This window comes from Burkholderia sp. BCC1047, from assembly GCF_902833155.1.
Lineage (GTDB): Bacteria > Pseudomonadota > Gammaproteobacteria > Burkholderiales > Burkholderiaceae > Burkholderia > Burkholderia sola.
Window position 1 is genome coordinate 1 of the sequence record NZ_CADFEH010000049.1, and the last position, 47,305, is coordinate 47,305.

General features: G+C 65.9%; 41 protein-coding genes, 1 pseudogene and 2 riboswitches. Of the genes and pseudogenes, 22 read left to right on the top strand and 20 right to left on the bottom strand.

The features are described 5' to 3' along the window. The 4 genes from HWX55_RS32895 to HWX55_RS32910 all read right to left on the bottom strand — a co-directional run. Positions 1 to 3,221 (bottom strand): ESPR-type extended signal peptide-containing protein (locus tag HWX55_RS32895; RefSeq protein ID WP_175978731.1); only part of this gene is annotated, 3,221 nt, incomplete at its 3' end. A gap of 570 nt (positions 3,222 to 3,791) precedes the next feature. Beyond that, the gene (locus HWX55_RS32900) at positions 3,792 to 6,152 is read right to left on the bottom strand and encodes a CHASE2 domain-containing protein (protein ID WP_175978732.1); all 2,361 of its coding nucleotides are present in this window, start codon (positions 6,150 to 6,152) and stop codon (positions 3,792 to 3,794) included. 42 nt (positions 6,153 to 6,194) lie between these two features. Then, positions 6,195 to 6,977 carry a response regulator transcription factor gene (locus tag HWX55_RS32905; RefSeq protein WP_175978733.1) on the bottom strand — a complete coding sequence of 261 codons (783 nt, stop codon included), beginning with the start codon at positions 6,975 to 6,977 and terminating at the stop codon, positions 6,195 to 6,197. Between the two features lie 923 nt (positions 6,978 to 7,900). Continuing rightward, on the bottom strand, positions 7,901 to 8,635 hold the full coding sequence (locus HWX55_RS32910) for an ABC transporter substrate-binding protein (RefSeq protein WP_175978734.1): 735 nt from the start codon (positions 8,633 to 8,635) through the stop codon (positions 7,901 to 7,903). A 196-nt stretch (positions 8,636 to 8,831) separates the two neighbouring features. On the opposite strand from HWX55_RS32910, the gene HWX55_RS32915 reads away from it, so the two are divergent. Further along, a complete protein-coding gene (locus HWX55_RS32915) occupies positions 8,832 to 8,984 on the top strand; it encodes a hypothetical protein (protein ID WP_175978735.1) in 153 nt (50 codons plus the stop codon). On the opposite strand, the gene HWX55_RS32920 is transcribed toward HWX55_RS32915, so the two are convergent. The 5 genes from HWX55_RS32920 to HWX55_RS32940 form a co-directional block, all read right to left on the bottom strand. Beyond that, positions 8,968 to 9,174 (bottom strand): hypothetical protein, encoded by a 207-nt coding sequence (locus tag HWX55_RS32920; RefSeq protein ID WP_175978736.1) that lies wholly within the window; start codon positions 9,172 to 9,174, stop codon positions 8,968 to 8,970. The two genes, HWX55_RS32915 and HWX55_RS32920, sit on opposite strands and share 17 nt — an antisense overlap. A gap of 9 nt (positions 9,175 to 9,183) precedes the next feature. Beyond that, on the bottom strand, positions 9,184 to 9,396 hold the full coding sequence (gene rpsU / locus HWX55_RS32925) for a 30S ribosomal protein S21 (RefSeq protein WP_050013514.1): 213 nt from the start codon (positions 9,394 to 9,396) through the stop codon (positions 9,184 to 9,186). Between the two features lie 34 nt (positions 9,397 to 9,430). Then, positions 9,431 to 9,640, bottom strand: a complete 210-nt coding sequence (locus HWX55_RS32930) for a hypothetical protein (protein ID WP_050013513.1) — start codon at positions 9,638 to 9,640, stop codon at positions 9,431 to 9,433. A gap of 47 nt (positions 9,641 to 9,687) precedes the next feature. Then, complete coding sequence (locus HWX55_RS32935) at positions 9,688 to 9,972, bottom strand: hypothetical protein (RefSeq protein ID WP_050013644.1); 285 nt, start codon at positions 9,970 to 9,972, stop codon at positions 9,688 to 9,690. Positions 9,973 to 10,231: 259 nt separating this feature from the next. Continuing rightward, positions 10,232 to 10,516 carry a hypothetical protein gene (locus HWX55_RS32940; RefSeq protein ID WP_050013512.1) on the bottom strand — a complete coding sequence of 95 codons (285 nt, stop codon included), beginning with the start codon at positions 10,514 to 10,516 and terminating at the stop codon, positions 10,232 to 10,234. Positions 10,517 to 10,809: 293 nt separating this feature from the next. Between HWX55_RS32940 and HWX55_RS32945 the strand changes: the two genes are divergently transcribed. The 3 genes from HWX55_RS32945 to HWX55_RS32955 are packed head-to-tail and all read left to right on the top strand — an operon-like array spanning position 10,810 to position 13,440. Further along, entirely contained in the window at positions 10,810 to 11,772 is a 963-nt protein-coding gene (locus tag HWX55_RS32945) for a chromate resistance protein ChrB domain-containing protein (RefSeq protein WP_175978737.1), read from the top strand. Positions 11,773 to 11,791: 19 nt separating this feature from the next. After that, complete coding sequence (locus HWX55_RS32950; RefSeq protein ID WP_175978738.1) at positions 11,792 to 12,964, top strand: chromate transporter; 1,173 nt, start codon at positions 11,792 to 11,794, stop codon at positions 12,962 to 12,964. A gap of 14 nt (positions 12,965 to 12,978) precedes the next feature. Further along, the gene (locus HWX55_RS32955; RefSeq protein WP_050013510.1) at positions 12,979 to 13,440 is read left to right on the top strand and encodes a chromate resistance protein ChrB domain-containing protein; all 462 of its coding nucleotides are present in this window, start codon (positions 12,979 to 12,981) and stop codon (positions 13,438 to 13,440) included. Between the two features lie 281 nt (positions 13,441 to 13,721). Here HWX55_RS32955 and HWX55_RS32960 read toward each other — a convergent pair whose 3' ends face one another. From HWX55_RS32960 to HWX55_RS32970, 3 genes are all read right to left on the bottom strand, one after another. Beyond that, positions 13,722 to 14,879 (bottom strand): DUF4382 domain-containing protein, encoded by a 1,158-nt coding sequence (locus HWX55_RS32960; protein WP_175978739.1) that lies wholly within the window; start codon positions 14,877 to 14,879, stop codon positions 13,722 to 13,724. Positions 14,880 to 15,219: 340 nt separating this feature from the next. Next, the gene (locus HWX55_RS32965) at positions 15,220 to 16,116 is read right to left on the bottom strand and encodes an oxidoreductase (protein WP_175978740.1); all 897 of its coding nucleotides are present in this window, start codon (positions 16,114 to 16,116) and stop codon (positions 15,220 to 15,222) included. Then, positions 16,103 to 17,332 carry an MFS transporter gene (locus HWX55_RS32970; protein ID WP_175978741.1) on the bottom strand — a complete coding sequence of 410 codons (1,230 nt, stop codon included), beginning with the start codon at positions 17,330 to 17,332 and terminating at the stop codon, positions 16,103 to 16,105. The genes HWX55_RS32965 and HWX55_RS32970 overlap by 14 nt, the downstream gene beginning before the upstream one ends. A 138-nt stretch (positions 17,333 to 17,470) precedes the next feature. Between HWX55_RS32970 and gcvA the strand changes: the two genes are divergently transcribed. Next, positions 17,471 to 18,403 carry a transcriptional regulator GcvA gene (gene gcvA / locus HWX55_RS32975; RefSeq protein WP_175978742.1) on the top strand — a complete coding sequence of 311 codons (933 nt, stop codon included), beginning with the start codon at positions 17,471 to 17,473 and terminating at the stop codon, positions 18,401 to 18,403. Between the two features lie 73 nt (positions 18,404 to 18,476). Here gcvA and HWX55_RS32980 read toward each other — a convergent pair whose 3' ends face one another. Together HWX55_RS32980 and HWX55_RS32985 are read right to left on the bottom strand one after the other, a co-directional pair. After that, complete coding sequence (locus HWX55_RS32980; protein ID WP_175978743.1) at positions 18,477 to 19,643, bottom strand: porin; 1,167 nt, start codon at positions 19,641 to 19,643, stop codon at positions 18,477 to 18,479. 721 nt (positions 19,644 to 20,364) lie between these two features. Then, positions 20,365 to 20,829 (bottom strand): GNAT family N-acetyltransferase, encoded by a 465-nt coding sequence (locus tag HWX55_RS32985; protein WP_175978763.1) that lies wholly within the window; start codon positions 20,827 to 20,829, stop codon positions 20,365 to 20,367. Between the two features lie 149 nt (positions 20,830 to 20,978). Between HWX55_RS32985 and HWX55_RS32990 the strand changes: the two genes are divergently transcribed. From HWX55_RS32990 to HWX55_RS33015, 6 genes are all read left to right on the top strand, one after another. Next, positions 20,979 to 21,641 carry a GntR family transcriptional regulator gene (locus tag HWX55_RS32990; protein WP_050013504.1) on the top strand — a complete coding sequence of 221 codons (663 nt, stop codon included), beginning with the start codon at positions 20,979 to 20,981 and terminating at the stop codon, positions 21,639 to 21,641. Beyond that, complete coding sequence (locus HWX55_RS32995) at positions 21,625 to 22,863, top strand: dicarboxylate/amino acid:cation symporter (RefSeq protein WP_175978744.1); 1,239 nt, start codon at positions 21,625 to 21,627, stop codon at positions 22,861 to 22,863. Before HWX55_RS32990 ends, HWX55_RS32995 begins: the two co-directional genes overlap by 17 nt. A 169-nt stretch (positions 22,864 to 23,032) precedes the next feature. After that, positions 23,033 to 23,437 carry a hypothetical protein gene (locus HWX55_RS33000; RefSeq protein WP_175978745.1) on the top strand — a complete coding sequence of 135 codons (405 nt, stop codon included), beginning with the start codon at positions 23,033 to 23,035 and terminating at the stop codon, positions 23,435 to 23,437. Between the two features lie 393 nt (positions 23,438 to 23,830). Further along, complete coding sequence (locus tag HWX55_RS33005; RefSeq protein ID WP_175978746.1) at positions 23,831 to 24,280, top strand: GNAT family N-acetyltransferase; 450 nt, start codon at positions 23,831 to 23,833, stop codon at positions 24,278 to 24,280. A 121-nt stretch (positions 24,281 to 24,401) separates the two neighbouring features. Then, entirely contained in the window at positions 24,402 to 25,814 is a 1,413-nt protein-coding gene (locus tag HWX55_RS33010) for an HD domain-containing phosphohydrolase (RefSeq protein ID WP_175978747.1), read from the top strand. Positions 25,815 to 25,897: 83 nt separating this feature from the next. Beyond that, positions 25,898 to 27,667: a histidine kinase gene (locus HWX55_RS33015; protein ID WP_175978748.1), complete on the top strand. Its 1,770-nt coding sequence runs from the start codon at positions 25,898 to 25,900 to the stop codon at positions 27,665 to 27,667. Between the two features lie 33 nt (positions 27,668 to 27,700). Here the strand turns inward: HWX55_RS33015 and HWX55_RS33020 are convergent, their stop codons facing one another. Next, entirely contained in the window at positions 27,701 to 28,807 is a 1,107-nt protein-coding gene (locus HWX55_RS33020; protein WP_175978749.1) for an alpha/beta fold hydrolase, read from the bottom strand. 284 nt (positions 28,808 to 29,091) lie between these two features. Here HWX55_RS33020 and HWX55_RS33025 point away from each other — a divergent pair. After that, a pseudogene (locus HWX55_RS33025) lies at positions 29,092 to 30,216 on the top strand (sensor histidine kinase). Between the two features lie 200 nt (positions 30,217 to 30,416). Here HWX55_RS33025 and HWX55_RS33030 read toward each other — a convergent pair. Beyond that, complete coding sequence (locus tag HWX55_RS33030) at positions 30,417 to 31,217, bottom strand: SDR family NAD(P)-dependent oxidoreductase (protein WP_175978750.1); 801 nt, start codon at positions 31,215 to 31,217, stop codon at positions 30,417 to 30,419. A gap of 77 nt (positions 31,218 to 31,294) precedes the next feature. Between HWX55_RS33030 and HWX55_RS33035 the strand changes: the two genes are divergently transcribed. After that, a complete protein-coding gene (locus tag HWX55_RS33035; RefSeq protein ID WP_175978751.1) occupies positions 31,295 to 31,897 on the top strand; it encodes a TetR/AcrR family transcriptional regulator in 603 nt (200 codons plus the stop codon). Positions 31,898 to 32,191: 294 nt separating this feature from the next. Here the strand turns inward: HWX55_RS33035 and HWX55_RS33040 are convergent, their stop codons facing one another. After that, the gene (locus tag HWX55_RS33040; protein ID WP_175978752.1) at positions 32,192 to 33,214 is read right to left on the bottom strand and encodes an ABC transporter substrate-binding protein; all 1,023 of its coding nucleotides are present in this window, start codon (positions 33,212 to 33,214) and stop codon (positions 32,192 to 32,194) included. 140 nt (positions 33,215 to 33,354) lie between these two features. Then, a riboswitch (guanidine-I (ykkC/yxkD leader) is annotated at positions 33,355 to 33,476 on the bottom strand. 432 nt (positions 33,477 to 33,908) lie between these two features. Further along, positions 33,909 to 34,040, top strand: a riboswitch (guanidine-I (ykkC/yxkD leader). A 57-nt stretch (positions 34,041 to 34,097) separates the two neighbouring features. On the opposite strand from HWX55_RS33040, the gene HWX55_RS33045 reads away from it, so the two are divergent. The 7 genes from HWX55_RS33045 (at position 34,098) to HWX55_RS33075 (ending at position 44,159) form a co-directional block, all read left to right on the top strand. Continuing rightward, positions 34,098 to 34,853, top strand: a complete 756-nt coding sequence (locus tag HWX55_RS33045) for an urea amidolyase associated protein UAAP1 (protein WP_175978753.1) — start codon at positions 34,098 to 34,100, stop codon at positions 34,851 to 34,853. An 11-nt stretch (positions 34,854 to 34,864) separates the two neighbouring features. Further along, complete coding sequence (locus HWX55_RS33050) at positions 34,865 to 35,521, top strand: urea amidolyase associated protein UAAP2 (RefSeq protein WP_175978754.1); 657 nt, start codon at positions 34,865 to 34,867, stop codon at positions 35,519 to 35,521. 199 nt (positions 35,522 to 35,720) lie between these two features. Then, complete coding sequence (gene uca, locus HWX55_RS33055; protein ID WP_175978755.1) at positions 35,721 to 39,335, top strand: urea carboxylase; 3,615 nt, start codon at positions 35,721 to 35,723, stop codon at positions 39,333 to 39,335. Next, complete coding sequence (gene atzF, locus HWX55_RS33060) at positions 39,332 to 41,206, top strand: allophanate hydrolase (protein ID WP_175978756.1); 1,875 nt, start codon at positions 39,332 to 39,334, stop codon at positions 41,204 to 41,206. The genes uca and atzF overlap by 4 nt, the downstream gene beginning before the upstream one ends. Before the next feature lie 64 nt (positions 41,207 to 41,270). Then, positions 41,271 to 42,245, top strand: coding sequence for an ABC transporter permease (locus HWX55_RS33065; RefSeq protein ID WP_050015417.1), 975 nt, complete (start codon positions 41,271 to 41,273; stop codon positions 42,243 to 42,245). Positions 42,246 to 42,290: 45 nt separating this feature from the next. Continuing rightward, positions 42,291 to 43,202, top strand: coding sequence for an ABC transporter ATP-binding protein (locus tag HWX55_RS33070; RefSeq protein ID WP_175978757.1), 912 nt, complete (start codon positions 42,291 to 42,293; stop codon positions 43,200 to 43,202). 219 nt (positions 43,203 to 43,421) lie between these two features. Beyond that, the gene (locus HWX55_RS33075; RefSeq protein ID WP_175978758.1) at positions 43,422 to 44,159 is read left to right on the top strand and encodes a transporter substrate-binding domain-containing protein; all 738 of its coding nucleotides are present in this window, start codon (positions 43,422 to 43,424) and stop codon (positions 44,157 to 44,159) included. Between the two features lie 25 nt (positions 44,160 to 44,184). On the opposite strand, the gene HWX55_RS33080 is transcribed toward HWX55_RS33075, so the two are convergent. The 3 genes from HWX55_RS33080 to HWX55_RS33090 all read right to left on the bottom strand — a co-directional run bounded on the left by HWX55_RS33080 (position 44,185) and on the right by HWX55_RS33090 (position 45,717). Next, entirely contained in the window at positions 44,185 to 44,793 is a 609-nt protein-coding gene (locus tag HWX55_RS33080; RefSeq protein ID WP_175978759.1) for a carbonic anhydrase, read from the bottom strand. Between the two features lie 151 nt (positions 44,794 to 44,944). Then, positions 44,945 to 45,568 carry an HD domain-containing protein gene (locus HWX55_RS33085; protein ID WP_175978760.1) on the bottom strand — a complete coding sequence of 208 codons (624 nt, stop codon included), beginning with the start codon at positions 45,566 to 45,568 and terminating at the stop codon, positions 44,945 to 44,947. Further along, positions 45,565 to 45,717, bottom strand: coding sequence for a hypothetical protein (locus tag HWX55_RS33090; RefSeq protein ID WP_175978761.1), 153 nt, complete (start codon positions 45,715 to 45,717; stop codon positions 45,565 to 45,567). The genes HWX55_RS33085 and HWX55_RS33090 overlap by 4 nt, the downstream gene beginning before the upstream one ends. Before the next feature lie 128 nt (positions 45,718 to 45,845). On the opposite strand from HWX55_RS33090, the gene HWX55_RS33095 reads away from it, so the two are divergent. Together HWX55_RS33095 and HWX55_RS33100 are read left to right on the top strand one after the other, a co-directional pair. Next, on the top strand, positions 45,846 to 46,844 hold the full coding sequence (locus HWX55_RS33095) for a helix-turn-helix domain-containing protein (protein WP_175978762.1): 999 nt from the start codon (positions 45,846 to 45,848) through the stop codon (positions 46,842 to 46,844). 126 nt (positions 46,845 to 46,970) lie between these two features. Next, positions 46,971 to 47,183: a hypothetical protein gene (locus tag HWX55_RS33100; protein ID WP_347879641.1), complete on the top strand. Its 213-nt coding sequence runs from the start codon at positions 46,971 to 46,973 to the stop codon at positions 47,181 to 47,183. Positions 47,184 to 47,305: the final 122 nt, after the last annotated feature.

The following is a 47,305-nucleotide window of genomic DNA, read 5'->3' on the forward strand; positions in this document are numbered from 1 at the left end:
CCACCCGCCGACGAATTCGAACCGCTCGCCCCCGGCGGCACGTTGCCGCCGGGCGGGTTCGTCGTGTACTGCCCGCCGAGGTTGGTCGTGCGCTGGTCGATCAGCGTCGTCAGCTGGTTCGCGACCGAATCGAGTTGCGACACGTTCACCGCGTCCGTGCCGTTCTTGCCGGCGGCCAGCCCGGTGATCTGGCGATTGCCGACGTTGATTTCGCCGGCCGACGACTGCGGGCTGCTCAGCCCGTACGCGACGTAGTTCGTCAGCGCGCCGACCGTCGTCAGCGAACCGGCGCCGAGCGCGACGCTGTTCGCGAACGTCGCCGAGGCCCCTGCGCCGAGCGCGAGCGCATCGGTCGCGCTGCTGCGCGCCCCCGAGCCGAGCGCGACGCTGCCCACGCTGACCGCCACCGCATTCGCCCCCTGCGCGACCGATTGCGCGCCGGTTGCCGTCGCGCCGCTGCCCAGCGCGATCGCATCGGCCTGCGCGGAACTCGCCGCCTGGCCGATCGCGATGCCGCCCGGCGCGGTCTGGTCGACGATCGCACCGTTGCCGATGCCCACGCCGTTGTCGCCGTTGACGACCGTCGTCGGCCCGACCGCGACCGATTCCGCGCCGACCGCGAGCGAATCGCCGGCCGTCGAATTCGCGTGGAAATACTTCTGGCCCGTGACCGCGAACGACTGCAGCGCGCCGGTCAGCTGGCGCACCGTCACCGCGTCCTGCTGGCCGGTGCCGTCGGCGACGTTGGTGATCTGGCGGTACGTCCGGTTCGTCGCATCGCCGACCGATACCGCGCCGAGCAGCGTCTGGTCGGTCGTGTCGAACGGGATCGACGCGCTGCCGTTGCGGATGATGCCGGACGACGGCACGGTCGCGCGGTCGGCCACCGAGCCCGAGCCGAGCGCGATGCTGCCGTCCACGCGAGAAATCGCGTTCGGGCCGATCGCGACGCTGTCCAGACCGCGCGCCTGGCTGTCCGGCGCGGTCGAGTTCGCGTGGAAGTACTTGATGCCGTTCGCGTTGATGTTGTCGATCGCGGAGCCGACGTTGTTGTTGATGGTGGTCGAGCCGTCGCTGTTGTACGTGACGTAGGACGGTGACGAGATCGTGCCGGTGGTCGGATCGTAGGTGGCGCCGCCGCCGATCGCGCCGGCCGTGCTGTTGCCGAGGTTCGTGTTGTTGTTCGTGATCGAGCTCAGGCTGGTCGACAGCGAACCGATACCGGTCGACGTGGCGGTGGACAGCGAGGTCAGGGTGCTGTCGGTGCTCGACAGTCCGGTCGACAGTGACGTGATCGTGCTGTTCGTCGAGCTCAGGCTCGTGGACAGCGAACCGATGCCCGTGGACAGCGAGCCGATGCCGGTCGAAGTCGACGTGGACAGCGACGTGATGCTCGACGCCGTCGACGTCGACAACGCGTCGATCGCCAGATTCGACGCATAAAGCTGGCTACCGTTGATCGCGTCGGTCGAGCTCGCGCTGATCCGGCCGGCCGCGACGTTCTGGATCTGCCGCGGCGCGGCGGCCGAGCCGACGCTCACCACGTCGCCCGCCGCGGGCGTGCCGCCGGCGAAGTTGTACGTGGCGCCGCCGATGACGGCGCTTGGCGTCTGCACGGCGGCCGACACCGTCGACGCGTTGCCGAGCACGACCGTGCCGTCGAGGCCGGTGGGCACCGTCACGCCACTGCCGACGACGAACGCGTTGTTCGAATTGATCGTGTTGTTGTTGCCGAGCGAATACGAGCCCGAGCCCGTGACGGTGCTCGGATCGCCGATCGCGGCGGAATTCGCGCCGCTGACGACGTTGCCCGTGCCGATGCTCAGGCTGTTCGCGCCGCTCGCCTGAGCGCCGACGCCCATCGCGATCGCATTCGTACCCGATGCGTTCGCGTTCAGGCCGACCGACGTGGTCCCGCTTGCCGTGACGCCGATGCCCGCGTTGGTGCCGATCGCGACGTTGTCGTTGCCCGATACGAGGCTGCCCGCGGCAGCGGCCAGCGTGCCGTCGTACGTGACGGCACCATTGCCGCTACCTAGGGCGACGTTGCGCGTGCCGGTGACGCCCGAGCCCGCGCCGCGCATCGCGCTCGCGATGCCGCCGCCGATCGCGGTGTTCTGCGCACCGCTCACGAGCGTGCCGGTCGCGACACCGACCGCGATCGAGCCGGTGTTGGCGTTCGTCGAGCCTGCGCCGGCGCCCTGGCCCGCCGCCACTGTGCCGTCGCCGATTGCGAGTGCCTGGCCGCCGATCGCGAGCGCCGTGTTGCCGCTCGCCTTCGCGCCGTTGCCGAGCGCGGTGGCGGCTGCATTCGTGGCCTGCGCGGTGGGCCCGAGCGCAACGGAGGACGTGGCCGACGAAGTGCTGTTGGTGCCGATCGCAATCGATTGCGTGCCGCTCGCGATGGCGTTTGTCATCAACGCCATCGAATTCGTGCCGGCGGCAGTCGACTGATAGCCGAGCGCAACCGCGTTGGCGCTCGACGCCGTCGAGTTGCTGCCGAACGCGACGGCACCCGAAGCGGTCGCCTGCGCGGCGCTGCCGACGGCGGTCCCGCCCAGGCTGTCCGCCACTGCGCTCTGGCCGACCGAGACCGAATTGTCACCCGATGCGGCGGACCCGGACCCGACCGCAACCGCCGACGAGCCGGACGCGGCCGCGCCGTTGCCGCCGGCGAATGCGGCTGTATTCGACGCGTTCGCGAAAGGGCCGACCGCAGTGCTGGCGGCGCCCGATGTCTTCGCGGCCGGTCCAAGCGCGGCGGAATTGGTACCACCTGCGGACGCCGACGTACCGAAGGCCGATGCGGCTTGAGCCGTCGCCTGCGAAAAGATGCCGACGGCCGTGCCGTTGACGCCGTTCGCCGTGACGTTCGCGCCGATCGCGATCGCCCCGCTCGTCGTCGCAGCGTTCGCCGTACAACCGATCGCAATGCCGTTGTTCGTGTTCGCGGTCGCCGTCCCCGGGCAATTCGTGCCGGAAACCGCCACCTGCGCCGCCGCGCCGCCGGACCACATCGCGATGCTGCCGAGCACGGCAACGGTCAGCGACTTCAGCGCGACTGACGTGCCGGTGCCGCGCGCGTCGGCTCCGGTTCCGGCTTTCCCGTTGCCGTTCGCCCGATCGAGTTCGGACACCGCGACGATTGCGCCGCGTGCCGCGTTCCACACAGTGCGGTAAGTTTTATTCATGGATTTCTGCCGGTAAGCGGCGCGCGCCATTCACGCACTGGCCAACCCGGAATACCCGGGTGCGCGGAATGTCGGTCGAGCCGTATGAAAACTGTATTTATCGGGAAACGAGTCTTGCAATAAAACGATTTCGATCGATCGATTTCGCTTGGCAGGAAAAAATATTGAATTAAACCAATCGAATTTTTATGCCGTTTTCAACGACATATTTGATTAATCGAAACGGGCAAGAACCCGCTGATCCGTAGAATAAGGGAAAGGTATTCGGAGGCGAGAGGGAGCAAATCTGAATAATTGTGAGCGAAATGTGAACAAAGAAAACGGGCGTGCTCGCGAGGCCGAGCGGCGCGGCTTTGTGGCATGTCCGAGCATGATCGAGTCTTGGTTTTAGGCCGCTCGCGATGGTTTTTCGCAACAAAATTAATGCGTTTTGTCGCGATTTTTGATAACCGCAGACATGAGCAAAAAACCGTAAATTTGTTAAATCGATGAAATGGAATTCGGAGCGTGGCGCGGCGACCTCGTGGGGACGCTTTCGAGCCGAGGAGGGAATCGGGAAAAATTGCGGCACGCCTGGGGCGCGGCGCCACGCGCCGGATTTCAACGATCGCGCGGCGCGGTGTTTCGAGGCAGCAGCAACGTGAAGGCCGACCCGTGGCCGACCGCGCTTTCGACGCGAATGTCTCCGCCCAGCGCGTCGACCACCTGCTTGACGAACGCGAGCCCGAGGCCATGCCCGGCGGTCGCGCCGCCCGCGTCGACGCGGAAAAATTCGGTGAACAGGTTCGGCAATTGATGTTCCGGTATGCCGACACCCGTATCGGCGACCGTCACGCGCCAGTGTTCTCCGCCTTCGCGAGCGGCGACGGTCACGGTTGCGCCCTCCGGGCTGAACCGGATCGCATTGTCGATCAGATTCGCGAAGGCGCGACGCAGCAGCAGCGCATCGGCGACGACGAGCATCCCCGGTTCCGCGATCAACCGGATCCTGATCCGCTTCGCGCTCGCATGCGCCCACAGGTCGTCGGCCGCGTCGCCGAGCAGCGGCGCGAGATCGACCTCCGTCGCTTTCGGCGAGCGAGCCTGCGCGCGGGCGAGCAGCAGGAACTGGTCGGCGAGCGTGAGCGTCTTGCGCGCGTAATGACCGACGAGACCGGTGAACTGCGCTTCGGGCAACTCGGCCGGCGTATCCCGGCGCTGCTCGATCAGCGCGAGTATCGCGGCTTGCGGCGAACGCATGTCATGCGACAGGAAGCGCAGCGCGGTATCGCGCTGGCGTTCGGCGGCCCGCATCGGCGTGACGTCGGCCACGTGAAAGATCAGCATCGCGTCGCTCGCTTCGTGCGCGGGGACGATCGCGCATTTCACGAGCAGCGAGCGCTGCTTCGCATCGACGATCTCGAGGCCGTCCATCGGCACCGACGGTTCGCATGCGTTCGCGACGCCGTTGCGCTCGGCCAGCGTTCGCAGCGCGCGTTGCACGTAGCGGGCCACGTCGTTCGATGCGGTCATGTCGCGCAGCACGTGTGCCGCATGGCGGCCGGCGACCGGCGGTCGCGCACCGCGTGGCGCGGCGTCCGTCCCGTACAGGTCGAGCGCCAGGCGGTTCGCGAGCATCACGGCACCCGAAGCGGAAGCGAGGAGCGTGGCTTCCGGCAGGCTGTTCATCCATTCGGAAATCAGGTGCGCGGAGCGCCGCAGTCGCGCGATCATCGCGGTCATCACGATGACCCGCCGGCGGAACGGATCGATCGCATTCATGCGAACGGGGGCGTCGCCCGGCAGGCCCGGGTCCGCGATCGCGCGTTCGGCTTCGCGGGTCAGATAGCGCAGCAACGTTTCCTGCCGCCGCCACGCGCTGAGCGCGTAGGCCAGCAAGCACGCGGTGACCGTGGTGGCCGGAAAGCAGAACAGATGCGCGGTCTTCAGCAACAGCAGCGACGCGGCGCATGCGGCGAGCGCGATCGCCGTGGACGCGAGCAGCGCGGCGCGCGGCCCGAGCGCGTACAGGGCCGCACAAAGCCACGGCAGCACGGACAGGCTGAACAGCAACTGTGCGGCCCACGATCCGCTGCGCACGAGTGCGCTGCTTGCGAGCGCATACGTGGCTTGCGCGACGAACTCGACGCCGGCGCGCGGCGGCGGCGCCTGGCCCGGCGTGACGAACTGCGTGTCCGCGGTGCTCGCGGTCGGGCCGACCAGTACGATCGCGTGCTCGAACAAGCGGGGATCGACGCGGCCTTCGAGCGCATCGAGGAAAGAGATCGTGCGATACGAGGGGCCGGCACCGAGGGGCACGTAGCGGCGGCATGCGCTGGTCCAGCGAATTGCGTGACGCGCCGGCCGCTCGTCGCATTCCGCGAACGGCACGCCGCTCGCACGCAGCAGCGATGCGCTCATGTGCTCGTAGTCGATGGTCGGGGGACCTTCGCGCAGATAGAAGCTGCGCGACACGCCGTCCGCGTCCGGTGAGGCGTTGACCTGCGCGATCGCGAATGCGCCGCGCGCGATCGGCTCGAGCGGCGGCGCCACGTTCGGCAACCCGTCCCCGTCGTCGTCGGCGACCACGACCGGCAGCACCACGCGGCCATTGCGCGCGATCGCGCTCGCCAGCCACGCGTCGCCGGCAGGCAGGATTCTGCCCGGATGCGTCATCGCGACGTCGAGCCCGATGGCGGCCGCGCCCGCCGCGGTCAGCCGGTCGACCAGCGTCGCGTAATCGGCGCGTTTGACCGGCCATCCGCCGAGCGCCTTCGCGCTCGCGCCGTCGATGGCGATCAGCACGATCTTCTGCGGGGACGGCCGCTGCAGCAGCGGCTGCACGACGTCGAAGAAGAACAGGTCGGCGCGACGCAGCACGCCGGATGTCGTCAGCGCCACGCACAGCAGCAGCACGCACGCACCCATCACGATGCATTCGCGGATGAAACCGTCGGGAATGCGCGCATCGTCGGTCAGCATCGGATGTGGCTCATCGCGCGAACGCGGGCGTCGACGGCGGCTTCATTCGCACTCGAGCCCTGCGGGCGCGAGCGGAGGCGGCGACGCAGGCTGCACGAGCGCGTGGTGGTGCACTGACGCACCGGCGTGATCGCGGCTCGACGGCACGGCTTCGAGGCGATAGCCGTGCGTGTAGACCGCGCTCAGGCGCAATCCGTTCTCGGGCCCGAGCGCCAGCTTTTGCCGGATCCGGTAGATGTGGGTATCGAGCGTGCGGGACTCCGGATCGAGCTCGCGCCCCCACGTGCTCATGCAGACCAGCTTGCGTGACAGCAGCTTGCCGAGGTTGCCGAAGAACAGTTCCGCGAGGTCGAATTCCTTCGGGGTGAGCTTGAGCGGCGCGCCGCGCAACAGGATCGTGCGCTCGCGCGGATTCAGCACGTAGTCGCCCGCGCGGATCAGGCCGAGGCGATCGGCATCGCGCGCGGAGCGCTTCAGCAGCGCGTTCACCCGGCTCGCGAGTTCGGCGACGCGGAACGGTTTCGCGATGTAGTCGTCGGCGCCGGCGTCCATCGCCAGCACGATGTCGCCCTCGAGCGTCTTGCTTGTCACGAACAGGATGGCCGGCGACGTGCCGAGCGTGCGGCGAATCCAGTACAGCACTTCGAAGCCGCTCATCGCGGGCAGCAGCCAGTCCAGGATCACGAGGTCGAACGGCTCCGCGCGCAACAGTCGCTGCGCCGACTCGCCGTCGCGCACTTCAACCACCTCGTGTCCGAGCGGCGCCACGACGCGCGCGGCGGCTTTCGCATGAACGGGATCATCTTCGACTATCAGCACACGCATCGGGGCGTCGTCCTTGTCATCAGCAGGTGGGCGACACCGCCCACGTCGTCATTTCGTCGTCGGACGCGGCCGCGCGCGGCCCACGGGCGAGGCGCGAACGGATCGTCGCGGGGCGCGCGGACGGCGCACGCGCCGCCGACAGACCGACGGGCACGACGACGGCGTGGGCCGGGCACGGCAAAGGAACGGGTGCGTCAGGCGCGCTGCGCACCCTCGGAGGAAACATCGAACCGCGGGACGCAACGCGCGCACGGCTGTGGCAAGTGCGTGCGGCGACCGCGTGACGCAATCAGGGCCATCTGCGGTGAGCCTTCGCGTTCGGCACCCGATGTCGAACGATGTCGGAGCAGGGCGCGCGTGGACGTGCTAATTGAGGTAAGCACTGAGCATGTTTAAGGGCGTTCCGCCGGGCTCTCAGCATCTGGATGCTCATGGTTGCCATGCTCTCGTCAGGCTGCAGGTGTTTCGTTTGTGCTTGGGTCGGCTGCGGGGCGCGGCCGTTTCACGCAGCGGACAGCGGTGCGCGCTTCGGCAATTCGGCGAGCAAATTTTTCCGATTCGACGATACGTCCGCTGCTGCAGTGACATTGGGTAGACCAATTGTCGGCGGATTCTCGCACAAGGGTAACGGTTTGTCATGCGACGACAGACGTTTGGTCATCGCTGCGGCCCGGCGCTCGACGATCACAGGCTCGCGGTCGATGACAACGGGCCGATCCGTGCGTTCGGGCCGATCGACGACGCGCCGCCGCGCGCAGCGTCGTTCAATTCGTCAGTACGACGACCGGTCGACGACCGGTGCCGGCAAACCCGCGAGCACCGGTTCGCCGGATGCGTGACTTGCCGGTGTTCGGGTACCGAGCGGGTAGTGCACGTCTTGCGTCGTCGCGCGTGCGCATGCCGCGACGGCACCCGGTTTTCGATCAGGCCGCCGGCGCGACCGAGGCGCCCGTGATGCCGTGCCGGCGCAGCGAATCGGCGACGAAGCCCGACGCCTTCATCTCCTCGACGAAGGCGCTCAGGGCCGCGGCGGCCGCGTCGCCACGGCTCTTCGGCACGCCCATCGCCTGCCGGATCACCATGAAGCGCTCGTCGAGCAGGCGCAGGCCGGGCGTTTTCGCGGCATCGGTTTCGAGCTGCTGCTTCACGCCGGCCGCCACTTCCAGTTGCTGCTCGACGAACGTCGCCACGACGGCCTGCGACGTCGACGCGCGCACGATCGTCGCGGCCTTCAGTTCGCGGGTGAGGAACAGGTCGTACGCGCTGCCCTTGCCGACGGCCACGCGGTTGTGCGGCTGGTCGACGTCCGCGTTGGTGCGGATCGGCGATGCGTCCGGCACGAGATAGAAGCCTTCGATCAGCACGTACGGCGCGGTGAACGCGACTGTTTCGCCGCGCAGCGGATCGACCGCGAAGAAGCCGAAATCGGCGCGCTCGTCGGTCAGCGCCTGCACGGATTTGCCGGCGGCATCGAACACCACGAGTTCGAGGTCGACCGACAGGCGCTCGGCGAATGCACGGGCGAGGTCGATCGATACGCCGAACGGTTCGCCCGTTGCCGGGGCGCGGTTCGCGAGGATCGGATTGCCGAGGTTGATCGATGCGCGGAGCTTGCCGGTGGGGGTGAAGGCGGAGACGACAGCAGGAGCGATGGACATGGGCGGACTCGCGGGAGGCGTAGAGTCGGTCGGGTGACGGGATGCGCGACGGCGCGTCGACGTCGAGCTTATCACCGGACGTCGTGCATCGCGTGTTGCGGGCGTGCTTGCGTGGAGATGTCGAGGCGCCCGCGGCTACCCGGAGCGGAAGCCGACGCCGGACGACGAGCCACACGCGATCGAGGCGCGCTGCAGCATGATCGGCAACGACAACGAGGCGCTGCTGTCGGCGGCGCGTGTCGGGCTGGAGAATCGCGCGCGCGGCGACTCGCTGATGATGAAGGACATCGACGCCGGCAATCCGACGAGCGCGCTGCCGCGCCGGTGTCGGCTCACCCCTGCACGCTGAGCGCCTTCTCGAGCGCGGCAATCAGCTTGAACGCATCGCTGCGCGCGATCAGAAACCCGCGGCTGGTGTACTCGCACCCGAACGCATAGAAGCTCGGCAGCAGTGTCACGCTGTCGTTCTGCGGATCGAAATCGACTTCGCATCTCGTCAGCGGGAAGAACGGAGGCGCCTCGGCCGGCATGTTGTACACGATGCGCGCCTAGTACATTTTTCGGGGCGGCAACAGGCGCTTCGCCTGCAAGCGCTGTCGGGCCACGGCGCTGGCTTTTTTCCGCTTGCGCTCCGTCGTCGGCTTCTCGTAGCTCGTGCGACTGCGCAGCTCGCGAATCAGCCCGGTTTTCTCGATGTCGCGCCGGAATCGCCGCAGCGTGACATCGATCGGTTCGTTCAGCTTCGGCGTGATTGTCGTCATGTAGATCCTGTGTGGAAAGAGGGGGAACGGAAAGTTAGCCGAGCCGCGTCATGACGGCGCTGGCTATCTCGTCGGATTCGAATTCCGAATAGCCTGCGCCGATCGATAGCGCACGTACCGCCATGAACATGTGCAGCTCGGGTTGATGGCACATCGCCGAGTCGGCGAGGCCGGCAGGCACGGCGGTGTCGATCCGGGTGACTTCACGCCGGCTGATCAAGCCGAGCAGTTCGTCGATGATCATTTCGACCTCCAAAATACCAACACACTATGTGGCGTTGACGAGCCGCGTCAGCACGCGCTGGCGAAGAATCCCTGTTTGCCGCGATTGTCGTCGATGATGTTCTCGGCATAGCGCACCGACGCGCGACGCGCGTCACCGGCGTTGTCGAACGGGGACGTGTCGCGCAATCTGAAGGTCTGGCTCTGCGTCAGCGTATCGGTGGTGCCGCGCAGGCAAATCTTGACGGCCGCGTCGAACCCGGCGTCGTAGTTATGCGGGCTGCCGTTCAGCGCGGCAACGTGAGGATAAATGAGTGGATAAATCTCGAATCCACGATAGACGTGCATGCTCATGACGAACTCCTGGCGTTCGGCCACGACGAGTCGCATGGGCGAACACATCCGGCCGGTATTCCCGTTATGGGGCGGGCCGATGGGTGAAGGGGACAACGTTGCAGCGCGAAGGAGGGGCGATGCAGCAAGCGGGCGGGTGGAGGGGCGAACGGTCAAAGGACGGCTGATCGCGCGGATGAACTCATCATACGCGCATCGTTTGCCGAGCGGTCGATTTATTCCGGGGTTGGTGCACGCACGGGCACGCGCGGCGGCGATGTCAGAGCGTCGTCAGCAACTGCAACTGACGTTCGGTCTCGTTTCCCGCGACCAGCGAAAAGAACCCGGTCTCGCGACGTTCGACGACCGTGAGCCCCTCGCTGTCGGAGAAGACGTTCCACGCGCTGTCGTCGACATGGGCGATCGCGCCGCGCGTGCGCGCGAATGCCAGCAATAGCGGACTCGCCTGGCGGCGCAGCACTTGACGATCCGCATTCAACACATAGGGTGGCCAGCCGGCCCGAAGGACGAGATAGTAAGGAATGGAGCCGGGATCGATTGTCATTGGCGCGGTTTCAAGTGTGGGCCTGCGTTTGCCGTCCGGCTGCATGCGGAACGGTGCCGGCGAAAGCGTGCGATGGAGCCGGGCGTTCGCCGTGGCGTGCTTTCAGTTTATGCGTTGAACCGCTCGATTCGCAGGATATCGTCACGATGTCCCGCGGCGTCGGTCCGGCGACGACGCGCTCCGGCCGTCAGGCGGGCGCGCGCTCCCGCGTCGAGTGAAACCGCTTGCCGCCGAAACGTTGTAGCGATATCTACCGAATTGCAGTGCTCGCGACGGCCCATTATGCTGCCGTCATGACTCCCGCCCCGACGTCCTGGCTCCTGTTGATCGTCAGTCTGCCGACTTCCGGCGCGACTGCGCGCATGCGTATCTGGCGTACCGTCAAGGCGCTCGGCTGCGGCGCGCTGCGCGACGGCGCCTACCTGTTGCCCGCGCATGCCGAGCAGGCGGCGCAGTTGCGCGAGTTGGCCGACGACGCGCGTAACGGCGAAGGGCAGGCGTGGCTGCTGGATGTCCATGCGGACGATCCCGCGGACGAAGAAGCATACAAATCGCTGTTCGATCGCGCGGGCGATTACGCAGACTGGCTCGCCGAGCTTTCGGAGGCCCGCCAGACGCTGTCCGATCTGGCGGCAGCCGATCTCAATCGCCTGCAACGCCGCCATGCGCGCACGTACGACGCCATTCGAAGCATCGATTTCTTTCCCGGCGAAACGTCGCTGCGCGCCCACGCGCAATGGCGGGATTTCACCGCCGCGATCGAGGCGCGGCGCTCGCCCGGCGAGCCGCATGCCGCCCAACGCGGCATTCCCCGTCGCGACCCCGCGCAGTATCAGGGCAGGCAGTGGGCGACGCGCCGTCACCTGTGGGTCGATCGCGTCGCCAGCGCGTGGCTGATTCGGCGTTTCATCGATCCGCATGCGCGTTTCGTGTGGCTGGACAACCTTGCCGATTGTCCGGCTGACGCGCTCGGCTTCGATTTCGACGGCGCGCCGTTCACGCACGTGGGCGATCGCGTGTCGTTCGAGGTGCTGGTCGCGAGCTTCGGGCTCGGCGACAACGACGGACTCGTCCGGCTGGGCGCCATGGTGCATGCGCTGGACGTCGGCGGTGCCACCGTGCCGGAAGCCGGCGGATTCGAGGCCATTCTCGCGGGCGCCCGCAAGCGTCTGGCCGACGACGATGCGTTGCTGATGGAAATCGGCGCGGTACTCGATTCGTTGTACGTGCATTTCCGCGGTAACCGCAAACCCTGACCTTTCCGCCCGCCTCGACATGAATCCACATCGCGACCGCCCGGCCTATACGCTGGGGCAACTGATCCTGTACTTCGCGTGGCTCGGCGCGACGGGTTTCGGCGGGCCGGTTGCGCTGGCCGGCTACATGCATCGGGATCTCGTGGACACGCGTCGCTGGATCGCGGACGCGGACTACAAGGAAGGCCTGGCGCTCGCGCAGTTGGCCCCCGGCCCGCTTGCCGCGCAACTGGCGATCTATCTCGGCTACGTGCACTACCGGATCGTCGGCGCCACGATGGTCGGGATCGCGTTCGTGCTGCCGTCGTTTCTGATGGTGGTGCTGCTCGGCTACGCATACACGCGATTCGGCGGCCTGACGTGGATGCAGTCGGTGTTCTACGGCGTCGGCGCGGCGGTGATCGGCATCATCGCGATCAGCGCGCGCAAGCTGACCGCGAAAAGCGTCGGTCGCGACAAGCTCCTTTGGGCGATCTATCTCGCGCTGGTCGCCGTGACCGTGATCACGGAATCCGAAGTGGCGTGGCTGTTTCTTGCGGCGGGCCTGCTCGTCTGGTTCACGCGCGCGCCGCCGAGGTGGTTGCGCCAGCGGCGCGTCAATGCGGCCGTGGCGTTGCCCGTGTCCGCCACCGGCGCATGGCTCGGTATCGTCGACTGGCCGCAGCTCGCGCAACTCGCCGTCTTCTTCGCGAAGGCCGGCGCGTTCGTGTTCGGCTCGGGGCTTGCGATCGTGCCGTTCCTCTATGGTGGCGTGGTCACCGAGCACCATTGGCTCAACGAAAAGCAGTTCGTCGACGCCGTGGCGGTCGCGATGATCACGCCGGGGCCGGTCGTCATCACGGTCGGCTTCATCGGCTATCTGGTAGCGGGGCTGCCGGGCGCGTGCGTGGCGGCAGCCGGCACGTTCCTGCCGTGCTATCTGTTCACGGTGTTGCCGGCGCCGTACTTCAAGAAGTACGGCAGGCTGCCGGCGATCCTGGCATTCGTCGACGGCGTGACGGCCGCGGCCGTCGGCGCGATCACGGGGTCGGTGATCGTGCTGGCCCGGCGTTCGATCGTCGACGTGCCCACCGCGTTGATGGCGCTCGCGACGATCGTGCTGCTGGTCAGGTTCAAGAAGCTGTCGGAGCCGGTGGTCGTCGGCGGGGCCGCCGTGATCGGCCTGATCGTGTACCCGCTGTTGCATCACTGATCGTGGAGGCTGCCATGCAATGGATTACGCGACAACGTCCAAAAATCGACCGGGTGGCGTGCCCCTGGCTCATTGCCCGCTTTATCGACGAGACGCCCGAATTTCTGTACGTCCCGCCGGGCGACGTGCTGCGGATCGCCGACGAGACCGGGGCGATCCCGTACGACATTCCGGGGGTGGAATTGACGCACGTCGGTGAGCAATGCAGCTTCGACGCGTTTCTCGACAAGTATGGTCTGACCGACGATCGGGCGTTGCAGCACATGGCCCGCATCATTCGCGGCGCGGATACGTCGCGGCTCGACCTGACGCCGCAGTCGAGCGGCCTTTATGCGATTTCGCTCGGACTGTCGGACATGTTTGCCGACGATCACGACATGCTCGAGCATGGTCTGGTCATGTACGACGCGCTTTACGCGTGGTGCAGGCATTGTCAGGCCGAAGGCCATGCATGGCCGCCGAAGATGGCGGAGTGACGACGCGGAGAACGGGGGATTCGACGGATGAAAAAATGCCCGCGATGCGCGGGCATTTCGTCAACAGTTGCCTTTCTTGGCCTGTCCCGGCGGACAGAAGCCATTCCCCGGCCCGCCTTGCGGCGCGACCACGACCGGTGGACCCGGAACATAGGCGACGCACCCGCTGAGCGCGCCCACCATGCTCGCCGCTGCGAGCACTGCGATCACCCCTTTTTTCACTTCGTTCTCCCGTTGGTAGGAAAGGGCCGTTCGGCCCTTTCGATGATGCGGTCAGCGCGTCAGAAACTGAAGTTGACGTTGGACTGACTGGTCGTTGCGTTCACGTTGGCCGACTGGGTCGCGCCCGATGCCGCGTCGGCCTCGATCGTATATTGACCTGCGGCGGCCGGCGTCGCGGTCAACGCGACCGGCAGCGAGCCCGAGTAAGTGCCGACGATCGGTGCAGCCGTGGGCACGGACAGCGCATAGGCGCCGGTGTCCATGTTCGCGTTGATCGACGTGATCTCGTACGCGTTCGCGTCGATCGTCTGCAGCGCGCGCACGAAGGCGTTCGCGCTGGCCGTGACCGTACCGCTGACGGTGCTCATCGTCGAGGCCGGCAGCGTGATCGGTGCGGCGGACGCCGATACCGCCGTGGTCGTGTTCACGACCACCGGAACCGAGCGGACGATGCCCGACGCGAAGTTGTTCTGCACGATCACGACGTCGTAGTTGCCCTGCGTCGAGCTCTGGATCAGCGGCGACAGCACGAACTTGCCGGAGCTGTCGGCCACCGTGCCGCGGACGACCTTGCCGCCTTGTTCGGCATAGACGGTCGCACCGGCTTCGGCGGAGGCGACGTAACCCGAGATTGCGCCGCTCACGACGGTCGGGATCGCGGTGACGACGGGTTTCAGCGCGTACGAGCCGTTGCCGCGCTGGACGATCGACTTGCATGCGTTGAAGTCGAGCACGAGATCGACGAGCGTGTTGGGCTGGACCGTGAACGGCTGGATGATCTTGTAGCCGCTTTGCGTCGCGCTCGGCGTGGCGAGCGCCTGTTCGGTGCCGCCCGTCGGGACGACCGAGTTGGCAAGGGTGTTGCCTTGGTTCTGCGCGAGCACGAGCCGGACTTGCTGATACTGGCCTGCAGGCAGTGCGGTCTGGCCGAGATCGGCGAGCACGCCGTTGGTCAGCGACAGCAGGTCGATCTTCTGCGGCGTCGCGAGGGAAACGGTCGACCAGCCGGCATCGTTGTCATTGGCGTTCGGGTTGGCGTTGACGCGGACTTGCGAGACGGTGACGTACACGTGGTCGAAGCCGCACGATGGCGCATCCGTCATCGCGACGTGCAGCGTACCGGTTTGCGCACCGCCACCGTCGTCGCCGCCGCCGCAACCGGCGAGGACGAATGGGACGAACGCGGCGCACAGGGCGCTCTTGATCATATTGTTCATATGTCACCCCCATGGGATGGTTATTGTGGGTGACGGAAGAATAGCCGGGGCGCAGCTCACTATTTGGGTAACTTTGAAACGAACGGTAACTATTTGTTAGGTCGGTCAGTTTTTTCCGGGATTGATGTCGCAGCGGCGCGCGCCGGGGGGGCGAGGGGCGATTGCTTCCTGCGGAAGCGGGAGCCGGCTCTTTTGTCAGACGTTAGCAGCGCCGCGTTGGGCGCGGGATTCCATGAAGCTGGCCATGACGGCAGCCGCAGTGGCATGTGCCATCGACGTCGCGTCCAGCGCGGATTCGGGCGGCTCGGCTGGATCGCCCGTTCCCCGCTATGGGCGGGCATCAGCCCGGACCATCGCTCGCGGCCGCGAGAAGCGGCACGACCAGATCGCTGATCGGCGTCGGAATGCCGTGCGTGCGTCCGTATCGCTGCACGACACCGTTCCGGCAGTCCCATTCGAGCGGACGGTTGCCTTGCCGGTCGGCAAGAATCGACGTCCCCAAATCGGGCGGAAAGCCATGGAAGCCATCGACGATCTCCTGCGGCACTTCATCGCCGAGCTTCGCCCCCTCCGCACGCGCGACCTCGAGACATTCCTTCAAGTACGCGAGCGACAGTTCGGTGATGTCGCTGCGCGAGTACATGCCGGCGCGGCGACCGGTCAGCACCATCAGCCCCGCCACCGCGTTCTGCAACAGCTTTCGCCACGCGAGCGAGATGAAATCCTCCGCCACCTCGGGCGAGCATCGCGTGCCGCGCAAGGCCGAGACCACCACGTCGCTCGCGGGCGTATCGGGCAGCGTGAGCCGAGGCTTGCCGCGCAGCCACACCGACGTGCCCGATTCGCGTTGTGCGGGAAACCAGACGATCGACGGCACGATCGTGGCGCCGGCCGCATACGGCGCGAAGGCGGCTTTCTGCTCGACGCCGTTTTGCAGCACGCAGACGACGGTATTTGTATCGCATAGCGCGGAGACCCACGGTGCCGCACTCGGTATCTGCGTCGACTTGACCGCAACGAACACGAGATCGAACCGCTGGTTGACCGCTTGCGGATCGGTCAGCACGGGCCCGGGCACGACGATCTCGCCGCCGTCGAAGTGCAACGTCAACTGCTCGTGCGTCGAGCGGCCGCAGATCACCGGCGTACGGCCGGCTTCATGAAGGGCCGCGGCGACGGTCGTTCCGATTGCACCGGGACCGACGAGAGCGACGCTCGGATAGTCAGGCTTCGTCATGGCGTTCATCCTGTGAGTGGTCTGTCAGATGCGGGCGCAGTGCGAGAGCGAGCGGAAAAATCGCCAGCGCGGTCAACGCGGTCGCATACGTGGCGCCGTGCACACCGATCCTGTCGCCCAGGAAACCGTAGAGAACGGGCGAGATCGCGCCCGATGCGATCGTCCCGGTATAGAAAATCGCGAATGCGCGCTCGGTGCGCTCGGGCGCGGACATCTCCGGGACGGTTCCGTACAGCACCGAGGACGTGCCGTTGAGCATCATGCCCAGAATCGGCAGCAGCACCATGGTAAGCGTCAGCGGAAGATAGATCACCGCGACGATGCACGCGGCCGTACCGCCCTCGGTGAGCAGCACCGTCCTCACCGTCCCCATCCGCGCGCCGAGCCAGCCGCACATGAATTTGCCGGCCGCACCGCCGATGAAAACGAGTGCAAGCGCCGTTCCCAGCAGTTGCGGCGAAACGCCCTTTGCCTTCAGCAGGAAAGGCAGGAAGGTAAGCAGTCCCATGCGTACGGCCGTATCGAGCACGCCGATGGAAAACAGCGCGGAGAATCCGCTTCCTCCGGTGCCACTGCGTCGAGCGGGCGCTTGCTCTTTTGCCGTCGTCTGCGCGGCGGCGCGCGGCACGGCGGGGAACCACAGCGCGATGCCGGCGGCCACGGCGCAGCCCAGCCCGGCGACGATCCATAGCGCATGACGCCACGGCATCATGGTCACGAGCAGCGAAATGGCGGCCGGCAGCGCGGATTTCCCCAGATCGCCGGAAAAGTTGTAGACGCTCAGCGGACCTCTCGCGTCGCGCCCATAGACGCGGGAGACGGCGCCCGACGCGATCGGATGCTGCGTGCTGGAGCCGGCGCCCGAGATCGCGAGCGCGACGCCCAGCCCGAGCAGGCCGCCCGACATGCCCGCGATCGCATAGCCGAGCGCGGCGAGCAGCGTACCGATCGCGAGCGTCGCGCCGCTGCCCAGACGTTGCGCGACACGCCCCGCGGACAACTGCAGCGTCGCCATCGTGCCCGCATAGACGCCGCGCAGGATAGCCAGGGCCGCGAAGTCGAGCCCGAATTCCGACTGCCACACGGGTAGCAGCGCGTAGATCATGTCGGTATAGCCGTCGTGTATGGCGTGCGCAACGCAGGAGAGCCACAGCACGCGCGGCCTCGACGGTGCAGTCTCTCGCGCGACGGGCGGGGAAAAAACGGGCAAGCGCATTGTCATTCTCTCCGTACGAGCGATGCATGGAAGGCGCTCGCGGTGTGGTTTTCAGGCTCGACGTGGCAATTTTATGACCGGGACGTCAGGCATTTCAATTGAGCTAAAATCCCGTCAACAGAGAGAAAAAGTCACGTCATGGACGAAAGCCGAGGTGCTTCGACGCACCGGGACGAACTCCCCCCGCTCAATGCGCTGCGCGCTTTCGATGCGGTCGCGCGGCACGGCAGCTTCGCCGGCGCCGCGGCGGAACTGCACGTCACCCACTGGGCCGTCGGAAAACAGATCCGGTTGCTGGAGGACTGGTTCGGCCTGCCGTTGTTCGATCGTCGTCCGCGTGGCGTCGTGCTGACCGACGAGGGGGCCGCGTTGCTGAACGACGTCAGCCACGCGTTCGAGCGCCTCGGCACCGCGGTGGTGCGGCTGCGCCACAATCCGTTCGCGCACCGGATATCAGGCGTCGTGCGGGTGAACGTGCCGATGAGCTTTGCGCTGTGCTGGCTGCTGCCGCGGCTCGCCGATTTCCATGCGCGGTATCCCGACATCGACGTCAGGGTGTCGACGACGTCGCGCAAGCTGCGCTATGTCGCCGATGCGTTCGATATCGGCGTTCGCTCCGGTCCCGAGCAAGGCGCGGGCGTCGTCTCGCGTTCGTTGATGCCCGACCCGCGCGTGCCGGCCTGCAATCCCGCGTTGCTGCGCCAGCATCCGATACAGAGCGTGACCGACCTGCGTCATCACACGCTGCTGCATTCGGCCACGACGCGTTCCGCGTGGTCGCACTGGTTGAAGGAAGCGGGGGCGCCCGATCTGCGCGCCGCGCGCCACGTCGAATTCGATCACGTGAATCTCCAGCTGGGCGCGGCGATCGAAGGGCTCGGCGTCGCGTTGGCATCGCTGCCGCTGATCGGGCGCGATCTTGCCGAAGGGCGCCTCGTGTGTCCCATCGCATCGCCCGTCTGGCGTGCCGACGACTACATGCTGGTGACGAACGCCGATCGCGCCGACGATGCGGCCGTGTCCGCGTTCGAGGCGTGGATGGAAGGCATGGCGAGTCAGGAGGGCGGCTAGGTTCGCCGATCAGGCCGGGCGAGGTACGACACCGGAGCCATGCCGCCACTGCTCCGGTGTCGCGAGTCGGCGATCAGAAGCCGTGGAACATGCCGATGTTGACCTGAACCTGGTTGCCGCCCGACGACGTGTTGCCGAAGTCGGCAGCGGAAGCCTGCGCACCCTTCGCATGCACGTAGGCGCCCATCGCATACAGCGCGGTACTCTTCGACAGCGAGTACGTCGCACCCAGCGACACCTGGTTGATCGAGGCCATCGTGCGACCCTCGGCGGCTTGCGTGGGCGTGGCTGCGGAACCGTAGACATACGTGTAGCCGGTCGCCAGCGACAGCGCCGGCGTGACGCGGTACTGCAGCAGCGCACCGAGCACGTTGAAGTGGATCGACGGCTGGCCGTCGTTACCCTTGTACTGGGCGTTCGAGTAGCGCAGGCCCGCCGTGTACGGACCGACCTCGTATTGCGCGGCGACTTGCGCGATGCCCGCGCTCTTGAACGCATTGCCGCCGTTGTAGCCCGAACTCGGATAGCCGAGCGCGCCGCCGAAACTCGGTTGCGCGGTTGCGTTCACCCATCCGTTCTCGCCCTGGTTGGCCGCACGGAAGTAGCCGCCGGCGACCGTCAGGCCACCTTGAGCGTAGGTCGCGGCCGCCGACCACGATTGCCCCGAACCCGTTGCACCGGCCACGCCGCCGAACGAGTACGCGGCTTCGGCCTGGAAGCCGTGGATGATCGGCGAAATGTACTTCACCGCGTTGTTCTGGTTCGTCGTGTTGTCGTTGTTGTCGACGTCGCCCGGCGTCGAGAAGGTCGACGCCGAAATGGCGTCGCCCGTCAGGACCTGAACCATTTCCGTCACGGCGTCGAGCTGGCGCCCCATGCGCAACGCGCCGTACTGATTGGACGCGAGGCCCACGTAAGCCTGGCGGTTGAACAGCGAACGCGTGTTACCGATCGGCCCCTGGCCGCCGATGCCGCCCGTCCCGATGTTGAAACCATTCTCGATCTTGAATACCGCCTGCAGGCCGCCGCCGAGATCCTCCTGGCCCCTGAGGCCCCACTTGTTCGAACCCGAGGCGCCGCCATCGAGGCCGTACCGGCTGTGGCCATTGATGTTCGACGTGTAACCGATACCTGCATCGAGCATGCCGTACAGGGTGATCGACGACTGTGCCATTGCTGCCGACGATGCTGCGAAGGCGGCAACAGCGATAACGCTGATGTTCATTTTTTTGTTTTTCATCTGCATTTTGCTGTCAGGAGTAGTTTCGGGATGGGGTGAAACGGCATTTGTCGTATCCGGATGCAGCGGGCGGCGCATGGCCTGCGCGTCGTTTCGGTCGCGACGGCCGGCGTCATGTTCGCCACATCGGCATGCCGGATCAGCTCACTTCGTGATCCTTACAATTTCCCTTGCTCGGTTTTCGCATCGGTCATCCTTGCGGACTGGCTAGGCGTCCGGTTCAGCCGCCGGCGACGAGCGCCGATACGGCGTGGCCGCACTTTGCAAGTGGAAGGACCATATCAGGAACATAAATGCCGGTCAAAATTTGTTTGATATAAGTTAATCTCGTCTGATCGCTGGGCGCCTTACGGGATTTCCCCTATAAGAACCGGCACGAAGGCGACGTGTTATCGAGGTCCGCGCCATCGCGCTGACGATCTCGACCACGGCAAGCGAATTCAGGTTGGGTGGGGAGGGAATAATCGGCTTGAAGGGCCATGCAGTCCCGGTTGTAATCGTTCTATTTATTCCAGGGTTGCAATAATCGAAACAGAGAAGGCGATTGTTGAATGTCGGTGCGATTGGTCGCAAGCGGGTTTTCCGCGTGTCGCAGAGCGGCGGATAGTTTTACGCGGGCGAACCCGCTCATGCGGACGCCGGACGAACCGGTTTTCCGGGTCGGCAACCAGCGCCTGACATCGGCGTCCGATTCCAATCGAATGTCAATCGCGGACGAAACTCAGCATTCGATCCGACGTTGCATTAAATAGAATTTCATGTCGTCGCGGCCATGCATTGAAATCGGTACCGGGTCCCGCTCAAAGCCGAGCATTTCATAGAACGGGTATGCCGATTCGCGCGCCGTGCACCAGAGCAGCACGCCGCGCTGTTCGCGCACATGGCGAATGGACAGATTGACCAGCAGGCGTCCGAATCCCAGGCCGCGTACCGACGAATCGACGGCCATGCCGCGAAGGCGCCACATTTCAGTGTTCAAAGCGCCGGATTGTGCTTCTTTACACACCGATGCCACCGCAACGATCCTGTTGGTGTCACGAACGGCAAAGTGCATCGTCGTTGGGGCGTGATCTCCGTGGAGCGCGCTTCCCTCTTCATCTCCCGCCATCAGGATGGCGGCCCTGAGGGGATAGGTTTCTTCCGCACGGACGGCACAGATGGTAAAGCGCACATCTTGTGAAATCATATAATTATCGGCTCTCTTCGTAACGCGGATTTTCTTCCAATTCTCTTTCGACATACCCACTCGCAAAATTAGCAGTTGCCGGGCATGGCGAGTAAGGGTAATTTCCTACCTGTTTTGTTTTTTGAATCATACGCTAACTGCGATCACAGATGACGTTGAAAGTATCGACAGATGCAGAACTGGCCTACGACGAGATCCGGTCGCGGATCTTTGACGGCCGTCTTGCGCCTGGGCAGAAAGTATCTCACCGAGGCCTGTCGGACGAATTGGGTTTCGGCCAGATGCCGGTGCGCAGCGCATTGCATTTGCTCGAATCCGAAGGGCTGGTCGTCGTGATCGAAAAGAGCGGCACCTATGTCGCGTCGCCGACGACTAGCGATCTTCGCGAAATTTTCGAAATGCGGCTGGCCCTCGAGAGTACCGCGGCATTTCTCGCAGCGAAGTCGGGCGTAACGGCCGGCCTTCGCGAGGCCGCGGCAAAAATGCGGGAACTGATCGACCGGGACGTCGCGGACATCATGCTCGAGCAACGTATCGGTTGGGTGTTTCATCAAGAGTTGTTTGCTGCCGCACGGAACGTCCGGATCTCGTCGGCGTATGGTTTATTGCGGGCCCAGACCCTGGCCCTGAACGAACTCCCGCGTGGCGACGCGGAAACCGTTCGGCGCGGCACGATCGAGCACCTGCACATCTTTCACGCAATCGAAGCGAACGACGGCGAGCTTGCGCGTCAGCATATGTGGAATCACATCGTTGACGGCACGCCGGCACGGATAAAACTGCTAAAGGCACGGCATGAACACGAAAAATAAAGGGCTTTCCCTCCCGATGCAAATGTTTGGCGGACTGGTGCTGGGCGTCGCTTGCGGCGTGTTTGCGCCGGGCTTCGCCGCGAAGCTGGGCTTTCTCAGCACGATGTTCGGCCACGCGATCAAGATGGTCGTCATGCCGTTGATCTTTCTGTCGGTCACGGTCGGGGTCTTTCGTGCGGGCCGGCTTCGCGAGCGGCTTGGCAAGGTCGCGCTGTCCAGTATCGCGTTCTTCATTTTGATGACGGGCCTGGCTGCATCGTTCGGCTTGCTGCTCAACTTTGCATTTCGACCGGGTCTCGGCGCGAGCCTGACTCACTCCGGATCGATGCCCGCCGCGCTCGCGTCCAGCATCGACTGGACGAAATTCCTCGTCGATTTGATCCCCGCCAACATCGTCGCTGCGCTTGCTGCGGGGAATTCGCTCCCGGTGCTCGTTTTCGGCGTCATTTTCGGCGCCGCATTGTCGGCCGCCCCGGAGCGGGCCGAGCCTGCGATTGCCGTTTTCGAGGCGCTGCTGTCGGGGCTGTTCAAGATGATCCAGTGGGTGATCGCATGGTCGCCGCTCGCGATCTTCGCCGCGATCGCGCAGTTGTTGGCAGCCAAGGGCTTTACGGGTGCGCACTCGCTCATCGAGCTGCTGGGCGTGGCCTATCTCGGCATGGCGATTCTGGCGGTCGTGCTCACCATCGTCATTCGCGCCGCGGGTCAGTCGCCGCTCGCCGTGCTCAGGAAGGTGAAGGAGCCGCTGATCCTGGGGTTCACGACGCGTTCGTCCGAAATTACCTATCCGTTGCACCTGAAGAAGCTGGTTGAACTGGGCGTGCCCTACGGCGTGGCGTCCACGATCCTGCCGCTCGCCTATATTTTCAATCGCGACGGCGCGGTGCTCTACACGGCCCTCGCGGTCGGGTATCTGGCCGACGCCTATCACCTCGTCTGGTCCTGGCCGCTGGTGATCACGATTTTGATCTTGACCATCGTCACCATCGACGGAGCAGCCAACGTGCCGTCCGGCGCGATCGTCGCGATCACCATCGTTCTCACGTCGATCGGGTTGCCGGCCGATGCGGTGCTGCTGCTGTTGGGCGTCGACGCGTTTTTCGACATGGGAAGAACCGCGCTCAACGTCTACGGGAGCACGGCGGCCGCGGCCGTGGCGGTGAAGCTTTCCGGTTCGGAGAGTACGGCCGCGGAAACCGTGCCGGGTCGAGCAAGCGTGTAGGGGCTCCGGAAGCGACGGGCGGTGCGCGTTTCCATGTTGCGCCCGCCTGTTGCAACGCGCTGGCGTACCGCCACTCGCGCATCCAGGCACGGCGGGGAGAGGGCATTGGATGAGCGCGTGTCTTTATCAAGTTACAGTGAGTAGAACGGCGTATCGTTGCAGGAGAAACATGATGATTGGTTCAGAATCCGCAGAGTTTTTCATGCTGCGCTTGGGCACGCCGCATCCGTCGTGGACATTCACCGATGACAGCAACATGATCGGCATTATCGATTGCGACGGGGTGGTGAGCGCCATGTTCGAGCTGGATCGCAACCAGGTCGCACAGATCAGAGGGCTGGGCCAATCGGTGGAGAGAATCCGGTGTACTTGCGAGCGCGCTGGCCGGGAGTTGCACTTTTATCTCCATGGCAGACAGGTGTCTCAAGGACTGTGGGCCGGCGTCGCGTCGGCCGATCCCGACTATCTGCCGACCGATGCGATGATCGCGACATGGGAAGGGCCGAATTCCGGCGATGCGTTCGAGCTTGCGGGCATGAGCGCTCGCGTGGCAGCATCCGTTAGCCCGGCCTAAACTGCGATCACAGATTGTTGCGCGGGCTCGAGCCGGGCGTCCCGATCTTTGGGGCAGGTCGTTTGCCGTCTCCGTCCGTTTGTACACGTACGCCGGTCAATGTATGCGGTTCTGGCACACTCAACCTCGGATCGCCAGAACCTTTTGCTGGCCAGCTTACTGGCCAGCGTTTTTTATTCCGCGAGCCGATCGCATCGGCTCGCTTGCTTCGCGCTCACCGATCGAGGATCGACGAGAGGCGTTCCGCCGAAGTCCGTGTTGAGCGAAGATGTCCGGAGTCAGTTCATGCAAGCGCAAGGCATCGAGGCACGCTGAAGAGATCACGCGTCCTCGATGCCCGGTGGCCCGCACCACCGGGCCGAGCGCTTGCTTCCTCCCGCATCCCGTCAGCCAATGACCCTGACCTTCCTTCCCGTCACGCACGCCGACGCCGACGCCCTCGTCGCGATCCGCATCGCCGCGATGCGCGACAGCCTCGGGCGTATCGGCCGTTTCGATCCGCAGCGTGCGCGCGACCGGTTTCTCGCGTCGTTCGACCCGGCGCTATGCCGTTTCATCGAAGCCGACCATTCGCGTGCGGGCTTCTACACGCTTCGCCCGATGGCGGATCACTGGCTGCTCGATCACCTGTACATCGTTCCCGCGCATCAGCGGAAGGGCATCGGCGCCGCCGTGCTGCGCGCGATCCTGGCCGACGCCGACGAACATCGAATGCCCGTTCGCGTCGGCGCTTTGCGCGGCAGCGATTCGAACCGCTTCTACGAACGGCACGGCTTCGTGCGAACCGACGAAGCGGAATGGGACATCACCTACCGCCGCGAACCGGGGGCGGCAACGACGTAGCATTCGCGTGATGCATTCCGGTTGAAATCGACACGCACGCATTAGCGTTTTCACCAATGTGGAAAACGCGGCACCGGCCGATGTTGCAGAGAGGGCGTAAATAATTGATCCGAGGCCGATTATGACGACATCTGCAACAAACGGCGTGAATGCCGTGCCGCCCGAAACGTCCGACACCGCAGCGGCATCCGGCGACGCGGCTCGCGTGCCGTCGATCCTGCTGGTCGACGACGAACCGAACGTGCTGTCCGCGCTCAGGCGCGTGTTCCGGCCCACCGGCTACGACATCGTGACCGCCGACAGCGGCGAGGCCGCGCTCGAGATTTTGGCGTCGACGGAAATCGACCTGATCGTGTCCGACATGCGGATGCCGCACATGAGCGGCGCGGAATTCCTGGCGCGCGCGCGGGGGCTGTACCCGGACACGATGCGCATTCTGCTGACCGGCTATGCGGAGATCGCGTCGATCATGCAGGCCGTCAACGAAGGCGGCGTGTATCGCTACCTGAACAAGCCGTGGGACGATCACGATCTGCTGCTGACCATCGAGCACGCGCTGGAGCAGCGCCGTCTGCGCCGCGAAGCGGCCCGACTGGCGGCGCTGACGGAAGCGCAGAACGAAGCGCTGCGCCGTTTCAATACGGATCTCGAAACGCAGGTTCGCGCGCGAACGGAGGAACTCGGCCAGACGGTGATGTTCCTCGAAGCGGCGCAAAGCGACCTGAAAAGCAGCTTCACGGCGATGGTTCAGGTGTGCGCAAGCATGATCGAGCTGCGCTGCGGGGCCGCGAGCGGGCATGCGATGCGCGTCGGCGAGATCGCGCGCCGGCTCGCGCTCGCCGCCGGGATGAGCGAGCTGCATGCGCAGGACGTCTATTTCGCCGGGCTGTTGCACGGCATCGGCAAGCTGTCGCTGCCGGACGAACTGCTGCACAAGCCGCTCTCGCGGATGACGACGGACGAGCATCGCGTGTTCCAGGAGCATCCGCTGCGCGCGCAGATGGTGCTGACGCCGGTCGCCCAGTTGCACAAGGTCGCGTCGATCGTGCTGCACCAGTACGAGCGCTTCAACGGCCGCGGCACGCCGGACGGTCTGGTCGGCGACGCGATCCCGGTCGGGTCGCGGATCGTCGCGATCGCGCGCGATTTCGAAGGACTGCGCCACGGCGAAATCGGTGCGCCGCATTCGATCGAGCAGGCGATCGACGTGTTGCGCTCGCAGGCAAGCGTGCGTTACGACCCGCAACTGGTCGCACGCTTCGTCGAGTTGATGCGGGATCCGGCGAGCCTCGGCATCGCGGCGTCCGTCGCGGAAATCCGGTCGGCTCAACTGCGCGAAGGGATGGAGCTCGCCGACGATCTGCGCACGCATCGCGGCGTGTTGTTGATGACGAAGGGCAGCGTGATGTCCGCGCACCAGATCGAACTCGTGCGCCGCTTCGAAACGCGAGAGGGCACGCCGTTCGACATTCTCGTGCTGGCCCGTCCGGCGGGGCACGCGCACGCCCCCAGCGCAGGCGCGCCGCCGGCCTGACGTCGAACGTCGGCCTGATGGCCGCGGTGCGCGCGAGCGCCCGCACCGCGGCGATGCAATCAACCCGTTCCGGGCGTCCGATCATGCATGGCATCTACAACCTTCCGCTCGTCCTGCTGTCGCTCGCGATCGCGACGCTCGCCTCCTATACGACGCTCGACCTCGCCGCGTTCATTTCGCTGCTCGACAATCCGAAGCTCAAGCGCGCCTGGCTGGGCGGCGGCGCGGCGGCGATGGGCACCGGCATCTGGTCGATGCATTTCGTCGGCATGCTCGCGTTTTCGTTGCCGGTGCCGCTCGGCTACGCATGGCAGGAAACCGGCGCCTCGCTCGCGATCGCGGTGCTCGTATCGTATTTCGCGCTGAACGTCGTCACGCGCGCACGGCTGGGCTGGCGGCGGCTGTGCGCGGGCGGCGTGCTGATGGGCGGCGGGATCGCCGGCATGCACTACACCGGGATGGCCGCGATGCACATGCAGCCCGGCATTCGCTACGATGCGTTGCTGTTCGCCGCGTCGATCGGCATTGCGGTGATCGCGTCGACGGCCGCGCTATGGATCGCGCAGGCATTGCGCATGCAGCAGGCACGCTACGCGACCGCGCAGCGCATCGGCGCGGCCGTCATCATGGGCATCGCGATTACCGGCATGCACTACACGGCGATGGCGGCCGCGCATTTCGCGCCGGATGCGCGGTGCGGCGCCGCGAACGGCGTCGACGCGCCGTGGCTCGCGACGACGGTCGCGTTGTTCACGATGGCGACGCTGGTCGTCACGCTGCTGGTGTGCCGTTTCGATGCGCGCACAACGTTCCTGCGCGGGATGACCGACACGCTCGAACGGCTCGTGCGGTTGCGAACCGGCGAACTCGAACGCGCGCTGCATCGCTACGAGCAGACGACGCAGATGCTGCAACGCACGCGCGAGAACATGGCGACCGAGATCGACGAACGCAAGGCCGCGCACGCGCTGCTCGAACAGGAGAAGGACGAACAGCGGCGCCTGCTGCATGCGCTCGAGGAAACGCACGAGCAATTGCTGCAGTCGGAAAAGCTCGCGTCGATCGGGCAGCTCGCGGCCGGCGTCGCGCACGAGATCAATAATCCGATCGGCTTCGTCAGCGCGAACCTCAATATGTTGAAGACGTGGGTGCGCAGCCTGCTCGACGTGGTCGCGGCGCACGAGGCCACGCTGCCGCAGCTCGATCCGGCCACCCGCGATGCGCTGGCGGCCGTGCACCGTGCCGCGGATCTCGACTACGTCCGCGACGAGATCGCGATGCTGATCGACGAATCGATCGACGGCGCACTGCGCGTGCGGCGCATCGTGCAGGATTTGCGCGATTTCTCGCGCCCGGCCAGCGACGAATGGAGCGTGGTCGATCTGCATGCGGGCCTCGAGAGCACGCTCAACGTCGTCCACAACGAGCTCAAGTACAAGGCCGACATCTTGCGCGATTACGGCGACGTCCCGCAGGTCGAATGCCTGCCGTCGCAGTTGAACCAGGTCTTCATGAACCTGCTGGTCAACGCGGCGCAGGCGATTCCGGAGCGCGGCGTGATCACGATCCGCACGTCGAGCGACGGCGATCAGGTATCGATCGCGATCAGCGACACCGGCGCCGGCATGACGCCCGACGTCCTGCGGCGGATCTTCGATCCGTTCTTCACCACGAAGCCGGTCGGGCAGGGCACCGGGCTCGGGCTGTCGGTATCGCATGGCATCGTCGAGCGTCATCGCGGCACCATCGACGTGACCAGCGAGCCCGGACGCGGCACGACCTTCCGGATACGGTTGCCGGTTCGGCGTGCCGGCGATCGTGCGAACGCGGCGGCGCTGGAGCAACGGGCATGACGATGCGATGGCGACGGGCGCGAGCGTCGCGCGTCACGCCAGTCGCTTGCGGCGCTGACGGCGAAAGAAATGCCAGAACATCGCGGTCGCGTCCGGCCCGGTGGCGGAATGGAACGGCTCGCCCGGATCGCCGCCGCTCCATGCATGCGGCAGCCCGCGGACGATGCATACCCTGACGACCAGCCGTCCACCCTTCAGATAGTCGACGTAGTCCGCATCGTCGTGCGCGTAGCTGCGTTGCTCGCCGACGCGGATCGCACCGTGTTCGTCGACGAGCCGGTTGAGCCGCGCGAACGCGATGCCGAGCTGCGTCGCGTTCCGGTCGGTCACGACCGTATCGAGCCGGCCATGGATCACGAAGGCCGGCATGCCGGGATACGACGCGACGTCGGCGCACGCGTCGAGCGCGTGGAGCGGATCGCCGCGGAGGCCGCGACGCATCAGGCTCATCGCGGCCATCGTCGACGACGGCGGCGCGATGGCCGGGCCGGAGTGCAGGCCGATGGCCGCGAAGCGGTCGGGATACCGGAGCGCCAGCGCCGCGGCGAGCCCCGCGCCGGCGGATAGGCCGGCCACGTAGATCCGGTCGCGATCGAAGCCGTGGCGCTGGGCGATGGCGTCGACCAGCGACGCGACGGACGCGGCTTCCGACTGGGTCGCGTCGCCATGCCAGTGCCAGCAACGGTGCGCATGGGCGGTTTTGGCCTGCTCGGGAAACAGCACGGCGAATCCCGCCCGCTCCGCGAGACGGCAGATGCGTGTGCCCGCGGCGAACGATTCGGCGGTCTGCTTGCAGCCGTGCAGCATGACGACGGCCGGCATGCCCGCTGTCGTCACGGGTGCCGCGGGAAGATACAGCGCGTACGCCAGATGGTTCACGAGCCGGCCGGCGCTCGGGCCGGCCGAATGAAACGAGCGGAGCCAGGTGCCGGGCGGCCGGGCCGACGGCGCGCGTGCGGCGCCCGTCCGTTTGGCGGCGCGGACAGGGGCGGTCGGCTTGGCGGGCCGTTGAGCGAGCCTGGTGGCGGTTTTTTTGGCGGCCGGCCGCGGCTTGCTGGCGCGCTTCTTCGGACGTGCACCGGCCGCCGCGGAAAACAGTTCAAGATGTCGCAACCAGAGGCTGGATTTTTTCCTGGGCATGTGCAATCTCGTGCCGGCGGCCGGCCGTGACAGGAAGAGGCGGCCGATCCCACCGTCGGATGGAAGTCGAACGGGCGCGAAGCAAGGTTCGTGCTGCCGGTGTCGCGGCAATCCAAAGGTGGCGCCCTGTGGAACCGGAATGACGCGGATCGATTATCGGCGATACTGGCCGCCCGACGTGACGGGCGTGCGAATCGAAGCCCGCGTTGGCCGTCGTCGTGATTCGCGTGATATCGTGCGGTTCGACAGAAGCATCCACCGTTCATTCCGTTGTGAGGGGCGACATGCGTCTTTCCGATTTCATCGTACGGAACATGGAACCGATCCTGGTGCAGTGGGAAGCGTTTGCTGCCACGCTGTTACCGGCCGCGAGGAACATGAGCTCGCACGGGCTGCGCGACCACGCGCGCGAGATCCTGACCGCCGTCGCCTAGGACATCGCGACCCCGCAGACGAGGGAAGCGCAACACGAAAAATCGCTGGGGCGCGCACCCGAGCCGGTGGACGCCCGCGAGACGGCCGCCCAGACGCATGCCGTTCTGCGCGCCCAGCGGGGTTTCAACATCAACCAGTTGGCGGCCGAGTATCGGGCGCTGCGTGCCAGCGTGCTGCGCCTGTGGATCGACGCGTGTCAGCCGGGCCCGGCCGATATGGACGACATGATTCGCTTCAACGAAGCGATCGATCAGGCGCTGGCGGAATCCGTCTCGTTTTTTACCGAACAGGTCGAACAGGCTCGTAACTTGTTTCTCGGCATGCTGAGCCACGACATGCGCACGCCGCTGCAGACGATCCAGCTCACGGCGTCGTATCTTGCCGCGCTCAATGCGGGTGAGGAGGTATCGGAGGCCGCCGCTCGGCTGATCAGAAGCGGTGGTCGCATGCAGGGCCTTCTCGATGATCTCTGCGATTTCAATCGAACCCAGCTCGGGCTGGGCATCAACGTCGTTCCCCGCCCTATCGACCTCGCGCATGTGCTTGTCAATGTGGTGGACGAGCTGCGGGCAGGTCATCCGGATCGCGAAATCACCGTCGATATGCGTGGGGATCTCCGGGGCGAGTGGGACGACCAGCGCATGCAGCAGTTGCTGAGCAATCTGGTGAGCAATGCCGTCAAGTACGGCGCGCGCGATACACCGGTGCGGGTGATGGCCGCGACGGCCGGCGCCGACGTGGTCGTCGAGGTCGGCAACAGCGGGCCGGCGATCGATCCGCGCACGCTCGACCGTATTTTCGATCCGCTCGAGCGCGGGGAGGATGATCGTTCGCGAAGGACGGGGGACGATGTCGGTCTGGGGCTCGGGCTGTTCATCGCCAACGAAATCGCGAAGGCGCATCGCGGCCGGATTGATGCGCGGTCGGATCAGACGGAGACCGTTTTTGCGGTGCGGTTGCCGAGGGGCATATGAGGCGGGGAGCGCGGGCAGGGGAATGATTCGCCGGGCTTGCGGTCGGCGGTGTGGCGAGAGGCCGCTACCGTCCAATCGCCGTCATACACCTCGTTGCTGCTTCGGAAATTCAAACGACGAATTTCCGCCCGTGAGCGGCCCTTTGCCTCGCACGAGTCCTCGGATTGCCCGCCATGTTCGCACGCTCCGCGTGTGCCCGATCAGAACGCAGAGCGGATCGTGCCACCATCTACGCGGATCGTAGCGCCGCTAACGTAATCGGCATAGTGGCTTGCGAGATAAGCAACCGCGGCCGCGATCTCTTCGGGACGGCCAAGACGGCCGACGTCGTTGGGCACCATGTCGCGAACGAAGCCGCGCTCAATCTCGTCCCACGTTTGGCCCCATCCGTGCTGCGGAGCGATCTGCTCGAGCAGTTCCCTGACGGCAGGCACGAGAATCGCGCCCGGCGCCACAATATTCGAGGTCACGCCGGAGTCCTTGAGGTCGCGGGCCAGCGAAACAGCGAGGTTGTGCCTGGCGGCAAGCGACGCGTTGTAGTCAGGCTGCATGGGGACCGGCTGACCGGCGAGCCCACCGCCGATCTGAATGACGCGGCCCCAGCCACGCTCGCGCATGGCTGGCACCAGCCGCTGGATCATGCGCACGGCGGACAGGACGTTGACCTCATAGCTCTCCATCCACTTGTCGGGTAAGGCAGTGTTCCAGGTCAGATGGTGATAATAGCCGGCGTTATTGACCAGAATGTCGATGGCTCCACCTTCGGTCGCCTGGGCAACCACGGCATTGGCGCCCGCATCGGTCGCAAGATCGCCCAGTGCGACTTCGGCATGGCCGCCCGCCACTGTGATCGCTGCCGCGACCGCCTCTGCGCGATCACCGCTACGGCCATGAACGACCACCGTTGCACCTTCCGCCGCCAGCATCTTGGCAATCGCCTCACCGAGTCCGGCCGTCGATCCCGTCACCAGCGCACGCTTTCCCGTCAGATTCAAATCCATGAGTGTTTCCCCTTGGCCACTGTAAACGTATACAATCGTATACTTTTATGTTCAAAAAATCTACAGGTGTTTGATTAATGAAGGCACTGGGCAAGAAAGGCGCGGCTACGCGCGAGGCGATCCTCGCAGCCGCGCGACAGGCATTTACGCAGTCGGGCTACGATGTCGGCGTGCGCGAGATCGCTGAGAAGGCAGGCGTCACCGCGATGCTCGTGAATCGTTATTTCGGATCCAAGGAACAATTGTTCGAGGAGGTAGTCGACGCGGTACTGTCGGCTCCGGGCATCCTCACTCGGGAAGTGATGACCAACGCGCCCGACGTATCGACACTATGCCGCGATGTCGCTGCCGCGCTCGTTGCGAAGACAGCACCGGACATCACCTCGATGGACGGGTTTCTCATCATGCTGCGGTCGGCCAACAACAGGCAGGCTACCGCGATTCTGCGCACGAAGTTCGAAACGCACTTCGCCCGACCGTTAAGCGAGCTGCTGCCCGGCGAAGCCACCTCGCAGCGGGCCGCGATGTTTCTGGCGGTCATTGCCGGCTTCCAAGTCATGCGGCAGGTCGTCGAGATGGCTGCATTGGCGCAAGCAAAACCGGATCAGCTGGAGCGACAACTACAGGCGCTCTTTGGGGTGCTGATTATCGGAAATCCGATCAAGGACTTGGCGGGCTGAAGTGTTGCGAAAGGGCATTGCAAATATTGCCTAGTGGCGGGTATGGCGTTGGTTGAGCCGTCCGCGCACAAAAGCGTGACTGACCGCAACGGCAGCGGTCATCGACGCCGCCTTCTTTCCGAGTCGGCAACGGCTCGTAAACTACCGTTCGCATCTCGCCGCAACGGTCAATCAGCGTCGCAGCCATTCAACCGGGCACATGGCGGAAGGTCACTCCTGTACGAAGCATGCGGCCGACGCGCGTTGCCCACCGACGCGACGCGGTACATCGCCGCGCCGGCGGGCATGCTGCCGTCAATGCGCGTCGATGAACCGCGAATCGATATACGCGTCGACGTCCTGCGACTGCTTGTACACCGCGTTACGCACATTGAACGCATTCGCATTGCGCGTCGAGCCGTAGATCGAATCGAGCCCGTCTCCCTTGCGGAACGCACGCTTCGCGGCCGCTTCGTCGAGCAGGTGCGTGCCCTTCAGCAGCGGAAGGTATTGCGCCGGCGCGAGCCCGACGCGCGCCGACATGATCTTGACCGCATCGGCCTGCGTCTTCGGATCGTTGATGTACGCGACGCAGCGATACCAGACCTTGACCACCTTCGCCCAGTCGGCCCGGCGTGCGGCGAGGCTCGCGGGCGCGACCGTGATCGCATCGTAGATCAGCCCCGGCGCATCCGCGGACGTAAAGATCGCGCGTGCACCCGGCGCGCGCTTCAACGCCTCGCCCGCATTCGGTTGCCATGCGGCCACCGCCGCGATGTCGGCCGACGAACCGAGCACCTGCGGCAACTCGTTGGTTTTCGCATTCACGAGCGTGACGTCGCTGTCCTTGAGCCCATGCTTCTGCAGCGCGGTTTCGAGCAGCAGGTGGTCGACGAGGCCGAGCTCGACGCCGACCTTCTTGCCCTTCAGCGCCTCGACGGTGCGCAGCGGCGGCTTCGCGACGATCATGTCGTTGCCGGCCGAATAGTCGGTCAGCAGGATCATCACGTTCTTCGCGCCGGATGCGCCCGTCACCAGTGCATCGCCGTTGGTCGCCGCGACCGCATCCAGCTTGCCTGCGGAAAACGCGTCGAGCGACGCCGAATAATCGAACCATTCGAAATCGACGTCGACACCGGCTTCCTTGAACCAGCCCTTGTCGAGCGCGACCTGGAACGCGACCCAGCCGGGCCAGTCGCTGTAGCCAATCTTCAGCGGTGCGGCAGCGTGCGCGGCAGGCGCCGCCCATAGCGCGGCGGCCGCGGCGGCGGCACCCAATGCATGACGGATGAAACGGAAGGACGACAGGCGGCGGAACGCCGGGGCGGGACGGGTCATCGTTGTTCTCCAGGAGACCGGGATCGGGATCGTCGATACGGACCGTGCGTGAGCACACGTTCCGGCTGCGTGACCGGTTCCTGCGGATGCGGAACGAACGAGGCGGCCACGGAGAGGCGCGACGGCCGTTGCCATCGCCAATCTCCCGGGCTTTTGTCCCGCCGTGTAGCACGCGTGCATCCGGTCTCGCGATCGGATGAACCCGCGCCGGGCTGCTCTCGGACCAGACATTCGATGAACCGGAACCCTAGCACCCCTAAGATGCGACGCCGCCGCACCTCTCGGCGTCATGCCGAGCGAGAAGCGTGCCAACGGCGCGCGGCAACGCGATTCAACGTCGACGCATGGTGCGCTGAAGTTCGATGAAGCGGGCGGCGAACAGCGCGTGCAGCGCGCGTCGGAGCAGGTCGAGCTTGTTCATGAAGGCGCGGGTATGAGGTGGCGGTGCGTGAGTTCAGCAATGCCCATGCCATCGCGGATCGCACGGTGCGCGAGCACGCGACGCGCACTGCACCGGTGCGCGGTTGCGTGCGCATGGTGCGCCGCGCGCCCGCCGCGAGGGCAAGCTCATGCGTCCGCCATTCGCTTGGCATGCGGAATCGCGCCGCCGGCCCGCGTCGTGCGGTGATTAGGCAGTGGCTGGCATGCAACTCGCTTATTCGATACCCGAGAGGTGCGAAGCAATTTGCATCATCTTCAGGATCGCTAGGGTTCCGGTCGTGCGGCATGCGCCGCGCGATGCCTGGTCCGAGAGCAATCCGGTCTTGCCTTCGCCTCGATGAGAGGAAACGGCGAGGCTCCACGGAGGGATAAAAGCCCGGGAGGTCGCGATGTCGTTCGGTCGCCCTCTCATGCCTTTTGTCCAACCGACCCCGGAGCCGCCATGTCGCCGAGCCCCCAAGCCGTCCTTGCCCCGCCGCCACACGTCGCGTGGGAAACGCTGATTCCCGCCGGAACCCACTGGTCCGGCATCCTGCGCCGCGGTCTCGCGCTGCGCATCGTCGATATCGACGGCGGCGCGAACCTGTCCGCCGTCTTTCATCGTCAGGAAGACCTGCTCGAACGCTACAACATGGCCGATACGCTGAAGGCGCAGCACACCGCGCATCTCACGCGCGGCCATGCGCTGTATACGGACATGGGGCGCGTGATCGCGTCGATCACGGCCGACACGCTCGGCTGGCACGATCCGCTCGGCGGCGTCGGCGATGCGCGGTTGTTCGCGCACAAGTACGGCGCGTCGTCGTATCAGGCCGACCGCAACGCGATGATCCGCAACGGCCGCGACAGCCTCGTGCTCGAGCTCGCGAAATACGGTCTGTCGGCGCGCGACCTCGCCGCGAACGTCAACTTCTTCAGCAAGCTGGACACGCGCGACGACGGCGCGCTCGATTTTGTCGCCGGACATTCGCCGGCCGGCAGCGCGTTCGACCTGCGCTTCGAGATGAATACGCTCGCGGCGTTCTCGACCGCGCCGCATCCGCTCGATCCGCGTCCGGACTACGCGCCGAAAGCCGTGAAGCTGATCGCGTACCGCGCGTATCCGGCCGACGGCGCCGCGCCCGACGACGATCCGTGCCGGCGCGCATGCGCGGAGAACACGCGCGGCTTCGCCAACACCGACCGTCTGTTCGCATGAGGAGCGAGACCATGCCGATCATCGAAAGCCGACTCGACCCGCGCGACGCGATCCACGACACCACGCTGAACGCGGGCGACCCGTGGCTGCACGACCTGAAGCGCGGGCAGACCTTCCGCATTCTCGACCTCGAAGGCAACCAGGCCGTCGACACGCTGTTCTATAGCACCGACGATCCAGAGGAACGCTACAGCGCGCAGGACACGATCCGCGCGCAGCGCAACCTGTACCTGAGCGCGGGCAGCGTGCTCGTGTCGAGCCGCGGCAACCCGATGGCGACGATCGTCGCCGACACGTGCGGCCGTCACGACACGCTCGGCGGCGCGTGCGCGGCCGAGAGCAACACGGTGCGTTATGCGCTCGACAAGCGCTACATGCACAACTGCCGCGACAGCTTCCTCAACGCGATCGCGCGCTGCACGTGCGGCGCCGGCGCGCGGCTGACCAAGCGCGACCTGGTCGGCAACGTCAACTTCTTCATGAACGTGCCCGTCACGCCGCTCGGCGGGCTCACGTTCGAGGACGGCATCTCCGCGCCCGGCAAGTACGTCGAGATGCGCGCGGAGATGGACGTCACGGTGCTGATCTCGAACTGCCCGCAACTCAATAACCCGTGCAACGGTTACAACCCGACGCCCGTGCGCCTCATGATCTGGGAGGCGCAATGAACTGCCCCCACGCTCACTTGCTTTGCATGGGGCCGGAGTACGCGCTGAAGCGCTACTCCGGGCCGACACGTTCGCTGCCCCCCAAGGGGGCGGTTGCCGTCCACGGCCGGCTTTGCAAAGCCGGCCGGCTGCGCGGGCGCGGAGCGATGCTCCGCGAATTCCCCGCTACGCCCTTTGGGGCGGCCCGGCAGGAGGCAACATGAGATTCGCCAAAGTCCTCGTCGCGAACCGCGGCGAAATCGCGTGCCGCGTGATCCGCACGCTGAAGCGTCTCGGCATCGCATCGGTCGCGATCTATTCGGATGCCGATCGCGACGCGCGCTACGTGGCGCTCGCCGACGAAGCCGTGCGTGTCGGGCCCGCACCGGCGGCCGACAGCTATCTGAACGTCGCGGCGATCCTCGCCGCCGCACGCGAGACCGGCGCGCAGGCCGTGCACCCCGGCTACGGCTTCCTGTCCGAGCACGCGGGCTTTGCCGATGCCTGCGAAGCGGCGGGCCTGCGCTTCATCGGGCCGCGCGGCGATCACATGCGCGCGTTCGGTCTCAAGCACACCGCGCGCGAACTCGCGGCGGCGCACGGCGTCGCGCTGCTGCCCGGCACCGGATTGCTTGACGATGTAACGACAGCGCTCGCCGAGGCCGACGCGATCGGCTATCCGGTGATGCTGAAAAGTACCGCGGGCGGCGGGGGCATCGGCATGTCGCTGTGCCGCGATGCCGGGCAGCTCGGCGCGGCGTTCGAATCCGTCGTGCGGCTCGGCGCCGCGAACTTCGCGCATGCGGGCGTCTATCTCGAGAAGTTCGTCGAACACGCGCGGCACATCGAAGTGCAGATCTTCGGCGACGGCCGCGGCGGTGCGATCGCGCTCGGCGAACGCGATTGCTCGGTGCAGCGCCGCAACCAGAAGGTGATCGAGGAAACGCCCGCGCCCGACCTGACCGACGCCGAGCGCGATGCGCTGCATGCGAGCGCGGTACGGCTCGCGCGCGCGGTGGGCTACGCATCGGCCGGCACGGTCGAATTCGTGTTCGACGCGAGCACGCGGCAGTTCTATTTCCTCGAGGTGAACACGCGGCTGCAGGTCGAACATTGCGTGACCGAGGCCGTGACGGGTGTCGATCTCGTGGAATGGATGATCCTGCAGGCCGAAGGCGACCTGCCGCCGCTCGACACGCTCGCCGTCGCGCCGCGCGGCGCGAGCATTCAGGTGCGGCTCTATGCGGAGGATCCGAACAAGCAGTTTCAGCCGAGCGCCGGGCTGCTCACGCACGTCGCGTTTCCCGACGACGTGCGGGTCGACGGCTGGATCGACGCAGGCACGGAGATCAGCGCGCATTACGATCCGCTGCTCGCGAAGCTGATCGTGCGCGGCGACACGCGGCGCGACGCGCTGGCCGCGCTGCGCGCCGCGCTCGACCGGACCGAGCTGTACGGGATCGAGACCAACCTCGACTACCTGCGCGCCGTCGTCGGTTCCGACACGTTCGCGCGCGGCGCGCCGACGACCGCGTTCCTGTCGCGCTTCGCGTTCGCGCCGCACACGATCGACGTGCTCGACGGCGGCGTGCAGACCACCGTGCAGCAGGCGCCGGGGCGGGTCGGCTACTGGAGCGTCGGCGTGCCGCCGTCGGGGCCGATGGACGATCGCGCGTTCGACCTCGCGAACGCGCTGCTCGGCAACGCGCACGACGCGGCCGGGCTGGAATTCACGATGGTCGGCGCGACGCTGCGCTTCAATACCGCGACGCTGTTCGTGCTCGGCGGCGCGCCGCTCGCGGCCACGCTCGACGGCGAAGCGGTGCCGTTCTGGCAGGTGGTGCGCGCACGTGCGGGCGCGGTGCTCAAGCTGGGCGGCGTGACGGGCGCGGGCGTGCGCGCGTGTCTCGCCGTCAAGGGCGGGCTGCAAGTGCCCGACTATCTCGGCAGCAAGGCGACCTTCACGCTCGGCCAGTTCGGCGGCCATGCGGGCCGCGCGCTGCGCAAGGGCGACGTGCTGCATCTGCACGCGGACGCCGGGCGCGGCGACGCCGGTGCGACGCTGGCCGCGGCCGATATTCCCGCGCTGACGCATGCGTGGATGCTCGGCGTGTTCGACGGTCCGCATGGCGCGCCGGATTTCTTCACGCCGGACGACATCGCGATGCTCTACGGCACGCAGTGGACCGTCCATTACAACTCCAGCCGCACCGGCGTGCGGCTGATCGGCCCGAAGCCGCAATGGGCGCGCGCGGACGGTGGCGAGGCGGGGCTGCATCCGTCGAATATTCACGACAACGCGTATGCGATCGGCGCCGTCGATTTCACCGGCGACATGCCGGTGATTCTCGGCCCGGACGGGCCGAGCCTCGGCGGCTTCGTGTGTCCGGTGACGGTCGTGCGCGACGAGCTGTGGAAGCTCGGGCAGTTGCGGCCGGGCGATACCGTGCAGTTCATGCGGGCGGGCGTGTCGGCCGGGAAACCCGCTGCGGCGATCATGGATGCGACGGATGACGTTGCTGCTGTTGCTGCTGCATCCGCCTCATCCGACGATTGCGTGCTGCACCGCGACCCGTCGGCCGGCGGCGGTATCGGCGTCGTCTACCGGCGCTCGGGCGACCGCAACGTGCTGGTCGAATACGGGCCGCTCGTGCTCGACCTGAACCTGCGCTTTCGCGTGCACGCGCTGATGGGCTGGCTCGACGCGCACCGGCTGCCCGGCATGCTCGACCTGACGCCGGGCATCCGCTCGCTCCAGGTGCAGTTCGACGCACGAACGCTGGCGCTGGACGCGCTGCTCGCGCATCTGCAGGCCGCCGAGCGCGAACTGGCCGACGTGGCCGACCTGCGCGTGCCGAACCGCATCGTGCATCTGCCGCTGTCGTGGGACGACCCGTCGACGCGCGTCGCGATCGAGCGCTACATGCAGTCGGTGCGGCCCGATGCGCCGTGGTGTCCGAGCAATATCGAGTTCATCCGGCGCATCAACGGCCTGGCGAGCATCGACGACGTGAAGCGCATCGTATTCGACGCACGCTATCTGGTGATGGGCCTCGGCGACGTCTACCTCGGTGCGCCCGTCGCGACGCCGCTCGATCCGCGGCACCGGCTCGTGACGACGAAGTACAACCCCGCACGCACCTGGACGCCGGAGAACGCGGTCGGCATCGGCGGCGCGTATCTGTGCGTGTACGGGATGGAAGGGCCGGGCGGCTATCAGTTCGTCGGCCGTACCGTGCAGATGTGGAATCGCCACCGCACCACGCGTGAATTCGAGTCCGGCAAGCCGTGGCTGCTGCGCTTCTTCGACGAGATCCGCTTCTACGAAGTCAGCGAGGCCGAGTTGACTGCGCTGCGCGCGGATTTCATCGCGGGCCGCGCGACGCTGAAGATCGAGGAATCGGTGTTCGATCTGCGCGAATACAACCGCTTCCTGCGCGATGAGGCGGATTCGATCGCCGCGTTCAAGGCGACGCAGCAGGCCGCGTTCGACGCGGAGCGCGAGCGGTGGCGCGCGGCCGGCCACGCGGAATACGTCGGCGACGGGGAGCCGGACGACGCGCAAGCGGACCGCGTAACGGGCGCGCTCGACGACACGCAGCGCGCGATCGCCGCGGACGTATCGGGCAGCGTGTGGAAAGTGCTGGTGGAAGCCGGCGAGCGCGTGACCGAAGGGCAGGTCGTCGCGATCGTCGAGTCGATGAAGATGGAGGTGGCGGTGACGGCAACGGAAGACGGCACGATCGAGACGATCGATTGCGCACCTGGCGCGGCAGTGGTGGCCGGCCAGCGGCTGATGGTGATGAAGGCGGGCGCCGCCGAGGAGGTCGCATGAGCACGACTCAACGCCCGGTTCTGCCGGGGCTGCACTCGATTGCTGCGCTGCGCGCGCGCTACGCGGCGGGCGGCCTGACGCCGCATGCGCTCGTCGACGCGATCGCCGCGCACTTCGACGCGGGCGACCCGCACCATGCGTGGATCCGGCCGCTGACGCGCGACGAGATGACGCCGTATGCCGACGCGCTGGCCGGACGCGACATCGCGTCGTTGCCGTTGTACGGCGTGCCGTTCGCGATCAAGGACAACATCGACCTCGCCGGCATATCGACGACAGCCGGTTGCCCGGCCTATGCGTACACGCCGGCACGCAGCGCGCCGGTGGTCGAGCGATTGATCGCGGCCGGCGCGATTCCCGTCGGCAAGACCAATCTCGACCAGTTCGCGACCGGGCTCTCCGGGCAGCGCTCGCCTTACGGCGCGTGCCGCAATGCGCTCGATCCGCGCTATGCGTCGGGCGGGTCGAGTTCCGGGTCGGCGGTGGCGGTCGCGCTCGGCGTCGCGACGTTTTCGCTCGGCACCGACACGGCCGGCTCCGGGCGCGTGCCGGCAGCCTTCCACGGGCTCGTCGGGCTCAAGCCGACCCGGGGCGTGCTGAGCACGCTCGGCGTGGTGCCGGCCTGTCGGTCGCTCGATTGCGTGTCGGTGTTCGCGCGTTCGGCGGACGATGCGCGCACCGTGTTCGCCGCCGCGCACGGCGTGACGGAAGGCGACCCGTACGGGCGCCCATGGCAGCCGCTGTTGGGCGCGGACGGATTGCGCGCGGACCCGGCGCGGCCGCTCGCGCAATTGCGGTTCGGCACGCCGCGCGCCGATCAGCTCGAATTCTTCGGCGACGCATCGTATCGCGCGGCATGGGGCGCGGCGCTCGACCGGCTGCGCGCGACCGGCGCGCGGATCGTCGAGATCGACTTCGCACCGTTCCTGGCCGCCGCGCGGCTGCTGTACGACGGCCCGTGGGTCGCCGAGCGGCTCGCCGCGATCGGCGCGTTCGCCGCGCGCGAGCCCGACGCGCTGCATCCGGTGATCCGCGAAATCATTGGCGGCGCGGCGCGCTTCAGCGCCGCCGATGCGTTCGCCGCCTTCGACCGGCTCGCGGCGCTGCGCGTCGATGCGGCCCGCGCGTGGGACGGCCTCGACGCGATCGTGATGCCGACCTCGGCGACGACCGCGACCGTCGACGCGCTCGAAGCCGATCCGATCGCGATCAATTCGCGCTTCGGCTACTACACGAACTTCGTGAACCTGCTCGATCTGTCGGCGATCGCGGTGCCGGCGGGCACGTGCGCGACCGGGCCGCATGCGGGCTTGCCGTTCGGGATCACGTTCGTCGGCCGCGCGCATGACGATGCGCGGCTGCTCGATCTCGCGCACGCGTGGGGCGATGGCGTTGCCGCCGTCGACGACGACGTTCGGCCATCCGCGGCCGCGACGTCGGCGCGTGTCGCAGCCGCGGGTGTCGTGCGGGTGGCCGTCGTCGGCGCCCATCTGCGCGGTGAACCGTTGAACGGGCAGCTCACGCAGCGTGGCGCGCGCTTCGTCGCCGCGACCACGACCGCGCCGGCCTATCGCCTGTATGCGCTGTCCGCCGACGCAAGCGGCGGCGTCGCCAAACCGGGCCTCGTGCGCGTGCCGGACGGCGGTGCGCCGATCGCGGTCGAGGTCTGGGAGATGCCGGTCGACGCGTACGGCAGTTTCGTCGCCGGTATCGCGGCGCCGCTCGGCATCGGCACGCTGACACTCGCCGACGGTGCGCGCGTGCAGGGCTTCCTGTGCGAGAGCGCGGCGCTCGACGATGCGCAGGACATCACGCGCTTCGGCGGCTGGCGCGCTTACCGCGCGCAGGCGGCCCGCGGCGCACCGCAATGAACGCCCGGTCGCGCGATGCCGCGGCATCCGCGCGACCGGCACCCGAAACGAGATGGAGATTCCGATGACAACGACCCGCAACACGACCGGCTGGCTCGCGGTGCGCCGCGAGCTGACGACGCGCGGCAAATGGACGCTCGGGCTCGCGTCCTTCCTGCTGCCGTTCGCCGTCTGGTGCCTGATCAGCTATGTCCCGTTCGTCTGGCATCCGCAGATGCGCATCACGAATCCGGGCAGCGTCGACTATTTCCAGACCGGCATGCAGATCGACCGCGACGTGTTCGACGACGAACTCGCGCATGCGCGTGCGACGCACGCGGCTGTGCCCGAGGGCGTGCGCGCGAATCCGGTCTACCTGCCGGCGCCGCACCAGGTATTGCGCGCGTTCTACACGGCGTTCACGACGCCGCCCGCGTCGCGCGACGGCGTGTGGCTGCACGAGAGCCTGTGGCACAGCATCCGCATCATCTTCTGGGGCTTCGTGATTTCGTCCGCGATCGGCGTGCCGCTCGGCATCGTCTGCGGCACCTTCAGTGCGCTCGCGCGGCTGCAGGAGCCGTTCCTGGAGTTCTTCCGCTACCTGCCGGCGCCCGCGTTCGGCGCGCTGATGGTCGCGATTCTCGGCATCTACGACGCGCCGAAGATCGCGATCATCGTGATCGGTACGCTGTTCCAGCAGGTGCTGATCGTCGCGAACACCACGCGCAAGCTCGAATACGGGCTGTTCGAGGCCGCGATGACGCTCGGCACGAAGAAGCTGAAGCTGCTCACGCACGTCGTGATTCCGGGCGTGCTGCCGGACCTGTATCGCGATCAGCGGATCCTGCTCGGCTGGGCGTGGACTTACCTGATCGTCGCCGAGCTGGTCGGCACGAGTTCGGGCATCACGTGGTACATCAGCCAGCAGGCGCGCTACCAGCATTTCGACAACGTGTATGCGGCGATCCTGATGATCGGGATCATCGGCCTCGGCACCGACATCGTGCTCGGGTTGCTCGGCCGCCGGCTCTTTCCGTGGGACCGCACGCTGAAAGCGTGAGCGCCGCCCGCTCGTCCCCATCGACCGATTTTCGCAGAGGGCATCATGCAGAATCCGCAAGCCGTTCCCGATTACCTGATCCAATCCGACGCGGTGCGCGAGCGCTTCGTGCGGCTGAAGGCCCGCGACGTGATACTCGACGTACGACACGTCGGCAAGCGTTTCGCGACGCCGCAGGGCGAGTGCGTCGCGCTCGACGACATCAGTTTCCGTACGCACCGGCGCGAGTTCGTGTGCGTGATCGGCCCGTCCGGTTGCGGCAAGTCGACGTTGATCCGTATCCTCGCCGGGCTCGACGCGCAGACGAGCGGCGAGGTGCTGCTGGACGGCAAGCCCGTGGACGGGCCGGGCGCCGATCGCGGGATGGTGTTCCAGGGATACACGCTGTTTCCGTGGCTCACGGTGAAGAAGAACGTGATGTTCGGTCTGCGAATGAACGGCAGCAGCAGCGGCGTGGCCGAGCGCGAGGCGCTGCAGTGGCTCGATCTCGTCGGGCTGACGCGTTTCGCCGACGTGTATCCGCACCAGCTGTCGGGCGGCATGAAGCAGCGCGTGGCGATTGCGCGCGCGCTCGCGAACCGTCCGCGCATCCTGCTGATGGACGAACCGTTCGGCGCGCTGGACGCCCAGACGCGTGCGAGGATGCAGACGCACCTGCTCGACATCTGGCGCAACATCGACGTGACGATCCTGTTCATCACGCACGACCTCGACGAGGCGATTTTTCTGGCTGACCGGATTCTGGTGCTGAAGGCGAATCCGGGCGGGGTGCAGGAGCTGATCGAGGTGCCGGTGCCGCGGCCGCGCGATTATTCGCAGGTCAATACGCCCGCGTTCATCGCGACGAAGGCGCGGCTCGAAGCGCTGATTCATCCGAAGGAAGCCGCGACGGCGGAAGACGACGGCATCAAGCCGCACATGATCCGGATGACGGACGTTGCGGATAACGTCGAATAGCGTCGAATAGCGTGGAGCCAGCTCATGCCGTCACGCGTCGATCCACGTCTCGTGCCGGATCTTTCGGGCTCAAGTCGACGACTTCGCTGACGCTTGCACCAAAATGATGTCGTCAAGGGGCTTACACCCGGATTAATTTTGTCCACGCTTAGTGGACCTCGACTTCCCACGGTAAGCTGATGAATTCCTGATCGATTCTTCGGCTTGCGAGAGAAAGCGATGAAGGTGAGCATTGCGTACATCGAAGAACCGCCCTTCGGCTGGACCGAAGCGGAGGGCACCGCTACCGGCGCCGATCTCGAGCTCGCGGCGATGATCCTCCGGCAGATCGGCGTCACCCGGATCGAGTATTGCGCGACCACGTTCAGCGAATTGCTGCCCGGCGTTGCATCAGGTCACTGGGACATGAATGTGCCGCTCTTCGTGACGCCGCAGCGGGCCGATACCGTCGCGTTCAGCGCGCCGGTGTGGGGGATCGAAGACGGTTTTCTGGTTCGGCCCGGCAACCCGAAGGCGCTCACGAGTTATGCGTCGATCGCCCAACGTCCCGATGCGCGCCTCGGCATCATTGCCGGACAGGTCCAGCACGATTCCGCGATGGCGTCGGGCGTGAGCCGGCGGCAAATCGTCGTCTTCGAGCAGCAGGCCGACGCGATCGCGGCCGTGCTCTCCGGCGTGATCGACGCCTATGCGAGCACCGCGTTGGGGAATCGAATCGTGGCGGGCCGGATAGGCAGCGCGATGATCGAGGCCGTCGCGAACGAGCCGGATGTCGACGGCAGACAGCGGACGCCGCCGCTCGGCGCGTTTTCGTTCAGCCGGGAAAACCGCGGTCTTCTCGACGCGTTTGATCGGCAACTTCGCTCGTATCTCGGCTCGCCGGACCATCGCGCTCGCATGGCGAGGTTCGGGCTGACGGCGCGCGAGATCGATCCGGCCGTCGTGCACGCAGGATAGGCCGCCACGCGTCCTGTACGTTCGTCTAGGGCGCGACCTGGGCCGGAACGTCGCGCACCACTTCCGTCAATTTTCCGGAATTGATCTCGTAGAAGAAACCATAGAGCTTGACGTGCTTCGGCACGGCCGCGCTGGCACGAAGCAACTGCACGTCGTGTTTGATCGACGCCTCGAAGTTCGAAATGGCGAGGCTGTCGTGATCGAACATCGTCGAAATGTCGGCGTGGTGATGATCGTGGAATTCGTCGACAAGGTCTTCCGGTGAGAAAGCCGTGGCGCCGCAAAACGAATGATGTACCACGACGACGTTTTGAACCTGGAACAGGTAGTCCATCGTCGCGACCGATTGCAGGGCCGAAAGGGCGCGCCCCCCGGCGTTCGACACGGCGAACAACGTACGCGTGTTACCGATGCGGTTGCCCGCTTCGTCCAGGATGTTCTCGCCCGGATAGACCTCGTCGCCGAAATAGTCCGCGACAGCCTGCGGTATTTCGGATGCTCTCGGATCGAAGCAGTGGACCACGATGGTCTTCATCGGGATGAAATGACTGAATCCCTGGAAGTTCGACCGATCGAACCAGCCCGGCTCGAACCACGGCTGTGTCCTGAATTCGAATTCGCTGTATTGACTCATTTTCCTTGCTCCACTCTCTGTGTGCCCGGTGCGATTGAACGGGCGAAGATTTGATACGGTGCGTGCTGAGAAGTATAGGTTTGTCGATTCGTGGCTCAAATGACATTGAGCCCTCGATTTCTGCCTGTGCTCGATCGTACGAAGCAGTTGCTCATTCGTCGAACGGCGCCCAATCCAGCACCACCGGCGCATCCACGATCGTGAGCGGCGACCGGTTGTGCGCAACTCTCGAACAGATGTGGAACCAGTGCGGGTACGGCTGTTTGCAGTCGACCTCGTGATTGAGCATGTCGTTGAACGCACGCTTGAAGTTTCGCCGCGGGTAGCGTCGTAGCACTTCGGCGACGTCCTCGGGGTCGAGATGCGCGTCCGCCACACCGGAAACGTCATACGCGAGCCCCAGTTGCATCAGGCGACTGGTATCGCCCCTGAACTGATTCATGTCCCAGGTATGAAGCGCGATGTTGTCCCAAACCTGCTGTGCTCGCTCCTCCGAGAGTCCGCGCTCGACAAGGAACCTTCGCGCCGCCGTCGCGCCTTCGATCTCGAAGCGATGCGGGCCGGGCGCGTGGTCGGTCAGACCCAGATCGTGCAACACGGCCGACATGAACATCAGCTCGCTGTCCACCTTCGTCCCCTCCTGCTGCGCGAACAGTTCTCCGAACCAGTAGCACCGCATCACATGGTTGAAGAGCGTCTCGCTGGAGACGGAACGTGCAAGCGCTTCGGCCGAACGAACGAGGCTGCTGTCCGGCACCACGATATCCGAGATCACGATAATGTCCTGTCGATGTAAGCAATGAAATTGACCGGATCAGTATAGGATTGCAGATCGTTCTGGACGATGCCATTCACACCTCGTTTTCTGCCGGCACGCGAATCCGCCACGCCGACCATTGGCAGAAAAAGAGGGGTGGTTGTCATTGCGTTCCCATGCAGGACGCCTGTAGTTTGTCTTGCAGTCCATACCTTGTCGCGATGGGCCAGTCTCGTCACGGTGCGCGCGAGCGAGCCTGGCCGGATCGGGATCTCGCACTTCGATACGTCAGCACATGCATAAAACCGGCAATCCGATTGGGCAAGCGTGTCGCAAGGTCGTCATCGTCGCTTATGACGGCGCCAAGCTCATGGACATATCAGGTCCGCTGCAAGCCTTCAGCGATGCCTGTCTTGAAGACGGCCGCCCCGCGTATCAGGTCGTCCTGACCTCCGAGGCAGGGGGAGCGGTGCCCACGGACACCGGCGTGAAGCTTGAAACGGTACGCCTCGACGACACGGTGATGGCGTCCGTCGACACGCTGCTCGTCGCCGGCGGCGACCTGATCATGCCCGCCGCCGTCACCGCATCGCTCCGCGCGCGGCTGGTGACCTATCTGGGCTGGCCGCGTCGGCTCGGTTCGGTTTGCACGGGTGCGTTCATCCTCGCGCAGCTCGGCATCCTCGATCGCCGGGACGTGACGACGCACTGGGGAGCCTGCGCGCGGCTGGCGCAGCAGCATCCGGCCGTCAACGTGAAATCCGATGCGATTTTCGTCACGTCCGACCATATCTGGACGTCCGCCGGCGTGTCCGCCGGAATCGACATGGCGCTCGCCATGATCGAGGACGACCTGGGCCATCTGGCGGCGCTGAATGTCGCTCGCGGCATGGTGCTTTTTCTCAAGCGGCCTGGCGGTCAGTCCCAGTTCAGTATCGAGCTGCGCCAGCAGATGCGCGACGCGCGCGGCCGGTTCGAGGACCTGCACGACTGGATTCGAACGCATCTCGACGCGGACCTGACCATTCCCGCACTGGCGGACGCGGCTCGCATGAGTCCGCGTAATTTTGCCCGCGTCTATCTTCGCGAAACCGGGGAAAGCCCGGCAAGAGCCGTCGAGCGGCTGCGTATAGAAGCGGCCCGACGTCTGCTCGAGTCGGCGCACGCGTCCATTCAGGTCATCGCGCATCGGACGGGATTTGGTGATGACGAACGTATGCGCCGGGCATTCGTGAAGGTGTACGGCGTGTCGCCGCAGGACTATCGCCGCCGCTTCGGGCCGTCGAAGGCATGACGCGTATCAGGCAACCGGTGCCTGCAGGCCGGCGCTGGAACGTCGTCCGTAAACGAGGGGCGTTTGTCATTGCCGACGGACATTGGCCGCACTATCTTCCCGGGACAGGACATTCGAGGAACACGTATGAACCATCCCGTCACCGTCGGAGGCATGACTGCACCGGACTCGGCGCTTGCTCGCAAGGCGGCTGCGCTCGTTGAATCGGCCCACACGAAGCCGCTCTTGCATCACGTTCATCGAACCTGGTGGTTTGCGGAATTCATCGGGAAAAAACGGCAAATGAAGTACGATCGCGAGCTGGTGTATCTCGCGTTGTTGATTTGCATGGAATCCTGACCCACGATTTGCATTGAATTCTGACCCACCCCTTGGACCAGCTTTGCGGGTTATTCGGTGGGTATCTGGGTCTTCTTTCTCTCCTTTTTTGGCTGTGTCGTGCTGTTTCTGAAACGATAGCT

What these genes read in the sequence shown, in the direction of transcription:
- HWX55_RS32905 (WP_175978733.1), bottom strand. Translation starts at nt 6,977, where the DNA reads ATGCGTGTGCTGATAGTCGAAGATGATCCCGTTCATGCGAAAGCCGCC.
- HWX55_RS33080 (WP_175978759.1), bottom strand. Translation starts at nt 44,793, where the DNA reads ATGAGTCAATACAGCGAATTCGAATTCAGGACACAGCCGTGGTTCGAG.
- HWX55_RS33000 (WP_175978745.1), top strand. Translation starts at nt 23,033, where the DNA reads ATGATGATTGGTTCAGAATCCGCAGAGTTTTTCATGCTGCGCTTGGGC.
- HWX55_RS33015 (WP_175978748.1), top strand. Translation starts at nt 25,898, where the DNA reads ATGCATGGCATCTACAACCTTCCGCTCGTCCTGCTGTCGCTCGCGATC.
- gcvA (WP_175978742.1), top strand. Translation starts at nt 17,471, where the DNA reads ATGGACGAAAGCCGAGGTGCTTCGACGCACCGGGACGAACTCCCCCCG.
- HWX55_RS33090 (WP_175978761.1), bottom strand. Translation starts at nt 45,717, where the DNA reads ATGACAACCACCCCTCTTTTTCTGCCAATGGTCGGCGTGGCGGATTCG.
- HWX55_RS32960 (WP_175978739.1), bottom strand. Translation starts at nt 14,879, where the DNA reads ATGAACAATATGATCAAGAGCGCCCTGTGCGCCGCGTTCGTCCCATTC.
- HWX55_RS32930 (WP_050013513.1), bottom strand. Translation starts at nt 9,640, where the DNA reads ATGATCATCGACGAACTGCTCGGCTTGATCAGCCGGCGTGAAGTCACC.
- HWX55_RS32945 (WP_175978737.1), top strand. Translation starts at nt 10,810, where the DNA reads ATGACTCCCGCCCCGACGTCCTGGCTCCTGTTGATCGTCAGTCTGCCG.
- HWX55_RS33030 (WP_175978750.1), bottom strand. Translation starts at nt 31,217, where the DNA reads ATGGATTTGAATCTGACGGGAAAGCGTGCGCTGGTGACGGGATCGACG.
- uca (WP_175978755.1), top strand. Translation starts at nt 35,721, where the DNA reads ATGAGATTCGCCAAAGTCCTCGTCGCGAACCGCGGCGAAATCGCGTGC.
- HWX55_RS33020 (WP_175978749.1), bottom strand. Translation starts at nt 28,807, where the DNA reads ATGCCCAGGAAAAAATCCAGCCTCTGGTTGCGACATCTTGAACTGTTT.
- HWX55_RS33065 (WP_050015417.1), top strand. Translation starts at nt 41,271, where the DNA reads ATGACAACGACCCGCAACACGACCGGCTGGCTCGCGGTGCGCCGCGAG.
- HWX55_RS33095 (WP_175978762.1), top strand. Translation starts at nt 45,846, where the DNA reads ATGCATAAAACCGGCAATCCGATTGGGCAAGCGTGTCGCAAGGTCGTC.
- HWX55_RS32970 (WP_175978741.1), bottom strand. Translation starts at nt 17,332, where the DNA reads ATGCGCTTGCCCGTTTTTTCCCCGCCCGTCGCGCGAGAGACTGCACCG.
- atzF (WP_175978756.1), top strand. Translation starts at nt 39,332, where the DNA reads ATGAGCACGACTCAACGCCCGGTTCTGCCGGGGCTGCACTCGATTGCT.
- HWX55_RS33100 (WP_347879641.1), top strand. Translation starts at nt 46,971, where the DNA reads ATGAACCATCCCGTCACCGTCGGAGGCATGACTGCACCGGACTCGGCG.
- HWX55_RS33010 (WP_175978747.1), top strand. Translation starts at nt 24,402, where the DNA reads ATGACGACATCTGCAACAAACGGCGTGAATGCCGTGCCGCCCGAAACG.
- HWX55_RS33050 (WP_175978754.1), top strand. Translation starts at nt 34,865, where the DNA reads ATGCCGATCATCGAAAGCCGACTCGACCCGCGCGACGCGATCCACGAC.
- HWX55_RS33045 (WP_175978753.1), top strand. Translation starts at nt 34,098, where the DNA reads ATGTCGCCGAGCCCCCAAGCCGTCCTTGCCCCGCCGCCACACGTCGCG.
- HWX55_RS32915 (WP_175978735.1), top strand. Translation starts at nt 8,832, where the DNA reads ATGATCGGCAACGACAACGAGGCGCTGCTGTCGGCGGCGCGTGTCGGG.
- HWX55_RS33070 (WP_175978757.1), top strand. Translation starts at nt 42,291, where the DNA reads ATGCAGAATCCGCAAGCCGTTCCCGATTACCTGATCCAATCCGACGCG.
- HWX55_RS32910 (WP_175978734.1), bottom strand. Translation starts at nt 8,635, where the DNA reads ATGTCCATCGCTCCTGCTGTCGTCTCCGCCTTCACCCCCACCGGCAAG.
- rpsU (WP_050013514.1), bottom strand. Translation starts at nt 9,396, where the DNA reads ATGACGACAATCACGCCGAAGCTGAACGAACCGATCGATGTCACGCTG.
- HWX55_RS32935 (WP_050013644.1), bottom strand. Translation starts at nt 9,972, where the DNA reads ATGAGCATGCACGTCTATCGTGGATTCGAGATTTATCCACTCATTTAT.
- HWX55_RS33005 (WP_175978746.1), top strand. Translation starts at nt 23,831, where the DNA reads ATGACCCTGACCTTCCTTCCCGTCACGCACGCCGACGCCGACGCCCTC.
- HWX55_RS33040 (WP_175978752.1), bottom strand. Translation starts at nt 33,214, where the DNA reads ATGACCCGTCCCGCCCCGGCGTTCCGCCGCCTGTCGTCCTTCCGTTTC.
- HWX55_RS32950 (WP_175978738.1), top strand. Translation starts at nt 11,792, where the DNA reads ATGAATCCACATCGCGACCGCCCGGCCTATACGCTGGGGCAACTGATC.
- HWX55_RS32955 (WP_050013510.1), top strand. Translation starts at nt 12,979, where the DNA reads ATGCAATGGATTACGCGACAACGTCCAAAAATCGACCGGGTGGCGTGC.
- HWX55_RS32980 (WP_175978743.1), bottom strand. Translation starts at nt 19,643, where the DNA reads ATGAAAAACAAAAAAATGAACATCAGCGTTATCGCTGTTGCCGCCTTC.
- HWX55_RS32990 (WP_050013504.1), top strand. Translation starts at nt 20,979, where the DNA reads ATGACGTTGAAAGTATCGACAGATGCAGAACTGGCCTACGACGAGATC.
- HWX55_RS32900 (WP_175978732.1), bottom strand. Translation starts at nt 6,152, where the DNA reads ATGCTGACCGACGATGCGCGCATTCCCGACGGTTTCATCCGCGAATGC.
- HWX55_RS32965 (WP_175978740.1), bottom strand. Translation starts at nt 16,116, where the DNA reads ATGACGAAGCCTGACTATCCGAGCGTCGCTCTCGTCGGTCCCGGTGCA.
- HWX55_RS33075 (WP_175978758.1), top strand. Translation starts at nt 43,422, where the DNA reads ATGAAGGTGAGCATTGCGTACATCGAAGAACCGCCCTTCGGCTGGACC.
- HWX55_RS33035 (WP_175978751.1), top strand. Translation starts at nt 31,295, where the DNA reads ATGAAGGCACTGGGCAAGAAAGGCGCGGCTACGCGCGAGGCGATCCTC.
- HWX55_RS32995 (WP_175978744.1), top strand. Translation starts at nt 21,625, where the DNA reads ATGAACACGAAAAATAAAGGGCTTTCCCTCCCGATGCAAATGTTTGGC.
- HWX55_RS32940 (WP_050013512.1), bottom strand. Translation starts at nt 10,516, where the DNA reads ATGACAATCGATCCCGGCTCCATTCCTTACTATCTCGTCCTTCGGGCC.
- HWX55_RS32985 (WP_175978763.1), bottom strand. Translation starts at nt 20,829, where the DNA reads ATGATTTCACAAGATGTGCGCTTTACCATCTGTGCCGTCCGTGCGGAA.